This is a genomic window from Kitasatospora sp. CB01950 (genome assembly GCF_001905465.1).
Classification (GTDB): Bacteria; Actinomycetota; Actinomycetes; order Streptomycetales; family Streptomycetaceae; genus Kitasatospora.
The window spans coordinates 1-57,671 of sequence record NZ_LISX01000008.1; the positions used below are offsets into that span (position 1 = coordinate 1).

A 57,671-nucleotide genomic window follows, 5' to 3' on the forward strand; every position below is an offset into this window, starting at 1 on the left:
GCGTTGACTTTTGGCACGCTGTTGAGTTCTCAAGGAACGGACGCTTCCTTCGAGCCGCATTCCTGCGGACCCTCCGGGCGCTTCGTTCTTTCGTGTTCTCAGCTTATCAGATGTTTTCCGCTCCGTTTTCCGGAGTTTCGATCCGACTTGCTGTTTGTCTTCCCTGCCTCGCGGCCGTTCCGACGTTTCAAACTCTAGCCGATCCCCGCTCCGAAAAGCGAATCCGCCGCAATCTCCGAAAACGCGCACAGCAAATACGAACAGAGACGCGAAAAGGACGCGACCCGACACGGATCAACTGGGTGGTTCTCAAGGGATTGGCCGCCCCGGGACCGTCCACACAGATGCGTGTCCGGTGCTCCCTGCCGAGCGACCAGTGAACACTACGCCGGATCCGCCCCAGACGCAAACGCCCCCCGAGTCGGCGATCCACGACCCACCGGCACCCACTCTTGAGCAGTCGCTCAAACCTCTGCCATGATGCCCACGCCAAGCGTTGAGCGATCGCTCAAATCCGTTCAGGGGGATCAACCGTGCCCGTCACCACCACTGCCGTCACCACCACTGCCGTCACCACCGCCGTCGCCACCGACCGAACCGACTCCCCAACCGCCGGCGGTCCCGCCCGTTCGATCTTCCACGCGGCACTGGGCGCGGACTTCGAGCGGCTGCACCCGGAGCTGCGGCGCAGGTTCGGGTTCTCCAGCGTGGACGGCTTCGCCTGCATCGGGACGGGACGGATGGACCGGGTCGAGCACGGCTCGCCGCTGCTGGTGCCACTGCTGACCGCAGGGGCGCGGCGCAACGTCCTGTTCCCGGACCAGGGGCGGGACGTCCCGTTCACCATCGCCAATTACGCGTACCGGGACGGGTTCGGGCGGGAGACGGTGACGTTCGTACGGACGTTCCAGTTCACCCGGCCGCGGCGGTTCGACGCGACGATGGTGGCGGCGCCCGACCGGCCGGGGACGGTGGTCGACTACCTGGGCACGCACCAGCACCTGGCGGTGGACCTGCGGCTCGGGGTGTCGACGCGGGGTGGGCTGCTGATCTCGTCGGAGGCACACCGGGTGGCGGCGCTGGTGGGGGCACCGATCGTGCCGGAGCTGCTGCGGGCGCGGGCGGATCTGCACGAGTGGTTCGACGACGAGTCGGGGCGGTTCCGGATCCGGGTGCGGGTGAGCAATCCGCTGGTGGGCCTGGTGCTGGGCTACCAGGGGTGGTTCACGGCGGAGTACCCGCAGGTGGGGTCGGAGGGGATTCCGCGTCACGTCCGCCCGGTCCGTGAGCGTTCCCGGATGTGACGGGTCCCGTCGGTCGGGCGGCGGTTACGCTGCGGCGCATGGGCGACACACGTGAGCGGTTGATGGATGCGGCGACCAGTGCGCTCAAACGGCAGGGGATCTCGGGGGTGTCGGCGCGGAGCATCGCCGCCGAGGTGGGGGCCAACCAGGCGCTGGTCTTCTACCACTTCAAGACGGTGGAGGGGCTGCTCGCGGCGGCGGCGCTGCGGGAGACGGGGCTGCGGCTGGAGCGGTACCGCGAGCGGTTCGCGGAGGTGCGTTCGCTGCGCGAACTGCTGACGGTCGGCCAGGACCTGCACGTCCAGGAGCGCGAAAACGGGAACGTCGCGCTGATGGCGCAGTTCCTGGCGGGGGCGACGGGCTACCCGCAGCTCGCGGAGGTGACGGCCGAGGCGCTGCGGCTGTGGACGGTGGAGATCGAGGCCGTCCTGACCCGGCTGTTCACGGGGCATCCGCTGGCGGAGTTCCTCGATCTGGCGGGATTGGCGCAGGCGGTGACGGCGGGGTTCGTCGGGCTGGAGCTGTACGAGGGCGTCGATCCGGCGGGCGCGCAGGGCGCGTTCGCGGCGCTGGACCAGTTGGGGCTGCTGGTCGAGGTGGTGGACGGGCTCGGCCCGGTGGTGTCGCGGGCGGTGCGGGCCACGGTGCGCCGCCAGGTCAAGAGCAGCGGCGCCGAGTAGAAGCAGGCGCCCATGCCGAACGGCCGGCCCCGGGAGGAGGGGCCGGCCGTCGTCATGTCACGCGGTGGGTTCAGCTGTTGGTGGGGAACCCGAGGTTGATGCCGCCGTGCGACGGGTCGAGCCAGCGCTGGGTGACGGCCTTGCCGCGGGTGAAGAACTGGACGCCTTCGGCGCCGTAGGCGTGGCTGTCGCCGAACAGCGAGGCCTTCCAGCCGCCGAAGGAGTAGTAGGCGACGGGGACGGGGATCGGCACGTTGATGCCGACCATGCCCACCTCGACCTCGTTCTGGAAGCGCCGGGCCGCGCCGCCGTCGTTGGTGAAGATGGCGGTGCCGTTGCCGTACGGGTTGTTGTTGATCAGTTCGAGGCCCTCGTCGTAGGAGGGGACGCGGACGATCGACAGGATCGGGCCGAAGATCTCGTCGTTGTAGACGGACATGCCCGGCTTGACGTGGTCGAACAGGGTGGGGCCGAGCCAGAAGCCGTCGGCGGTGGGGGCACCGGAGGCGTCCTCGGTGGCGATGGCGTGCTTGCGGCCGTCGACGGCGAGCTCGGCGCCGTCGGCGACACCGGACTCGACGTACGAGGTGACCTTGTCGCGGTGCTGGCCGGTGACCAGCGGGCCCATCTCGGACTCGCCGTTGCAGCCGGGGCCGACCTTGAGGGTGGCCATCCGCTCCTTGATCTTGGCGACCAGCTCGTCGCCGATCGGGTCGACGGCGACCAGCACCGAGATGGCCATGCAGCGCTCGCCGGCCGCGCCGAAGCCGGCGTTGATGGCGGCGTCGGCGGCCAGGTCGAGGTCGGCGTCGGGCAGCACCAGCATGTGGTTCTTGGCGCCACCGAGGGCCTGCACGCGCTTGCCGTAGCGGGTGCCGGTCTCGTACACGTAGCGGGCGATCGGGGTGGAGCCCACGAAGGAGACCGACTTGACGTCGGGGTGCTCCAGCAGGCGGTCGACCGCGACCTTGTCACCGTGGACGACGTTGAAGACGCCGTCGGGGAGACCGGCCTCCTTCCACAGCTCGGCGATGAAGTTGGCCGCGGACGGGTCCTTCTCGGAGGGCTTGAGGACGACCGTGTTGCCGGCCGCGATGGCGATCGGGAAGAACCACATCGGCACCATGGCCGGGAAGTTGAACGGCGAGATGATGGCGACCGGGCCGAGCGGCTGGCGGATCGAGTAGACGTCGACGCCGGTGGAGGCCTGCTCGGTGAAGCCGCCCTTGATCAGCTGCGGGATGCCGCAGGCGTACTCGACGACCTCCTGGCCGCGGGCGAGCTCGCCGAGGGCGTCGGAGTGCACCTTGCCGTGCTCGGCGACGATGATCGCGGCGAGTTCGTCCTTGCGGGCGTTGAACAGCTCGCGGAAGTTGAACAGCACCTGGGTGCGCTTGGCGATGGACGCCTTGCGCCAGGAGGTGAAGGCCTGGGATGCGGCGGCGACCGCCTGGTCGACCTCGGCGATCTCCGCGAAGTCGACCTGACCGGTGATCTGGCCGGTGGCCGGGTCGAAGATGTCGCCGCGGCGGGGCGCGGTTCCGGCGGTGGCGACGGACTGGCCGCCGATCCAGTGCGTGATGTGCTTGCTCAAGGGTCTCTGCCTCCGATGTCCACGGATGTCCCGCGCTCGTTGTCCAGTCTGCGCGGCACACCGGGCCCGCTCAACGAGCACCCTGACGGGGAAGCGTGATTCACCCTTACAGGTCGTCGGAAGCGGCCTCGGGATCGTCCTCCGCGGTGTCCTCGGCGTCCAGGTAGGGGTCGTGCAGCCCGTCGGCGAGTTCGGTGGTCTCCAGCAGGTCGAGCCGCAGGTCCTGGGCCCAGCTCTCGGCCCACTCGCGGGTGTCGGCGGCCCCGGCGGGGAGCAGCGCGGCGGCGCTCTCCAGTCGGTCGGCGAGCGTCCCGGCGGTGAACTCCTCGTCGAACGTCCCTGCCAGGGCGAGGAGTTGGCCTTCGCGCAGGCGGGCGGTGAGGGCGTGCAGGGCGAACAGGTCGGCGGGCAGGGCGCGTTCGCAGAGGGTGAGGACGGCGAGCGCGGCGGTGTCCTCCAGTGCGGCGACGGGGACGGGGGCGTCCTCGGGCAGCACGGGCGGGTGGGCCAGCGGTTCCCTGCGCAGTTCGACGCCGATCGGTTCTCCGGCGCCGACCGAGAGTTGGTGGCGTCGGGCGGTGCCGGGGGCGTCCTCGGTGCGGTGGCCGGCGGCGCGCAGGGTCTCGGCGAGTCCGGTGGCGAGGTCGGCGAGCGGCGGGCCGTCCGCGCAGACCAGCAGCAGGTCGGCGCCGTGCAGGCGGACGGGCAGGCCGTGCAGCCGGAGCGCGTCGGCCCCGGCGAGGGCGAGGCCGTGTCGCAGGCAGTACGGCTGGGCGTCGATGAGCAGCCGGGCGCGGTCGGTGTGCTGGTCGCGGGTGGGCGGCCCGGGGTCGGCGGTGCTGGTGTCCATGGGGACAGTGTGGTCCGCTCAGCGGGGGAAGCGCGGGCAGCGCAGGTGTACGGCGGTGTCGTGCAGGGCGAGTTCGAGGGCGGCGGGGTCGACGAGGCGTCCGCTGCGGTGCGGGGGGATCAGCCAGTGCGGGCCGCGGCCGGTGCGGTCGGGGTGGGGGACGGCGATCCAGATGCCGTCGCCGGAGCGTCGGATGCCGGTGCCGATCCACCGGTCGGCGGTGCCGACGGGGACGAGGAAGCCGACGGTGTCGTCGGCCGGGTCCGCCAGAACGGGTCCGCCGCCGGGCCGGTCGAGCAGGGCGGCGGCGGGGCGGCCGAGCGGGCCGGGCGCGTGCAGGACGTCCCAGCGGCGGCCGGCGGGCAGCAGGGCGAGGCCGGTCCGTTCCCAGCTGCGGCGGCAGCGGTCGGGGTCGGGGTCGGCGTCGGCCAGCCAGTGCAGGGCGCTGGGGTGGCGGGTGGTGCTCATGTGCGGTTCCTCGTCTCTCCCGGGTGACGGGCGGCAGGCGGGGTGCCTGCTGCCGTCACCGGGGAGAGCGGGGCCGCGGCGTTCTCTTACACGGATCGCCGCGGGGAAAACCGGACTGTCAGCGGTCGCCGAAGATGGTGCGGTGCCAGTCCTTGCGGGCGACCGCGGTGGTGTCGAACATGACGTGCTTGACCTGGGTGTATTCGTCCAGCGAGTACTGCGACATGTCCTTGCCGTAGCCGGAGGCCTTGTACCCGCCGTGCGGCATCTCGCTGATGATCGGGATGTGGTCGTTGACCCAGACGCAGCCGGCGGCGATCTCGCGGGTGGCGCGCAGCGAGCGGTGGATGTCGCGGGTCCAGGCGGAGGCGGCCAGGCCGTAGGGGGTGTCGTTGGCGAGCCGCAGGCCTTCCTCGTCGCTGTCGAAGGGCAGCACGACGAGCACCGGGCCGAAGATCTCGCCCTGGACGACTTCGCTGTCCTGGGCGGCGCCGGTGATCAGGGTGGGCCGGTAGTAGGCGCCGAGCGAGAGGTCGTGGCCGTCGTGGCCCTTGCCGTCGGCGGGGCCGCCGGTGACCACGGTGGCGTAGGAGCGGGCGCGTTCGACGAAGCCGGCGACGCGGTCGCGGTGGGCGAAGGAGACCAGCGGGCCCAGGTCGGTCTGCGGGTTCAGCGGGTCGCCGAGGCGGATCGCGGCGTACAGCTCGGCGACGCCGGCGACGAAGGCGTCGTACAGCGGGCGCTGGACGTAGGCGCGGGTGGCGGCGGTGCAGTCCTGGCCGCTGTTGATCAGCGAGCCGGCGACGGCGCCGTGCACGGCGGCGTCCAGGTCGGCGTCGTCGAAGACCACGAACGGGGCCTTGCCGCCGAGTTCGAGGTGGGTGCGCTTGACGGTGGCGGTGGCGATCTCGGCGACCCGCTTGCCGACGGCGGTGGAGCCCGTGAAGGACACCATGGCCACGTCGGGGTGGCCGATCAGGTGCTCGCCGGCGGTGCGTCCGGCACCGGTGACGACGTTGACGACGCCGTCGGGGATGCCCGCGTCGGTGCAGGCCTGCGCGAACATCAGCGAGGTCAGCGGGGTGAGCTCGGCGGGCTTGAGGACGATCGTGTTGCCGGCGGCGATGGCCGGGAGGATCTTCCAGGCGGCCATCTGCAGCGGGTAGTTCCACGGCGCGATGCTGCCGACCACGCCGATCGCCTCGCGGCGCACGTACGAGGTGTGGTCGCCGCTGTACTCGCCGGCGGCCTTGCCTTCGAGGTTGCGGGCGGCGCCGGCGAAGAACGCGGTGTTGTCGACGGTGCCGGGGACGTCGAACTCGGTGGACAGCTTGATCGGCTTGCCGGTCTGCGCGGTCTCCACCCGGGCGAACTGCCCGGCCCGGTCGCTCAGGATGCCGGCGAGCCGGTTCAGCGCCTCGGAGCGGGCGCCAGGGGTGGCGCCGGACCACTCGGGCAGGGCGGCACGGGCGGCGGCGACCGCGGCGTCGACGTCGGCCGTGGTGGCGAGCTCGACCTGCTGGACGGTGCTGCCGTCCGCAGGGTTGACCACCTCGAACGGCTCGCCGCCGGTGCCCCGGGTCTGGCGGCCCGCGATGTACTGCGCGCCGTCGTTGAAGCTGGTCAGGTCCATGAGTTGCCTCCATTGCCTACTCGACCCGGCCGACGATGCCTCGGTTCGGGTGCCGGAGGCAAGCGGCACTCAGCAACGGCCCGGACGGGCGGCCTTACAGGCTGCAAGGCAGAGGCCGGGCGACAGGGCGTCGCTCCCGGGCATGATTCACTTGACACCCTGAAACCCCTGGAGGTGTCCGCGATGCTGCCCACCGTCGCCCGCGTGCTCGATCTCGACGTGATGCGGCGTGGCCTGCCCCAGGTGGTGGCCGGGGCCTCCGCGCTGGAGCGGCCGGTGCGCTGGGTGCACGTCAGCGAGCTGCCGGACCTGGCGGGCCTGCTGCGCGGCGGCGAGCTGGTGCTGTCCACCGGCATCGCGCTGCCGGAGGACCGGGACGGGCTGGCCCGGTACGTGCGGGAGCTGGCCGAGGTCGGGGTGGCCGGGCTGGTGATCGAGTTCGGCCGGCGCTACTTCGACTCGCTGCCGCGGGCACTGGTGGCGGCCGCCGAGCGGCACAACCTGCCGCTGGTGGCGCTGCGCCGGGAGCTGAAGTTCGTCGCCGTCACCGAGGCGGTGCACGCGCTGGTGGTGAACGCGCAGCTGGAGCAGCTGCGGGTGTCCGAGGCGGTGCACCAGGTGTTCAACGAGCTGGCCACCGAGGGCGCGGAGCCCGCCGAGGTGGTCCGGCAGGTCGGCCGGATGGCGGGCGCACCCGTGGTGCTGGAGAACCTCGCCCACCAGGTGCTGGCGCACGACACGGCCGGACGCGGCGAGCAGGAGCTGCTGGAGAACTGGGAGCACCGCTCGCGCGGCGTCAACCCGCCCGGCCGCACCGGCTACGACCCGCGCTCGGGCTGGCTGGTGACCACCGTCGGCGCGCGCGGCCAGGACTGGGGCCGGCTGGTGCTGGTCGACGAGCCGGCGCCGCTCCCCCAGGACGTGCCGCACCCGCACGCGATGCTGCTGGAGCGCGGCGCGGCCACCCTCGCGCTGAACCGGCTGGTGGTCCGCGACCGCGAGTCGCTGGAGCGGCAGACCCACCGCACCCTGCTGTCGGGCATCCTCACCCACTCGCTGACCGTCTCCGAGGTGGCGCTGCGCGCCCAGGCGCTGGGCGTTCCGCTGGAAGGCCGCCGGCTGGTCGGCGTGGTGCTGCGGCAGCGTCACGGTCCGCTGCCCGCCGCCCTGGAGGCGCAGGCCCGGCTGCGCGACTTCACCGAGCTCGCGGCCACCGCGATCCGCTCCTCCCGGCTCTCCGCGCTGGTCGGCGCACTGGACGACGAGGGCGTCGGCGTCCTGATCGCCCTCGGCTCGCAGCAGGACGAGCACACCTCGCTGGAGGCGTTCGCCGCGGCACTGCGCCGGCTCTCCGCGGACGCGGGCCGGGACGGCGCGGCCGCCGAGCCGGTGATAGCGGTCGGCTCCTCGGTGGGCTCGGTCCGCGACGCCCGCCGCGCCCTGCTGGAGGCCACCCAGGTCGCCGACGCCGCTCTGCACGACGCCCCCGGCAGCCGCGCCGCCTACTACCGCCTCCCCGACGTCCGCCTCCGCGGCCTGCTCCACCTGCTCCGCGACGACGAGCGCCTGCAGACCTACGTCGAACGCGAACTCGGCCCCCTGCTCGCCCACGACGCCGAACACGGCGGCCAGTTGGTGCAGATGCTGCGGATCTACCTCGAACAGGGCCGCAACAAGTCCGCCGCCGCGGACGCCGCCCACCTCTCCCGCCCGTCCTTCTACGACCGCCTCCACAAGGTCGAACGCATCCTCGCCGTCGACCTCGACCAGGTCGAGTCCTGCCTGTCCCTGCACGTCGCCCTGCTGGCCCTGGACGCAGTCCGCCGCTGACGCACGGTCAGCGGCGGCCCCGGGATCAGTGCGGTCCGAGGGCGACCGGTCCGGCCGGCTCGTTCGCTGTGACCTCCAGCGCGGGCGGCGCACGAAGGCCCCGGGCAGTCGCCCGAGGCCTTCTTCGCCGACGAATCGTCAGATCGTGTGCGCGTCCGTGAGGGTGAGCACCTCGTCCAGCACCGCGAGGCCGGTCTTGGCGTCCTCCTCGCTGATGTTGCACGGCGGGACCACGTGGAAGCGGTTCATGTTGGTGAACGGCCACAGGCCGCGCTTCTTGCAGGCCGCGGCGAGCTCGGCGATCGGCGCGTTGTCGGCGCCGGCCGCGTTGTACGGCACCAGCGGCTCGCGGGTCTCGCGGTTCTTCACCAGGTCGAGCGCCCAGAACACGCCGAGGCCGCGGACCTCGCCGATCGAGGGGTGACGCTCCGCCAGCTCGCGCAGGCCGGGGCCGAGCACGTTCTCGCCGATGTGCTTGGCGTTCTCCACGATGCCCTCCTCGGCCATCGTGTTGATGGTGGCGACCGCGGAGGCGCAGGCCAGCGGGTGGCCGGAGTAGGTGAGGCCGCCGGGGAACGCCTTCTGCGCGAAGGTCTCGGCGATCGCGCCGGAGATCGCCACGCCGCCGAGCGGCAGGTAGCCGGAGTTGACGCCCTTGGCGAAGGTCAGCAGGTCGGGGGTGATGCTCCAGTGGTCGGCGGCGAACCACTCGCCGGTGCGGCCGAACCCGGCCATGACCTCGTCCAGGATGAACACGATCCCGTACTTGTCGCAGATCTCCCGCACGCCCGCCAGGTAGCCGGCCGGCGGCACCAGGATGCCCGCGGTACCGACCACGGTCTCCAGGATGATCGCCGCGACGGTGCCCGGGCCCTCGAACGCGATCGTCTGCTCCAGGTGGGCGAGCGAGCGCTCGCACTCCTGTGCCTCGTTCTCGGCGTGGAAGTTGGAGCGGTAGGCGTACGGGCCCCAGAAGTGCACGATGCCGGAGACGCCGGCCTCGTTGGCCCAGCGGCGCGGGTCGCCGGTCAGGGCGATCGCATTGGCGGTGGCGCCGTGGTACGAGCGGTAGGTGGAGAGCACCTTGTGCCGGCCGGTGTGCAGCCGGGCCATCCGGATCGCGTTCTCGTTCGCCTCGGCGCCGCCGTTGGTGAAGAAGATCTTGTCCAGGTCGCCGGGGGTGCGCTCGGCGATCAGCCGGGCGGCCTCGCTGCGCGACTCCTCGGCGAAGCCGGGGGCGATGGTGCACAGCTGGGCGGCCTTGGCCTGGATCGCGGCGACCACCTTCGGGTGCTGGTGGCCGATGTTGGTGTTCACCAGCTGCGAGGAGAAGTCCAGGTAGCGGTTGCCGTCGTAGTCCCAGAAGTAGGAGCCCTCGGCACCGGCCACCGCGAGGGGGTCGATCAGCGCCTGGGCGGACCACGAGTGGAAGACGTGCGCGCGGTCGGCGGCCTTGACGGCCTGCCCGGCGACCGAGTCAGCGGTGGGAGTGCTCATGCGCCCAGCGTAGGGACGCCGCCCTGCCCGGGGCAGCTGCATCGTGTCACGGGAGCTTCGCGCCTCCCTGACAGGGTGAAAACCCAGGGGCGCGAGGAACTGCGCGCCCGATCACCCGCTCACGAAGAGCGATGATCGAAGGCTCAGTTCCCCGCGCCCCTTCTCCGTCCGCTACGCGATTCAGATCGCGGTCATGACGTGCTTGATCCGGGTGTAGTCCTCGAAGCCGTACGACGACAGGTCCTTGCCGTAGCCCGACTTCTTGAAGCCGCCGTGCGGCATCTCCGCGACCAGCGGAATGTGGGTGTTGATCCACACCGCGCCGAAGTCCAGGCGGCGGGACATCCGCATCGCGCGGGCGTGGTCCTTGGTCCACACCGAGGAGGCGAGGGCGAACTCGACGCCGTTCGCGTACTCGACGGCCTGCTCCTCGTCGGTGAACTTCTGCACGGTGATGACCGGGCCGAAGACCTCGTTCTGGATGATCTCGTCGTCCTGGTTCAGGCCGGAGACCACGGTCGGCGCGTAGAAGTAGCCGACCTCGCCGACCCGGTGACCGCCGGCCTCGACCTTGGCGTGCGAGGGCAGGCGCTCGATGAAGCCGGTGACCTGCTTCAGCTGGTTGGCGTTGTTCAGCGGGCCGTAGAGCACGTCCTCGTCGTCCACGCCGCCGGTCTTGGTCTCGTTCGCGGCCTTGGCGAGCGCCTCGACGAACGCGTCGTGGATCGACTCGTGCACCAGCACGCGGGTGGCGGCGGTGCAGTCCTGGCCGGCGTTGAAGTAGCCGGCCACCGAGATGCCCTCGACGGCCTCGGCGATGTCGGCGTCCTCGAAGACCACGACCGGGGCCTTGCCGCCGAGCTCCAGGTGGACGCGCTTGACGTCCTTCGCGGCGGACTCGGCGACCTGCATGCCGGCCCGGACCGAGCCGGTGATGGAGGCCATCGCCGGGGTGCGGTGCTCGACCATCAGGCGACCGGTCTCGCGGTCACCGCAGATGACGTTGAAGACGCCGGCCGGCAGCTCCATCTCCTTCAGCACGCCGCCGATGATCTCGGCCAGCAGCACGGTGGAGGCGGGGGTGGTGTCGGAGGGCTTCAGCACCACGGCGTTGCCGGCGGCGATCGCCGGGGCGAACTTCCACACGGCCATCATCATCGGGTAGTTCCACGGCGCGACCTGCGCGCAGACGCCGACCGGCTCACGGCGGATGATCGAGGTCATCCCGTCCATGTACTCGCCCGCGGCCTTGCCCTCCAGCAGACGGGCGGCGCCGGCGAAGAAGCGCAGCTGGTCGACCATCGGGCCGATCTCCTCGGAGAGGGTCAGCGCGCGCGGCTTGCCGGTGTTGCGCACCTCGGCATCGACGATCTCGTCGGCCCGGGCCTCGACCGCGTCGGCGATCTTCAGCAGCAGCTTCTGCCGGGTGGACGGGATCGAGTCGCGCCAGATCGGGAAGGCGGCTGCAGCGGCGGCCATCGCGGCGTCCACGTCGGAGGCACCGGACAGCGGCGACGTCGCGTACACCTCGCCCGTGGTCGGGTCGACGATGTCGAGCGTGCGGCCGTCCGCCGCGTCGACGAACTCACCGTTGATGTAGTTGCGCAGCGTACGAAGCTCGCTCACGGGTCTCTCCTCGGTCTGGGCCTGCGTCGTTGCAGCCACGCGCGCCAGATTACTCCGGCGGGGGGCAGACACAGCATGTCAGCGACAAGCCACGATCGGCGGTGTGCACGCTCGCGCGTGTACGTCGCCAGACTACCTCCGGCACTGCTGTAATCGACAGAAGCCCGCCCGGAGTGCCACGCATTCCGCTCTTGATCATCAAAAGGACGACGAAATCAGCAGCACCGTCGCTTGCGATTCGCTCGTCCGTGGGGCACAGTGTCGGCGTGGCCAACCGTGACCGGAACGCCAGCGTTCCCCTCGACGCCGCCTCCAAGGCGATCATCGAGCAACTCCAGGAGGACGGGCGCCGTCCGTACGCCGCCATCGGCAAGGCCGTCGGCCTGTCCGAGGCGGCCGTCCGACAGCGCGTCCAGAAGCTGCTCGACCAAGGCGTGATGCAGATCGTCGCCGTGACCGATCCCCTCACCGTCGGCTTCACCCGCCAGGCGATGGTGGGCATCCGCGTCGAGGGCGACATCGAACCGGTCGCGGACGCGCTGGCCGCGTTCGACGAGGTCGACTACGTGGTCTGCACCGCGGGTTCGTTCGATCTCCTCGCAGAGCTGGTGTGCGAGGACGACGAGCACCTCCTCGAACTGATCAACAAGCGCATCCGCGCGCTTCCCGGCGTGCGGAGCACCGAGAGCTTCGTTTACCTGAAGCTCCGGAAACAGACCTACACCTGGGGCACCCGATGACAGCCGAGCCGGCGCAGAAGGACCTTTCCAAGACCGCCTACGACCACCTGTGGATGCACTTCACCCGCATGTCGTCGTACGAGAACTCCCCCGTGCCGACGATCGTCAAGGGCGAAGGCACCTACGTCTGGGACGACAAGGGGCGCAAGTACCTCGACGGGCTCGCCGGCCTGTTCGTCGTCCAGGCCGGCCACGGCCGCGAGGAGCTGGCCGAGGCCGCTGCCAAGCAGGCCAAGGAGCTCGCCTTCTTCCCGGTGTGGAGCTACGCCCACCCGAAGGCCGTCGAGCTGGCCGAGCGCCTGGCCAACTACGCCCCGGGCGACCTGAACAAGGTCTTCTTCTCCACCGGTGGCGGCGAGGCCGTCGAGACCGCGTGGAAGCTCGCCAAGCAGTACTTCAAGCTGACTGGCAAGCCGACCAAGTACAAGGTCATCTCCCGCGCGGTCGCCTACCACGGCACCCCGCAGGGCGCCCTGTCGATCACCGGCCTGCCGGGCCTGAAGGCCCCGTTCGAGCCGCTGGTGCCGGGCACCCACAAGGCCCCGAACACCAACATCTACCGCGCCCCGTCCTTCCTGACGGCGCCCGACGGCACCGTCGACCCGGAGGCCTACGGCCGCTGGTGCGCGGACGAGATCGAGGTGGCCATCCTCAACGAGGGCGCCGAGACCGTCGCAGCCGTCTTCGTCGAGCCGGTGCAGAACGCCGGTGGCTGCTTCCCGCCGCCGCCCGGGTACTTCCAGCGCCTGCGCGAGATCTGCGACCGCCACGACGTGCTGCTGGTCTCGGACGAGGTCATCTGCGCCTTCGGCCGCCTGGGCACCATGTTCGGCGCCGACAAGTTCGGCTACCAGCCCGACATGATCACCTGCGCCAAGGGCATGACCTCGGGCTACTCCCCGATCGGCGCCACGATCATCTCGGACCGCCTGGCCGAGCCGTTCTACAAGGGTGACAACACCTTCCTGCACGGCTACACCTTCGGTGGCCACCCGGTCTCCTCCGCGGTGGCGCTGGCCAACCTCGACATCTTCGAGCGTGAGGGTCTGAACCAGCACGTCCTCGACAACGAGTCGAACTTCCTGGGCACCCTGAACAAGCTGCGCGACCTGCCGATCGTCGGCGACGTTCGCGGCAACGGCTACTTCTACGGCATCGAGCTCGTGAAGGACAAGGTCACCAAGGAGTCGTTCAACGACGAAGAGATCGAGCGCGTTCTCTACGGCTTCCTGTCGAAGGCCCTGTTCGACAACGGCCTGTACTGCCGCGCCGACGACCGTGGCGACCCGGTCATCCAGCTGGCCCCGCCGCTGATCTCCGACCAGTCGACCTTCGACGAGATCGAGCAGATCCTGCGGACCAGCCTGACCGACGCGTGGGCGAAGATCTGATCTTCTGAGCTTTCTTCCCCACCCTCCACCGAAGGGCGGCCCCGACTCCTCACCGTCGGGACCGCCCTTCGGCGTACCCGGGAACGAATCTGCGAGCAACACGCCGCTTTCGCGGCGATTCCTCCCTGTTCGGGCCAGTGCGGCGCACCCGCACGGCCGTCCGATCGTTCTAATCTGACGACTGTCATATCCCCGTCGGCACCTGGATGGATCCCATGTCATCGGCCCCGCCCGACAACGACGTGCTCTGGGCCCGAGGGATCGTCAAGTCCCATCACGGCAGCCCCGCACTGCGCGGCGTCTCCCTGCGCATCCGCGAGGGCGAGATGCTCGCCGTCACCGGCCCGCGCGGCTCCGGCAAGTCCACCCTGCTCGGCTGCCTCTCCGCCCAACTCGCGGTCGACGAGGGCGAGGTCTGGTTCCACAGCTCCCCCGTGCACACCCTCAACCGGGCCGGCCGCGAGCGGCTGCGCCGCGAACGCTTCGGCTGGGTCGGCTCCGAACCGCACCTGGTACCGGAACTGACGGCCCGTGAGAACGTCGCCCTGCCGCTGCTGCTGGCCGGCGCCGGCCACCGCGCCGCCCACCGCGCCGCCATCGAATGGCTCGAACGCCTCGACGTCGCCGCCTGCGCGAAGCTCCGGCCCGCCGACCTCCCGCAGGACCTCCGCCAGCGGATCGCCGTCGCCCGGGCCCTCGCCCCCGAACCACCCGTGGTCTTCGCCGACGACCCCACCGCGCCGCTGCACCGCGACGCCCGCGAACAGGTCCTGCGGATACTGACCAGCGCCGCCCGGTCCCACCGACTGACGCTGGTGCTCGCCACCCACGACCCGGAGCTCGCCCACTTCGCCGACCGCACCGTCCATCTGGTCGACGGCCGGATCGCGGCCGAGACCGCCGCCGTCCCCGCCGGGCGCTGAGAGGGTCTCGACGTGTACTACCTCGGACTCGCCCGCGGCTACCGCGCCCTCGATCTGGCCCGCTGGCTGCTCACCACCGGCGCCGCCGCCGTGGTCGCCGCCTTCCTGCTGCGCGCCCTCGGCCGGGCCCTCGCCGAACCCGCCGGCGGCACCGACCGGCTGCTGTGGTGCCTGCCCCCGCTGGCCGCCGTCGCCTGGTTCGCCGCCGTCGCGGCCCGCGCCGTCCCCGCCCAGCACCCCGAGCGGATCACCGGCCTCACCGCCGCCGGCGCCGGACCCCGCAGGATCCGGCTGCTGATCGCCGGCGAGATCGCCCTCGCCTGCGCCCTCGGCTCCGGCCTCACCCTGCTGCTCTTCCTGGTGCTGCGCAACGACATCGCCGGGCCCTCCCTCGCCGCCGACATCGGCATGGGCGTCCCGCTGCCCGCCGCCGCGCCGGTCGCCCTGCTCGCCGTCCCCACACTGGTCGCCGGCACCGCCGCGGCCTGTGCCGTCCGCCTCCCCGACAGCCTGCCCGGCCGCCGCGCCGAAACCGCCCGGCCCGGCTGGAGCGCCCGACGGCTCGCCCTGCCCGCGCCCGTGCTGCTCGCCGGAATCGGCCTCGAACTGTACGGACTGCGGCCCGGCGCCACCGACGCCGAACGCACCCTCGACCTGCCCGGCGGCCTCCCCGCCACCAGCCCCGCCCTGCTGGCCGGCTGGACGCTCGCCGCCCTCGCGCTCGCCCTGTGGACCGGCCCGCTGCTCGCCCTCACCGGGCGGCTGATGGTGATCCGCCGGCCCGCGCCGCTGCGCCTGCTGGCCGGCCGTGCGCTCACCGCCCAGGCGCACCGCCTCGGCACGCCGCTGGCCGTGCTCACCGCGATCGCCGCGCTGCTGCTGGTGGCCGGCCGCAGCTGGGCCCGCACCGACACCGACGTCCCCGCGCTCACCCTGGTCGAGGGGCTGCTGATCCTGGCCTGCGCCGTCGCCGCGCTCGCCGCCCGCCTGCTCGAACTGCGCGCCGACCGCCGCCCCGCCCTCGCCGCCCTGGACCGCCTCGGCACCCCGCCCGGCCTGCTCACCGGCACCCTCGCCCTGCGCGCCCTGGCCGCCGGCACCGTCCTGCTGGTCACCGGCGGCCTGACGCTGGCGCTCTGCCCGCTGCGCTGACGCAGAACTCCCCGGCGGTTCCCTCGCGGGAGCCACCGGGGAGTCCGGGGAAGTCGGGGCCTCAGCCCGCCGCGGCCAGCTGGCCGCAGGCGCCGTCGATCTCCTGGCCGCGGGTGTCGCGGACGGTGGTCGGCACACCGTGCGCCTGCAGCCGGCGGACGAACTCGCGCTCGTCCTCCGGACGGGAGGCCGTCCACTTCGAACCCGGCGTCGGGTTCAGCGGGATCAGGTTCACGTGCACCCGCTGGTTCTTGATCAGCCGGCCGAGCAGGTCCGCCCGCCACGCCTGGTCGTTGATGTCCTTGATCAGCGCGTACTCGATCGACACCCGACGGCCGGACTTCTCCGCGTAGTTCCACGCGGCGTCCAGCACCTCGGCGACCTTCCACCGGGTGTTCACCGGGACCAGCTCGTCCCGCAGCTCGTCGTCCGGGGCGTGCAGCGACAGCGCCAGGCGGCAGCTCAGGCCCTCGTCCGCGAACCGGTGCATGGCCGGGACCAGGCCGACGGTGGAGACCGTGATGCCGCGCTGGGAGAGACCGAAGCCGTCCGGCGTCGGGTCGGTGAGGCGGCGGATCGCCGACAGCACGCGGTTGTAGTTCGCCAGCGGCTCGCCCATGCCCATGAACACGACGTTCGACAGCCGCGCCTCGCCGCCGGGCACCGCCCCGGACTTCAGGTCACGCATGCCGGCCGCGATCTGCTCGACGATCTCGGCGGTCGACAGGTTCCGGGTCAGCCCGGCCTGGCCGGTCGCGCAGAACGGGCAGTTCATGCCGCAGCCGGCCTGCGAGCTGATGCACATCGTCACCCGGTCCGGGTACCGCATCAGCACCGACTCGACCAGCGTCCCGTCGAAGAGCTTCCACAGCGTCTTGCGGGTCTCGTCGTCGTCGCACGACACGTGCCGCACCACCGACATCAGCTCGGGCAGCAGCGCCTCGGTCAGCTTGCCCCGGCTGGCCGCCGGAATGTCAGTCCAGCTCTCCGGGTCGTTCGAGACCCGACCGAAGTAGTGGTTCGACAGCTGCTTCGCGCGGAACGGCTGTTCGCCCAGCTCGGCGACGGCCTCCTTGCGCTCGGCAGGGCTGAGGTCGGCAAGGTGTCGCGGGGGCTTGGCGCCGCGCGGCGCGACAAAGGTCAGTTCTCCGGGCTTAGGCATGGTCCGTCCAGTGTCGCAGACCGCGGAACCTCCCCATAAACGGCGAACGGCCCCCGAATCGGAGGCCGTACCGGTCGGGCGCCCGTCAGTTGCCGACGAAGACCGTCAGCAGCAGCCAGACCACCGGGGCGGTCGGGAGCAGCGAGTCCAGGCGGTCCATGATGCCGCCGTGGCCGGGGAGCAGGGTGCCCATGTCCTTGATGCCGAGGTCGCGCTTGATCATGGACTCGGCGAGGTCGCCGAGGGTCGCGGTGACGGCCGCGCAGCCGCCCAGGATCAGGCCCTGCCACCAGGAGCCGCCGTCGATCAGGAAGTGCATCAGCAGCGCGCCGGCGATCATCGACAGGCCGATGCCGCCCGCCAGGCCCTCGCGGGTCTTGCCGGGGCTGATGGTCGGGGCGAGCTTGGTGCGGCCGAACTTGTAGCCGACGGCGTACGCACCGGTGTCCGAGCAGATGGTGACGACCAGGAACAGCAGGATCCGCCAGGCGCCGTCGTCGGCGGCCAGGATCAGCGCGACGAAAGTCGCCAGGAACGGCACGTAGAAGGCCGTGAACACACCGGCCGTTATGTCGCGCAGGTAGTTCTCCGGCGGCGTGGCCATCCGGGCGACCATCATCGCCAGCCCGGTGAGCGCCAGGATCGCCGCCGCCCACTGGCCGCCCTCGAAGTAGCCGGCCACCACCATGCCGACGCCGCCGACCAGCAGCGGGATCTGCGGGACGTGGATGTCCTTGCGCTCGGCGAGCCGGCTGGTGAGCTCCTGGATGCCGACGGCGACGGCGGCGGCCACCACCACCATGAAGACCGCCTTGACCACGAACAGCGAGGCCGCGATCACCGCCCCGAGTCCGACTCCCACACCTATCGCGGCGGGCAGGTTGCGGCCGCCGCGCGGCTTGCGGGGCTGCTGTTCGGTCTGGGCCACGGAGGTCTCCTGGGCGGGGGGCATGAACTGAGTCTGTGCCGCGCCGCCCCCTTCGCCATACCGGAGGCCGCCGCGAGTGACCCGTTTGGTGCCGGCCCGGGTCGAGCCGCGCCCCGGGCCGGGCGGATGAACCGCCGGTCCGGGGCGTACGCGCGGGGGTCTGGGGTCAGACCTCCAGCAGCTCGGCTTCCTTGTGCTTGAGCAGCTCGTCGATCTGCGCCACGAACTTGGCGGTCAGGTCGTCGAGCTCCTTCTCGCCGCGGCGGCCGTCGTCCTCGCCGATCTCCTTGTCCTTGACCAGCTTGTCGATCGCGTCCTTCGCCTTGCGGCGGATGGAGCGGACCGAGACCTTGGCGTCCTCGCCCTTGCCGCGGGCCTGCTTGATGTACTCGCGGCGGCGCTCCTCGGTGAGCTGCGGCAGCACCACCCGGATGACGGAACCGTCGTTCGACGGGTTGACGCCCAGGTCCGAGTCGCGGATCGCGGTCTCGATGGCCTTCAGCGCGGTCTTGTCGAACGGGGTGACCATGGCCATCCGCGGCTCCGGAACGGAGAACGAGGCCAGCTGGTTGATCGGCGTCAGGGTGCCGTAGTACTCCGCGACGATCTTGGCGAACATCGCCGGGTGTGCACGGCCGGTGCGGATGGCGGCGAGGTCGTCCTTGGCGACCGCGACGGCCTTCTCCATCTTCTCCTCGGCCTCGAGGAGGGTCTCGTCAATCACTGTGTGCTCCCTGTCCGGTTCATCTGCTGTTGTCCCGTACCGGTGCCCCGGACGGCTGTTGCTGCTCAGTGCCCCCGACGCCTAGGCCCGGGCGGAGTCCTCGCTGATGAGTGTGCCGATCTTCTCACCCTTGACCGCACGGGCGATATTGCCCTCGGCGAGCAGTTCGAAGACCAGGATCGGCAGACCGTTGTCCTTGCACAGGGTGATCGCGGTCAGGTCGGCGACCTTCAGGTCGCGGGAGATCACCTCGGTGTAGTCCAGCGAGTCGAACCGGACCGCCGCCGGGTTGCTGCGCGGGTCGGAGTCGTAGACGCCGTCGACGCCGTTCTTGCCCATCAGCAGGACGTCGGCGTGGATCTCCAGCGCGCGCTGCACGGCGGTGGTGTCGGTGGAGAAGTACGGCATGCCCATACCCGCGCCGAAGATCACCACGCGGCCCTTCTCCAGGTGCCGGATCGCGCGCAGCGGCAGGTACGGCTCGGCGACCTGACCCATGGTGATGGCGGTCTGCACACGGGTCTCCATGCCCTCCTTGATCAGGAAGTCCTGGAGCGCGAGGCAGTTCATCACGGTGCCCAGCATGCCCATGTAGTCGGAGCGGGCGCGGTCCATGCCGCGCTGCTGAAGTTCGGCGCCGCGGAAGAAGTTGCCGCCGCCGATCACGATGGCGACCTCCGTCCCCGCGCGGACCACCGTGGCGATCTCACGGGCGATGGCGTGCACCACGTCCGGGTCAACGCCGAGGCCGCCTCCGCCGGCGAACGCCTCGCCGGACAGCTTGAGCAGTACCCGGCGGCGGGTGCCGTCCGGTGCGGTCTCCTGCGTCTCCTGCATGGACTTTCCCTTCTCCGCCTGCTGGTCAGCAGATCTGCAAGTGCTACTCACGCCACCGGGCGTGCGGGCCCGGTGCCGTGTACACGAGAGGAGGCCACTGCCGCGGGAACCGGTACGGTCTCCTGCACGGCAATGGCCTCCTCGTCGTTCATGGTGCCGACGCCGCCCTCATGGGGTACTGGAGGGCGCGATCGGCGCGTTCCACCGTCCCTGCGGACGGGCGCTCTCCTACCTTATGTCCGGCTCGGGGCCGGTCCTGGCGGGAGGAGCTGCGCGGAACGGTCTCAGGCGCCGACGCGGAAGCGAACGAAGCGCTTGAGGGTGACGCCGGCCTCGTCGAGGACCTTGGCGACGGACTTCTTGTTGTCCTTGGCGAACGCCTGCTCCAGGACGGAGTTCTCCTTGACGAAGCCGGTGACGCGACCCTCGACGATCTTCGGCAGGGCAGCCTCGGGCTTGCCCTCCTCGCGAGCGGTGGCCTCGGCGACGCGGCGCTCGTTCTCGAGCTCCTCGGCCGGGATCTCCTCGCGGGAGAGGTACTTCGGCGCGAACGCGGCGATGTGCTGCGCGACGTCCTTGGCGGTCTCGGCGTTCTCCTTGTCGAGCTCGACGAGGACACCGATGGTCGGCGGCAGGTCCGGGTCCGACTTGTGCATGTAGACCGCGACGAAGCCGTCGTTGTCGAACTGGGCGAAGCGACGGAAGACGATCTTCTCGCCCAGGGTCGCGTTGGCCTCGTCCACGAACTGCTGGACGGTCTGGCCCGCGGCGATCTCGGAGGCCAGGGCGGTGTCCAGGTCGGCCGGGGAGGTGGCGGCAACGTGCGCGGCGATCGCGTTGGCGACCTCGACGAACTTGCCACCCTTGGCGACGAAGTCGGTCTCGCAGTTCAGCTCGACCAGGACGCCGGACTTCTTGTCCTCGGCGATCAGCGCGGCGACGGCACCGTTGGAGGCGTCACGGCCCTCGCGCTTGGCAACGCCCTTCTGGCCCTTGATGCGAAGGAGCTCGACGGCCTTCTCGACGTTGCCCTCGGCCTCGTCCAGGGCCTTCTTGCAGTCCATCATGCCGGCGCCGGTGAGCTCACGGAGCTTCTTGACGTCCGCGGCGGTGAAGTTCGCCATGGTGTGATCTCTTCTCACGTCTCGCGTGTCTGCGTGGGAAAGTGCCGGGGCCCAGGGTTGTGGGCCTCGGCACGGGAGAGAGGGGCACCCACCGGCTCAGCCCGGCCGGTGCCCCTCGCCCTGGTGGTACGTCAGGCCTGGTCGGCCTCGGCGGCCGGAGCCTCGGCCGGGGCCTCGACAGCAGCCTCGGCGGCGGGAGCCTCGACGGCCTCGGCCTCGGCGGCGGGGGCCTCGACGGCCTCGGCCTCGGCGGCGGGGGCCTCGGCGGCCTTCTCGCCCTCGAGGATCTCCTTCTCCCAGGCGGCCAGCGGCTGGTCGGCGCCCGGCTCGGCCTTCGCGTCGCCCTTGGCGACACCGGCGCGGGACTTCAGGCCCTCGGCGACGGCGTCGGCGATCACGCGGGTCAGCAGGGTGACGGAGCGGATCGCGTCGTCGTTGCCCGGGATCTTGTAGTCGACCTCGTCCGGGTCACAGTTGGTGTCGAGGATGGCGACGACCGGGATGTTGAGCTTCCGGGCCTCGCCGACCGCGATGTGCTCCTTCTTGGTGTCCACGATCCAGACAGCGCTGGGGACGCGCTGCATGTCGCGGATACCGCCGAGGGTCTTCTCCAGCTTGTCGTACTCGCGCTGGAGGACCAGGAGCTCCTTCTTGGTGAGGCCCGAGCCGGCCACATCCGTGAAGTCGATCTCGCCGAGCTCCTTGAGGCGCTGCAGACGCTTGTAGACGGTCGAGAAGTTGGTCAGCATGCCACCCAGCCAGCGCTGGTTGACGTACGGCATGCCCACGCGGGTCGCCTGCTCGGCGATGGCCTCCTGGGCCTGCTTCTTGGTGCCGACGAAGAGGACGCTGCCGCCGTGGGCAACGGTCTCCTTGACGAACTCGAAGGCGCGGTCGATGTAGTTCAGCGACTGCAGGAGGTCGATGATGTAGATGCCGTTGCGCTCCGTGAAGATGAAGCGCTTCATCTTCGGGTTCCAACGACGGGTCTGGTGACCGAAGTGGACGCCGCTCTCCAGCAGCTCCCGCATCGTGACGACGGCCATGTGCCGTGCTCCTCTGTGTCGCCCGGCGCGCCGCGAGGCAGGTGCGCTCTGCGGGGTGCCGGGGCTCTCGGTTGTCCGTGTCGGTCGGGTGACCGCCACGCCTGACGCCCCGACGTGCCAAGCCGCTTGGCCTGCTCGGGGCTTGCGGCCTCGGCAGGCTCGGCGGACCGAGCGGCACTCGCACCGTGCGACCGTTCCCGGAGGGGCGGCCGTTGGTGGCGGGGCGTGCGAAGTCGACCCGGCAGACCGGGTCGCGTGTGAAGTGTACGGGAAGCCCCGAGCGGCGGGCGACTCCGTGCGGTCCCGCCGCCCTGTTCAGCACCGCTGCGGGCGGGCCGGCGACCGGCGTTCACCCCTGCGGGGGACGGCAGTTGTCCACAGCCCCGGGTTTGTCCACAGCTTCCGGAATCGGCGGGTGCTGCGGGCGGTCGGGCCTCCATGGTGGGGGACGCGCCCGCCGAGCGGGCTTGTCGTGGTGTGCGCCGTGTTCGCCGTGCGGGGGAGGAGGTCGGGTCGACGTGGGGCTGGTCGGGGCGTTTCGGGTGGGGGTGGCACTGGCGGTCGCGCTGGTCGCCCCGGTGCTCGCCGGTGCGGGTGCGGTCGGGCGTCCGCCGGCGGCGGTGGCCGCCGTGGGGCCTGCGGCGGTGCCGGTGCCTCCCGGGCCGGGGCGGGTGTGGCCGGTCGGTGACCGCTCCGGGTTGCTGCGGCGGTTCGACCCGCCTCCGGCGCGCTGGGCTGCCGGGCACCGGGGCGTGGATCTGGCGGCTGCGGCCGGGGCGACGGTGCGGGCGGCCGCGCCCGGTGTGGTGACGTTCTCCGGGCGGGTGGCCGGGCGTCCGGTCGTGGTGGTCACCCACCCCGGCTCGGGCACTCCCCCGCTGCGGACCAGCTACCTTCCGGTGGCCGGGTTCGTCCCGGTCGGCACCGCGGTCGCGGCGGGCGACCGGATCGGCGAGCTGACCGGCGACTCGGGGCACTGTCCTGTCGACTGCCTGCACTGGGGCCTGCTTCGCGGCGCCCGCTACCTCGACCCGCTCGCCCTGCTCGGCACCGGCCGCGCCCGGCTGCTGCCGCTCGACGGCCCCTCCGTCGGATCAGCTCGGGGCCGGACCGGGCTCCGGCTCGACCTGGGGCGCAGCGACGGCGCCGGACCGGAGACCGTCCAGCGCGAACCGCACCGCCGTGTCGGCGATCTCCGTCTCGTCGGCGGCCTCCCTGGCCCGCTCGATCTGGCGGACCGCCGCCTCCACCACGCCCTGCAGCAGCGAGGCGGCAACGGCCGGCCTGGCATGGCCGAGCTCCTCCAGGGTGTGCACCACCATCGCGGTCAGACCGGTGTGCGCGGCCCTGATCCGCGCCCGCGCGGCGTCGTCGAGTTCGTACTCCGCGACGGCCACCAGGGCGCGGTGCACCGGGTCGGTGGCCAGCGCCAACTGGCCCCGGACGTACGCCTCGATCCGCTCGGCCGCGCCGTCACAGGCCGCCATGCCGGCTTCGATCTCGGCGGCCCACAGTGGGAGGTCCACCGCGCAGAGCGCCTCCACCAGCTCCGACTTGGACCGGAAGTACTCGTACACCGAGGACCTCGCCAGGCCGGTGCGCGCAGCGAGGGCGCCGAAGTTCAGCGCCTCCCTGCCACCTTCCGCCAACAGGACGCGCGCAGCGTCCAACAGTGCTGCCTGCTGCAACTGTCGATGCTCGGCCACCGTGGCCGCCCGGATTTTCGGCACGCACCAACTCTACGGACGCCGACGGCCGACGGGGGCGCACACCGCGCACCCGCCGACCTGTCGACCCTCGCGTCGTGGCCCGCTCTCAGCGGACGTCCGACATCTTCGCCCGCAGTTGCAGCACCGACTTGGTGTGGATCTGGCTGACCCGGCTCTCCGTCACCCCGAGCACCTGGCCGATCTCGGCGAGCGTCAGGCCCTCGTAGTAGTAGAGCGTCACCACGGTCTTCTCCCGCTCGGGCAGGGTGTTGACCGCGGAGGCCAGCAGACGGCGCAGCTCGCGGTCCTCGGCGATCTCGACCGGATTGTCGGCGCCGTTGTCCGGCAGCGTCTCCATCAGGGTCAGCCGGTCGCCGCCCTCGCCCGCCGAGTGCAGCAGTTCGTCGAGCGCCACCACGTTGGCCAGCGACAGCTGACTGAAGATGGTGTGCAGCTCGTCCAGCGCGATGCCCATCTCCGCCGCGACCTCGGGGTCGTGCGGCGTCCGCCGCAGCCGGGCCTCCAGAGTGGCGTAGGCCCGCTCGACCGCCTTCGCCTTCTGCCGCACCGACCGCGGGATCCAGTCCAGCGCCCGCAGCTCGTCGATGATCGCGCCGCGGATCCGGCTGATCGCGTAGGTCTCGAACTTGATCGCCCGGTCGATGTCGAACTTCTCGATGGCGTCGATCAGTCCGAACACTCCGGAGGACACGAAGTCCGCCTGCTCCACATTGGCCGGCAGCCCGACCCCGACCCTCCCCGCGACGTACTTCACCAGCGGCGAGTAGTGCAGGATCAGCTGGTCGCGCAGCCCGTGGTCCCCCGTCTCCTTGTACGAGCGCCACAGCGCCTTCAGCGCCGACTGGTCGCCGCCCTTCGCCCCGCCCCGCCCCCCTCCCCCGCCCGGGTTCTCCGTCGTGTCCTCCGCGACACCCGCCGCGGGCGCGGGAGTGGGCGCGGGCGCAGGCACGGACGCGGGCGTCGGTGCCGTGGCCGGCCCGGGCAGCACGACCGACGGCGGACCGACCGACGGCGGACCAGCCGACGGCGGACCAGCCGACGGCGGACCAGCCGCCGACGGACCAGCCGCCGACGGCCCGGGCTGTGACGCGTCGCCTTCCGGTTCCGTCGTCGGTGCCGGGGCGGGCGTCTCCACGGAACGTTCCGCCTCCGGGCCGTTCGCCTGCCTGCGAACCTGTGAGCTCCGGACCGGAGGCTCGCCCGGCTTCACCTTCGACCGCGCGCCGCGCCTGGACTGACCACGCACCGCCCGACCGTTCGAAGCCGCCGCCTCGGCGGCGGAGGCGCTCTCCGGTGGTTCGTCGGCTGCGGTCCGCCCGTTCGGCGGCCCGCCGTCGCCCGGGCGGTCGGTGCCCGGCTGTTCGGCGCGCGGCCCGCCGAACGGGGCCGACCCGCTCGGTGGACCGTCGGCGGGCTCCTCGGTGCGCGGCCGGGGTCTGGCCGCGGAGCTCGACGGCCCTGTCTGTGGGCAGGGCAGCAGTTGGCCGGGGCGCTCGACGGGTGGGCGCGTCGAGGACTGCCGGTCCGACGGCCCCTGGGGGACGGGGGGACGGGGAAGGGGCGAGGGCGAGGCGGGACGGGCCTGGGACTGTGGGGTCGCGGTCGGGGGGGTGCCCGACCTCGTCATTCCCACGACTCCCGAGGGCCTGGCCCGCAGCTCCGCGGCGTTGCGGGTCTCGGCCCCCGTCCCGTCCGAGGACCGACCGTCACCGGTCACCCTGTGTCCGGGAATGTGAGTGGGCATGCGTTGGTCTGCGCCGTTCTGCCGAGTCATGTGCTGATAGGGACGCCATAAGGGAGCGTAGCGTGACCAAGTAGCTGCACAGTGCTACCGCCACTCGGGCGTCCCCCGATCCGGTGGCAGTGGCGGGCTTCACCGGCGCGTCGTGGAACGCGCCCCGACCGGCCGCCGAGTGCGCCGTCCCCGCCGGCCCGCCGACCAGCGCAGACCTCTCCCGACACGTCGGAGCCTCCGCGTCACACTGGTTCACCGTTGTCGCCCACCCGGGCTCAGCCGCTTCGGCGCTGCTCTCAACTCACCTGGGGTTCCTTCCTGTTGACGGCGTGCTCCGTTCGGTCGACTTTCCGTGTCCGCTGTTGCGCAGATCCGATCACTTGCGTCGCACCAGCCTCCAATGCGCCCCGTGCCGCTCGACGAAACCCAGCGAGCTCAGCTCGTGCAGGTGGTGCACGGTCTCCTGGTCGGAGAGCGCCGCGTACTGGGCGAGTCGCTGCACCGGCGCGCCGTCCGTGCTCGCCGGCACTGCTTCCAGGACGCGGGCCACGGGCGGTGCCAGCGCGTCGCGCGGAAGGATCGGGCCGGCTCGCTCCGGCGCCAGGTCGTCGCCGATGGAGCCGATCAGCTCGCCCACCTCGGCACCGTTGGTGACGAGCGTCGCAGCACCGCTCCTGATCAACGCATGAACTCCTGCGGAGAGTTCGGACGTCACCTGGCCCGGGACGCCCATCGTGTGCCGATGGAGGTCCAGGGCGCGTCGTGCGGTGCTGAGCGCTCCGCTGCGCGGCGCCGCCTCGACCACGACAGTTCCTCGGGTCAGCGCCGCTATCACCCGGTTCCGCAGCACGAACCTGAACCTGGTCGGGTTCATCCCGAGCGCCAGTTCGCTCACCAGCAGCCCGGCGTCCCCGATCCGGGCCATCAGTGACTCGTTCCCGCGCGGGTAGCAGATGTCTACGCCGCTGGCCAGGACCGCGATCGTCATCCCGTTGACGGCCAGCGCGCCCAGGTGGGCCGCCGTGTCGACTCCGTACGCGGCTCCGGAGACCACCACCCAACCGCGCTCGGCCAGTTCGGAGCCGAGTTGGCCGGCGATGTGCCGCCCGTAGGCGGTGCAGGCCCGGGATCCGACGATGGCGACCGACCTCAGTGCCAGCAGGCGCAGCGAGGGAAGTCGTGGCCCCGGCCGGCCCCGGATCCACAGTCCGACCGGGCGGCCGTCTCCGAGGTCGTCCAGCTGTGAGGGCCACTCGGTGTCGCCCGGAATGATGAACTTCCCACCGAGCTTGGCGATTCGTTCGAGGTCCGTGGCCGGGTTGAACTTTCGCAGCCTCTCCTGGTAAGCGGAGATCCGGTCTGCTCCCAGCCCCAGCCGGCTCGGCGATGCTCCGTGGTAAAAGCCCTGCACCAGGCCGACCGCGCCGAGGCGTTGGATCGCCCGGCCGATGGCCGCGTCGCCCGGTTCGATCAGCCGGGTGAGGGCCGCCCTGGCCACCCGATCGGGCTCGGGCGGGTCCGGCGTGGTCGCCGCCGCGGCCCACCTGGCGGGGCGGGTGGCTCGCGGGTCGCCCCGCGCCGCGCCCGTGCGAGTGGAATGACTCGCGGTGGCCGGTTCGGCGGTGCAGTGCCGGCTCGTCGTGGCGGTGGGGGTGGCGTGCTGTTGGGACGCGGGAAGTGCTGCGGTCATGGACGTCCTCCTGTGGTGGTTCGATGGGCGGGCGGTTCGGTGCCGGGTGACGAGCGGTCAGAGTTCGCCTCCCAGGTCGACATCCGTGTCGTAGTGCGGGTCGGGCCGGCGGTCGGTCGGGCGGGTGACGCGCTGGACTCCGGTGCGGAGGGTGAGCGCGGTCTGGACGTCGGTGCGGGTGGGGCGAGGTCGGCGGGCGAGGTCGGCGACCGTCCAGGCGACGCGGAGGATCCGGTCGAGGCCTCGTGCGGTGAGCAGGCCGCGGTCGAGGTCACGCTCGGCGTCGGCGAGCGAGCCGGGTGCGAGTTGCCAGCGCGTGCGCAGTTCGTGCCCGGGCACTTCGGCGTTCGTCCGCCACGGGGTGTCGGCGAGGCGAGCGGCGGCTCGTTCGCGGGCCTCCCGTACGCGTTCGGCGACCGTGGCCGTGCTCTCGGCCTTTACTCCGTGCTGCATCAGCTCGGCTCTGCTGACCCCGGAAACCTGAACCTGGAGGTCCACTCTGTCGAGCAACGGCCCGGACAGTCTTGCCTGGTAGCGGTTGACCATGACGGGTGTGCATTCGCAGCCTTCTCCTCTCAACGAATAGCGGCCGCAGGGGCAGGGGTTGGCAGCCAGACAGAGCAGGAAGCGGGCGGGCAGCCGCATCGAGCCCGCGGCTCTGGCGATCATCACCTCTCCTGATTCGAGGGGTTGGCGCAGGGCGTCGAGAACCCGGGCCGGGAATTCGGGTGCCTCGTCGAGGAAGAGCACGCCTCGGTGGGCGAGGGAGACGGCGCCGGGTCGGGGCAGTCCCGTCCCGCCGCCCACGATGGCGGGCATGGTGGTCGAGTGGTGCGGCGCGCAGTAGGGCGGGGTGTCGATCAGTGGGCGGTCGGGTGGGAGGAGGCCGGCCACGGAGTGGATCGCGGTCACTTCGAGGGCTTGGGCTTGGGTGAGCGGCGGGAGCAGGGCGGGGAGCCGTTCCGCCAGCATGGTCTTGCCGGCTCCGGGCGGCCCTTTGAGGTACAAGTGGTGGCCGCCCGCTGCGGCGATCTCCAGGGCCTGTCTGGCTTCGTGCTGCCCGGCCACGTCGGCGAGGTCGGGTCGGCAGGCCTGGTCCGAGGTGACGTCGCGGACGCCGAGCCCGGGGAGCAGGAGTCCGGCGAACGAAGAGTCGGGGCGGCCGGTGGACGGGTCGGGCGGTTCGTCGGGGACGGGGGCGTTGGTGAGGATCGCGATGAGTTGGCGCAGGGTTCGCACCCCGAGGACGGAGACGCCCGGCACCAACTCGGCCTCGGCAGCGGTCTGTTCGGCGACCACGATCTGGCGGTAGCCGGCGTCCGCCGCGGCGAGTACTGCGGGCAGGACGCCGCGCACCGGGCGTACCCGGCCGTCCAGTCCGAGCTCGCCGATGATCAGCAGGCCGTCGATCGACGCGGGGTCGAGCCGTTCGGCGGCCGCCAGTACGGCGCAGGCGACGGCCAGGTCGTACCCGCTGCCGCTTTTGGGTACCGAGGCCGGGGTGAGGCCCACGGTCAGTTTGCGCAGCGGCCACTTCTCGCCGCTGTTGGAGACGGCTGCGCGGACCCGGTCGCGAGCTTCCAGGAGGGCCTTGTCGGCGAGGCCCACCAGGCTGAAGGCAGCGAGTCCGGGTTCGAGGTCGGCCTGTACCTCGACCACGACGCCGTCCACCCCGACCAGGGCGACCGAGCAGGTGCGGGCGAAGGCCATCTCACACCGCCCCGCGCAGGTGCTCGACCGCGGCGGCGCCCCTGAGGGGGTTGACCACGGCGACCAGGTCGATGCGGACTCCGCCCGGCGGCGGGGGTGCCGGACCGGCGGCGGTGACTTCGTCCGGCGGTTCGCCGTCGTCGCCCAGCTCGGCAGCCAGTGCCAGTCGGGAGAAGTGCATCGGCCAGCGTTCGGCGAGCCACCGTTCGGCAAGGTGGCGCAGTCGGTCGGCCTTGGTCCGGTCGATCGCCTCGGACGGCTGTTGGAAGCCACGCTCGGACCTGGTCTTCACCTCGCACACCGCGAGGGTGTCCCCGTCCAGTGCGACGATGTCGAGCTCGCCCTCGGCGCAACGCCAGTTGCGCTCCAGGATGCACAGCCCACCCTCTGTGAGCCGGCGGGCGGCGACCTCCTCGCCGTAGCGTCCGAGGCCGTTGGTGGAAATCTTGTTGGGATTCTGCACGGCAATCACCTCCGGCCGGAAGGTTGCCGCCACGGCCGGGAAGTGGGCCAACGAAATCGCCGGACCTGTGGATAACTCGGGCCTGTGGATAACTCAGGTCCCTCGCCCGAGTGACAAATCCAAAAATGCGCTGGACAACCGGAGATCTCAGCGACCAGTCTCGGTGGCCCGGGCATCGCCGCAGGTCATTACGGTGCGGCGGCTCGGGGGAAGGGCGCGGTCGGCCGCGCCGTTCCTCGCCCACCCCAGGCGGTCGGGCCCGGGGCGCTCCCGGGCCGGCCGTTCAGCCGCAGAGCGGTCAGTTCCCGAACGCGGAGTCGTCCGAGGGCAGCTCGAGATCGCTCTTCGCCAGCTCCTCGATATTCACGTCCTTGAAAGTCAGCACGCGGACCTTACGAACGAACCGGGCCGGTCGGTACATGTCCCAGACCCACGCATCCGCCATCGACACCTCGAAGAACACCTCGCCCTGCACCGAGTGCACCTGCAGGTCGTAGTCGTTCGTCAGATAGAAACGCCGCTCGGTCTCGATCACGTACTTGAACAGGCCGACGACATCCCGGTACTCCCGGTAGAGCTTGAGCTCCATCTCGGTCTCGTACTTCTCGAGGTCTTCGGCACTCATTCCAAGCGTCCCCTCACTCGTCACGTCCACCCCATTGTGGACCACCGGGCCAGTGCTCAGAGCCGGACTGGCGGTTCTGGCGGTCCTTCCGCCACAACCTGCTCGATCAGCGCGGCCAGTCCGCGCGGGTACACGGTCTCCGCGGTGGTCCTCAACTCCCCCGCCGTCCACCAGCGGAGGCCGAGCAGCAGCGCGTGCTCCTCCGCTCCGCTCTGGCGCAGTGCCACCTCGCGCCGACCGGTGCGGGCCAGGTGGAACCACTGTTCCTGTTCGTAGTCCCTGCCTCGGAAGGAGAACTCCACCGTGCCGTACGCAACCAGCGGTCCCCACTCCACCTCGGTCAGCCCGATCTCCTCGCCGAGTTCGCGCCGGGCTGCTTCGACCGGGCTCTCGCCCGGCTCGATGCCGCCGCCCGGCGTGATCCACCACTCGGCGCCCGGCGTGGCCGGGTCGGTCCCGTGCAGCAGCAGGACGCGCCCGTCCGGGTCCAGCAGCAGCACGCGAACGGCTCTGCGACGCTCGATCGCCACCTGGTTCAGCTCCGTCCTGAGGTTCTGCGCGCGTTTCCGGGCCGGCCCTGGGGTGCCGCCGGCTCCTGGTTCAGGCCTTCCGCCGCCCCTGCAGCTTGCGGCCCAGCGAGACCGCCCAGCCCGCCGCCGAGGCGAGCACGATCAGGGCCGCCCCGCCGACCGACGTCCAGGCGGCGGGCAGCAGTGCGCCCGCCTGGTGCGCACGCGGCGCACCCAGTTCGTCGAAGGCTGTGGTGCGCCCCTCCAGCCCTGCCCGGGACATCGGCAGGATCGCCGCCTCGACCCTCGCCTTCACCGCGGAGGCCGGAACGGAGCCGGAGGCCACCTCCAGGTGGCTGCGCGAGTCCAACGAGTTCCCGCGGAAGTCGCCGAGCAGGAACAGCCGTCCCTCGGGCACCGTCACCGAGAACTCGGTGGTGAGCACGGTGGCCTTCGCCAGGTACGGCTCCTCCACCCGGTGGCCGTTGACGGTGATCCGCCCCTCGCGGTCGCCGGAGACGGTGTCGCCGCCGACCGCGACCACCCGCTTGACCAGGGTGGCGTCGCCCCAGTCCGAGTCCTGGAAGACCACGATGTCGCCGCGTCCGATCGACTTCCCGTCGGCGGTGTGGGCGAGGACGGTGTCGCCGATCTGCAGTGTCGGGGCCATCGACCCGGTGGGGATCTTGTAGGGCCGGTACTGGACGGCGAGCACCGCGAAACCCCCGACCAGCATCACGAATCCGATCGCGATCACCAGGCCCTGCACGATCGACGCCGAACTCCGGCGGCGAGCCGGTCGGGCCTCGGTGGGCGGTGTCCGCTCCGCGACGCTGCTCATCGGCTTCGCCCTCTCCTGGCGCTCACGCGCTCCGGGCGAGCGCTCGCTGCCGGCCCGGTCCTCGCTGTCCTGGGCTGGACAGCACTGCGGGCCGTGGCACGTGCGAGCAGACTACTCACGAGTACCACGGCCCGCGCAAGAGTCGGTCGCGGACAGGATGCGACCGGTCAGCGACGGCGCTTGCGCACCCACCACACGGCGGGGGCGGCCAGGGCCGCACCGGCCAGCGGCGGGGCGAGCGGCCCGCCGGCCGCCAGACCCTTCTGGTCGAAGGTGTCGGGGACGGGCAGCGTCGCCCAGTCACCGATCGGCCAGGCCACCACGAACGCGCGGCCGACGACGTTTCCGACCGGCACGGTGCCGCCGCCCGGCTGGTCCATGTGGTACCGGGAGTCCAGGGAGTTGGCGCGGTGGTCGCCCATCACCCAGATCCGACCGTCCGGCACCTTCACCGGACCGAACGGCTTCTCCCCGCACGGGGTGTTGCCGGCGAAGATGTACGGCTCGTCGAGCGCGAGGCCGTTCACCTTGACCGGGCCGGACCCCTGGCACTCGACGGTGTCGCCGCCGACCGCGATGACGCGCTTGATCAGGTCCTTCTCGTCACTGGACGGCATCAGCCCGATGAAGCTGAAGACGTCCTGGATGCCACGCACGAAGGAGTTGCTGCTGCGCTGGGCGGGCTCGTCGTTCAGCCAGCCGCCCGGGTCCTTGAACACCACCACCTCACCGCGCTCCGGCTCCGAGCCGAACCACGGGGTGAGCTTGTCCACCAGCACGCGGTCGCCGACCTGCAACGTGTTCTCCATCGAACCCGACGGAATCGAGAACGCCTGGACGAAGAAGGTCTTGATCACCAGGGCCAGAATCAGGGCGATGCCGACCAGGATCGGCAGTTCCTTCCAGAAGGAGCGCTGCTTGGGAGCCTTCTTGGCCCTGCCCGACGACTCCGAATCGCCCTCCTCCGCCGCGTCGGACTCGGCCGCCCGCAGGGCGTCACCGTCCTCCACGTGCCGACCCTCGGCATTGCCCGAAGGCTCACCGTCGGGCTCCGGAGCACCTGAGCGGGCACCGATCACCAGATCCCCCACGACATCTCCTCCCTGCTGTGCGGACGCCTGCGCGCCCGCGCTCACCAGTGCCGCACAGCGGGCACCACACTCTGCGATCGATCGAAAACCCGCCTCTGGCTTGCCCTACTCGGGCACGCCCGACACCAGGCCGGAACCGAGCACTTCAGCACTTCTCTATCACTCCCGGTCGGCCAGCCCGTGTTTCCACGCGCCGACCGGAACATCAGTCAGCCATCGGCCCGGCCCGCCGGCGCGCTCTCCACCGCCGAACAACGACCGGGAGGACGCCCAACACACCCATAACGAGCGGGGGTTCCGCAGGAATCGGCCCAACGGCGGATGATCCTGCCACTCGCACCGGCAGAGAGGAGAGTGAATCGGAAACACCCAGTTGACCGAAGTGGGAGAGCGGCCATGCGACCACGAACGCACGGCCGACCACGTTCCCCACCGGCACGGTCCCGGAACCCGGATTGCCCATGTGGTAGCGGGAGTCCGCGGACAGATCGCGGTGGTCCCCCATCACCCAGATCCGGCCCTGAGGAACCGTCACCTTGAAGGTGATCCGCGACGGCACGTTGCCCGGCGCGATGTACGGCTCATCCACCGGGGTGCCGTTCACGCTCAGTCGGCCCTGGGCGTCACAGCACTCCACGGTGTCGCCGGCGACACCGATCACCCGCTTGATCAGGTCCCGCTCGTCGTCGGAAGGAAGGAGTCCCACCGCGGAGAACACCGACTTCGCCCGGTGCAGCACGGACCCGTCGGGGGACGACTTGCGTTCGTTCTCCAGCCAGCCGCCCGGGTCCTTGAAGACCACCACCTCGCCGCGCTCCGGCTCCGAGCCGAACCACGGGGTGAGCTTGTCCACCAGCACGCGGTCACCGACCTGCAGGGTCGGTTCCATCGAACCGGAGGGAATGACGAACACCTGGACCAGAAAGGTCTTCAGCACCACCGCGATGACCAGCGCCACCAGCACGATCACCGGCAACTCGCGAAGAAAGGAGCGCCGACCACGGCGCGCGACCCGCTTGGCGGTGCGCCGCCGCTCGGCGCGGCCCCTCCCGGGCCGGCCGCCTATGGCGCCGTCACCACCGTCCTCGGCCGGGCCCTCCACCCCACCGTCCTCGGCCGTGCCCCCAACCCCGCTGGTCCTGTCGGCATCGTCGACTCCGCCGGAGTCCTCGGGAGCAGGGGCGGGCAGGTACACGGATTCCGGCGGCTCCTGGGGCGATTCGTGGTCGGGGCGGCCCCCGGTGCCGGCCGTGCCGTCGGTGGCGGCCCGGGGTCTACCTCTGCTCCCCATGGCCACCGGTCCCCTCAATCGCGGCGAATGCCGCCGGCCGGTCGAGCGAGGTCGTCCGGTCGAGGGGGAAGAGCAGCCAGTCGGCGCGTCCGATCACCCGGTCCACGGGCACGGTGCCGCCTCCGGGCTCTCCAAGGTGGTCCCGGGAGTCGCGGGACGCGCTGCGGTGGTCGCCCATCACCCACAACTTGCCGGAAGGAACCACGATGTCGAACGGTACCGCCGACGGTGCGTCGCCGGGGAGCAGGTAGTCGCTCTCGTCCAGCGGGACTCCGTTGATCCGGAGGCGGCCGTCGGAGCCGCAGCAGGTGACCCGGTCGCCGCCCACGCCGATCACCCGCTTCACGTAAACCGTGTCACCGGCCGGGGCCAGCCCGGCCCCGCTCAGGAACCGCTTCACCCCGGACGGTTCGTCCCGGTAGGGCAGAAAGGAGCCGATGCCGTCGAAGACCACCACGTCGCCCCGCTGGGGATGCCCGCCGAAGGCGTAGGCGAGCTGGTTGACCAGGACACGGTCACCGGGCCGCAGCGTCCCCTCCATGGAGCCCGAGGGCACCGCGAAGGGCCGGGCCACGAAGGCGTTCACCAGCAGCAGCACGACCACGCACACCGCGCCGATCCACAGCAGGTCCCGCGACCACCGCCGCCCACCGGCGTCCTCGTCGCCGGCGGCTTCGTCGCCGCCCGCGTCACCCGAGACCTCACCGGCACCACCGGCACCACCGACACCCTCGACACTCTCGGTGCCCCCGGTGCCCCCGACGCCACCCCCGGCGTCCAGGTCCGGCCCGGAAACGGCAACGGACCGCGCCGGCGTGTCCGTACCCGTGGGTGCGGGACTGCCGTCGCGGTCCGTCAGTGGCTCGTGCGTGCTCATCGGGGGTGAGCCTATCCTCCCGATCTAAGCCGGTCGGAGGGCCTTCCCCGTCGAGCCTGCGCGATCACGCGTCGCGCTTCTCCTTGATCTTCGCGGCCTTGCCGCGGAGGTCACGCAGGTAGTACAGCTTGGCGCGGCGGACCGCACCGCGGGTCACGACCTCGATCTTCTCAACGATCGGGGTGTGCACCGGGAAGGTGCGCTCGACACCGACGTTGAAGCTGACCTTGCGAACGGTGAAGGTCTCACCGATGCCGGCGCCGTGACGACGGATGACAACGCCCTGGAAGACCTGGACGCGCGAGCGGTTGCCTTCGATGACTCGGACGTGCACCTTCAGGGTGTCGCCGGAGCGGAAGGCGGGGATGTCGGTACGCAGCGAGGCCGCGTCGACAGCAGCGAGCTTGTTGCTCATCGTTGCTCTCCATCGCAGGCGCCACGGGCCGCCCACGGAAATTCGTCTCAAATGGTTGGTGCTGTGGGCCGCTTCGGCTGGCGGTGAACCCCCCGTGGCGGGGGCACCGGTCCACTGACTCCCACGGAGGGGAGCCGGGCGACAGACAACAGTCGCCTATTCTTCCACAGGCTCTACCGCAGACCGAAATCGGCCGGCGGAGTCGTCCCAGGCCAGGCCGAGGACGCTGAGCGCCTCGCGTTCCTTCTTGGTGAACGCGTCGCGCGGCCAGCGGGCGACCAGGTCGGGCCGGTGGGCGAGGGTGCGGGCGAAGGCCTGCTCGCGCCGCCACTGGGCGATCTTCCCGTGGTGGCCGCTCAGCAGGATCTCCGGCACCTCGCGGCCGCGCCACTCGGCGGGCTTGGTGTACACCGGGCCCTCCAGCAGATCGGCCATGGCACCAGGGGCGAAGGAGTCGTCCCGGTGCGACTCGGCGTTGCCGAGGACGCCGGGCAGCAGCCGGGCGATCGCCTCGACCATCACCAGCACGGCGACCTCGCCGCCGGCCAGTACGTAGTCGCCGATGGAAGCTTCGACCACGGGCATCCGGGTCGCGGCCTCCTCGATGACCCGCCGGTCGATGCCCTCGTAGCGGGCGGGCGCGAAGGCCAGCCAGCTGCGGGACGCCAGGTCCTGGGCGAGTTCCTGGGTGAACGGCCGCCCGCTGGGGGTGGGCACCACCAGGGTCGGCACCTCGCCCTCGGGTCCGGCGGCGAGGACGGAGTCCAGCGCCGCGCCCCACGGCTCGGGCTTCATCACCATGCCGGGGCCACCGCCGTACGGGGTGTCGTCCACGGTGCGGTGGATGTCGGTGGTCCACTGCCGCAGGTCGTGCAGGTGCACGTCGAGCTGGCCCCGGGCCCGCGCCTTGCCGACCAGCGAGACGTTCAGCGGCTCCAGGTACTCGGGGAAGATCGTGACGACGTCGATCCGCATGTCGGTCACGCCGCACCCCCGGCCGCGCCCTCGGAGTCCTCGGAGCCGTCGGAGCCGTCGGAGCCCTCGGACCCCACAGAGCTCTCAGGCCCTTCGGAATCGTCAGCGGCGCCGGCGGAGCCCTCCTCGCGCGACGAGGCGACCACCGCGTCGACGGGGTCGATCAGGCCGGGCGGCGGGGTGATCACGGCGCGCTGCTCGTCCAGGTCGATGGTGGGAACGATCTGCTCGACGAACGGGATCAGCACCTCGGTGCCGTCGGGGCGCTCGACGGTGAGCAGGTCCTGGTACGGAAGGTGGACCACCTCGGTGAGTTCGCCGATCAGGGTGCCGTCGGTGAGGACGACGTCCAGGCCGATCAGCTGGTGGTCGTAGTACTCGTCGGGGTCATCGGGAGTCTCCTCCGGGTCGACCTCGGCGATCAGGAAGGTGCCGCGCAGCGCCTCGGCGGCGGTACGGTCCTTCACTCCGGCGAAGCGCAGCAGCAGGCGTCCGCTGTGCACCTTTCCGGACTCGACGGTCAGCGGTCCGATGCCGGCCGGGTCGGTGAGGAGGACCGCGCCGGGTCCGAGCCGCAGTTCCGGCTCGTCGGTGCGGACCTCGACGCTGACGTCCCCTCGGATGCCGTGGGCGCGGCCGATCTTGCCGACGACGAGCTGCACGGTGATCGTTCTCCTGAGATGAGCCTGGGTGAGGCGAGCGTGATGGTGAGGGTTCGGAAGAACCCGGAAAACGGGAAGGACCGGCCGGGACGGATGCGTCCCGGCCGGTCCGGAAACCCGGTGGTCGACCTGTCGATTGACGTTGCCGGTCGATCGCGGAGGTCAGCGAATGCTGTCCACGTCGACCAGGTCGACCCGGACATTGCGACCGCCGAGGGCGCCGACCACGGTGCGCAGTGCGCGAGCCGTGCGGCCGCCCCGGCCGATCACCTTGCCGAGGTCGTCGGGGTGCACCCGCACCTCGATGGTGTGACCGCGACGCAGGTTCCGCGAGCGGACCTGCACCTCGTCGGGGTGCTCGACGATGCCCTTCACCAGGTGGTCGAGGGCTTCCTCGATCATGCTCAGGCCTCGGTGGAAGCGGCCTCGGCCTCGTCAGCCTTGTCCGACTTCTTGGCCTTCGGGGTGATGGCGACACCAGTGGTGGCGTCCTCGAAGCCGGCGACGGCCTTGGCGAACAGGTGCGAGAAGTCCTCGACCTTGGGCTCGGCGACCTTCAGCGGCTCCGGAGCCGGCAGGCCCTTGAACTTCTGCCAGTCGCCGGTCAGCTTGAGGATGGCGAGCACCGGCTCGGTCGGCTGGGCGCCGACGGACAGCCAGTACTGGGCGCGGTCGCCGTCGACCTCGATCTTCGAGGGGTTGTAGGTCGGCTGGTAGATGCCGATCTCCTCGATCGCGCGGCCGTCACGCTTGGTGCGCGAGTCGGCGACGACGATGCGGTAGTGCGGGGAGCGGATCTTGCCCAGACGCTTCAGCTTGATCTTGACAGCCACGGGTGTGGATTCTCCTGGTTTTGACGTGGGTGAGCAGCGCTCCGCCGCGTGGGGCTGCGGCGCGAGGTGCCGTTCAAGGGACACGCCAGCCGTTAGGAGAGAGGGTCCTGCCTGGCTGCCGAGTACTCAGCTGTCCATTCTGCCACATCGCGGATACCCCCGAACCGCGCCCCCGCCCCGGACGAACCCCCGCGCGAGCCCTGCAGGAGCCCGCCGGAAGCCCGGAACAAGCCCGACGCGAGCCCGGAAGGAAGCCGGGAAGAGCCCGGAAAGGCTCCAGAAAGAAGGCTCCGGAAGAAGGCACTGGAAGAAGGCTCCGGAAAGGGCCCGGAAAAAGTGATGTCGACCGCCCCCCGAAGGGGCCGGCCGACTTGTGGCCAGGTCCGCGGGCACCCCGCCCGCGGCCCGGAATCAAGCGATCTTGAACGGCTGCTGGCAGGCGCCGCAGACGATCGACGCCTGCGCCAGCACCGACGGGACGACGCGGACGTTGCGACCGCAGCCGCACACCGCCTTGACCCGCACGCCGCCGCCCGAGGAACCGTGCCGGGCGGCCGGTCCGCGGAAGGCGCGGTGGTTGCCCTCGCCGGCGACGGCGAGCTGGTGCGCGCCCAGCGCGCGGTCGAGCCGCTCGATGGTCTCGGCGTAGCGCTCGCGGGTCTCGTGACCCATCGTCACCTGGGAGAACCCGCTGCTGGCGTGCGGCTCGACCGGGTGGGCCAGGCCCAGCTCGGAGGCGAGCAGCAGGAAGCGGCGGTTGTGGTAGCGCCCGGCCCGCGACGTGTCGCGGATCTCCCGGGCGGCAGCCAGACCGTGCGCGGCCTCGTGCAGCAGGCGCTCGAAGTTGAGTCGGGTGCCGCAGGCCGACGAGGACTCGCCGATCAGCGCCTCGGGAGACGCCAGGTCGGGCAGGTCCCGGTGGTGGGCCTGGATGTCGCTCCAGGCGGCGGCCAGTTCGGCCGCAAGGACGAGGGGCTGTGTCGTGCTCACGCTGTACCAACGATGGGGAGAGAGCCGATGTTCCGCCGGACCCGGTGGTTCGGGAATTCCCAGCGGACTCTCAGGAATGCACTTCCGCGCACGAATTGCGCGGTTCCGGACTGACGCAAGACCAACCCCCTGCACGTTTGGACCCGGCGGGATCGCCGGGGCTCTCGGCACCCGTCGCGGAGCCCAACATCCCCACGGCGGACGGCCCGCGACACTGTCCGAAAATTGACAGGGCCACGGGCCGTATACCGTACCGCTTGTCAGGTACCGCCGGGAGTTGACTGAGCAGTAGTTTCAACTACCGGTACGCGAACGGGGGTTAACGTTTCACCCGGCCCGTTCGGGAGCTTCGCAGCTCACTGCGGTGATCACGCTCCGCACAGGGCCCCCGGGCCGAAGCCCGGGGACGCTGCTCGAAGATCGGATCAGTACGCGCGGGCGACCAGGGCGACGTTGCCCTCCTGGTCGTCGGCGGCCGGCACGGAGCCGTCGGCGGCGACGATGCAGCGCACCGACACGCCCTGCTCGGCCAACTTCGCCTCGCCCTCCGGACCGAGCTCGGCCCAGGAGATCCGGCCCCAGCCGGTGGCGGCGGCCTCGACGGCCTCGTCGATGGTCTTGACGTCGACGGTGCGCGACTCGCGGCGCTCGCGGGACTCGCGCAGCAGCTGCGCCTGGTCCTCCTCGAGGATGCCGGGGACGATCGCGGCCAGCGAGTCAACCTGGACGGGCGCCTTGCCGCCGGCGATCCGGCGGACCAGCATCGCGGTGCCGGCCTCCAGGTCGCGCGGGCCGACCTCGATCCGCAGCGGCACGCCCTTGAGCTCCCAGTCGACGGCGCGGCGGCCGAACGGGGTGTCGGTGCGGTCGTCGACGACGACGCGCACGCCCGCGGCCTCCAGCTGGGCGCCGATCTCGCGGACCTTCGCCAGCACCGCGTCCTCGCCCTTGATAGCCAGCACCACGACCTGGACGGCGGCCAGGCGCGGCGGAACCCGCAGGCCGTTGTCGTCGCCGTGGGACATGATCAGGCCGCCGACCATGCGGGTCGAGACGCCCCACGAGGTCTGCCAGACGTACTCGCGCTCGGCGCCCTGGAGCTGGTAGGTGGTGTTGAAGGCCTTGGCGAAGTTCTGGCCCAGCTCGTGGCTGGTGCCCATCTGCAGCGCCTTGCCGTCACGCATCATGCCTTCGAGCGTGAGGGTGTTGATCGCGCCGGCGAAGCGCTCCCTGGCGGTCTTGCGACCGAGCACCACGTCGATGCCGAGCACGTTGGTCATGAAGTCGCCGTACACGTCCGTGTGGATCCGCGAGGCGTACGCGCGGGCGTCCTCGTAGGTGGCGTGGGCGGTGTGGCCCTCCTGCCAGAGGAACTCGGTGGTGCGCAGGAAGACGCGCGGGCGGAGCTCCCAACGGACCACGTTGGCCCACTGGTTGATCAGCAGCGGCAGGTCGCGGTGGCTCTGCACCCACTTGGAGAAGTACTCGTTGATGATCGTCTCGGAGGTCGGCCGGACGACCACCGGCTCCTCGAGCTCCTTGCCGCCGCCGTGGGTGACCACCGCGAGCTCGGGGGCGAAGCCCTCCACGTGCTCGGCTTCCTTGGTCAGGTACGACTGCGGGATGAACATCGGGAAGTACGCGTTCTGGGCGCCGGCCTGCTTGATCCGGGCGTCCATCTCCTGCTGCATCCGCTCCCACAGGCCGTAGCCGTACGGTCGGATGACCATGGTGCCCCGCACCGGACCGTTGTCGGCCAGCTCTGCCTTGTTGATGAGGTCCTGGTACCAGCGGGGGAAGTCTTCCGCCTGGGGGGTGAGAACGGGTGCCTTAGCCATGGGCCGAATGGTACGGGGAGCGGCGGCCCGACCGTGAATCCGTTTTCCCCCGCCCCGGCCCGCGGACGGGGCGGCAGCACGCCCTTGCACACCCCGGGGCGCACACCCGCAGCGCGCGGAGACCTGCTCGCACCCCCCTGGACGACGGCGGCGACCCGCTGTTCGCTGAGAGGGGCCGGGGGGTGCCGGGCTGCGGCACACGCAGCCGATTCCGAGGACCGACGTGGACCGATTGGGAGGCCGCGATGGCTTCAGCGCAGGTGACCGGCAGCACCGTGGACCGGGTACGGGCGGACGGTCCGGCGGAGCGGTGCGGTCGGGCGCGGGACTGGGCGGAGATCCAGGAGCGCATGCTCGTCCCCCTCTACCAGGACGTTTACCGCCGGCTGGAGGTCGGCCCGGCGACCAGCCTGCTCGGGGTGGGGTGCCGGTCGGGGCTGGCGCTGCTGCTCGCCGAGGGGCGCGGCGCGCAGGTCGCGGGGGTGGAGTGGGACGAGGAGCTGCGGGAGCTGGCGGCGGCCCGCGGGCTCCAGGTGGCGCCCGGCGGGAGTCTCGCCCGTTCGGCGCACCCCGTCCCCCGGCCGGCGCACTCCCTGGTGACGGTTTTCGAGCGGACGCCGACGCCCGCGCTGGTCGCCTGGTCGGCGCAGCGCACGCTCCCCGGCGGGCTGCTGGTGCTCGCGGGCCGGGGCCCGGCGGAGCGCTGCGAGAGCACGGCGGTGCTGGAGGTCGCGCACCGGCACGCGCCGCCGGAGTGTCCGCAGCGCCTCGCGCTGGAGCCGCTGCTGCTCTCCGCCGGTCTGCGCCCGTCCGCCACCGGCCGGGTGGTCTGCCCGTTCGCCTACCCGGGCCTGGACTCGGCGGTCCGCGGTCTGCTGGCCACCGGTCTGTTCGACCGGGCGGAGCAGCAGGCCGGGGCGGCGTTGGTGGCCAAGGAGTTGGAGGAGGCGCTGCACCCGTTCCTGCGCCCGGACGGCTCGGTGCGGATGGTGGACGAGTTCCGCTGGGCAGCGGGCGTCGGGGCTACTCGCGACTGAGCCCGGCGGCGGCGTAGGCGGCTTCCTCGTCCAGCGTCTCGGCCTCCAGCAAGGCGGTGGCGAGGGCGTCGAGCCGGTGGCGGTGGCGGTTGAGCAGGACGATCGCCTCTTCCCAGCACTCGGCGACGATCCGGCGGGCCTCCTCGTCGACGGCGTCCAGGGTGGTGGGCGCGGCGGACAGCCCGTACGGGGACTGGCTGTCGTTGGGGATGGCGGTGACCCGGCCGACCAGGCTGCTCATGCCCCAGCGGCCGGCCATCGAGCGGGCGATGGTGGTGAGTTGTTCGAGGTCGCTCTCGGCGCCGGTGGTGACCACCCCGTAGACCACCTGCTCGGCGGCCATGCCGCCGAGGGCGCCGATGATCCGGCCGCGCAGGTAGGGCTCGGTGTAGGAGTAGCGGTCGGTGTCGGGGGTGGACAGGGTGACGCCGAGGGCGCGGCCGCGCGGCACGATGGTGACCTTGCGGACGGGGTCGGCGCCGGGCTGGAGCATGCCGAGCAGGGCGTGTCCGGACTCGTGGTAGGCGGTGCGTTCGCGTTCCTGCTGCGGCATCACCAGCGGTCGCACCGCGCCGAGTTGGACCTTCTCCAGGGCCTCGGACAGGTTCTCCTGGGTCACCGCGTCCTGCTGGTGCTTGACCGCCAGCAGCGCGGCCTCGTTGACCAGGTTGGCCAGGTCGGCGCCGGTCATGCCGGGGGTGGTGCGGGCGACGACGTCCAGGTCGGTGCCCTTGGCCAGCGGGACTTCGCGGGCGTGGATCCGCAGGATCTGCTCGCGGCCGGTCCGGTCGGGCGGGCTGACGGTGATCCGCCGGTCGAAGCGGCCGGGGCGCAGCAGGGCGGGGTCGAGGATCTCGGCGCGGTTGGTCGCGGCGATCACGATCACGCCCTCGGAGCCGGAGAAGCCGTCCATCTCGGTGAGGATCTGGTTGAGCGTCTGTTCGCGTTCGTCGTGGCCGCCCATGCCGCCACCGCCGCCGCGCTGTCGGCCGATGGTGTCGATCTCGTCGATGAAGATGATCGCGGGGGCGACCTTGCGGGCCTCGGTGAACAGGTCGCGGACCCGGCTGGCGCCGACGCCGACGATCATCTCGATGAACTCGGACGCCGAGGCGGAGAAGAACGGGACGTCCGCCTCCCCGGCGACGGCGCGGGCGAGCAGCGTCTTGCCGGTGCCGGGCGGGCCGGACAGCAGGACGCCGCGGGGCATCTTCGCGCCGAGCCTGCGGTACGCCTGCGGGTTCTTCAGGAAGTCGACGACCTCGCTGAGTTCGGCCTCCACCTCGTCGATGCCCGCCACGTCCTTGAACGTGGTGCGCCGGCCCTGGGTGGTGTCCACCGGCTTGGGCGGGGTCTTGCGGCCGAGCGCGCCGCCGCCCAGACCGCCGGCCATCCGGCGGGCCAGGAACACCCAGACCGCGATCAGCAGCAGCATCGGGGCGAGCGAGATCAGCAGGTTCGCCAGGAAGCTGCGCTGCTGCACCACCGGGCGGGCAGTCACCTCGACGTTGTGCGACTGGAGCGTGCTCCACAGGTTGTCGGTGGCGAACGCCGGGCGCTGGGTGGTGAATTCGGTGTAGTCGCCCTTGCCGCCGTCCGGCTTGGGCTGCTTGTTTCGCAGGGTGCCCTCGATGGAGTCGCCCTTGGAGTAGATCTTGGTGATGTTGTCACTGTTGAGCTGCTTGCTGAACTCGGTGTACGAGATGGTGGTGGACCCGCCGCCGCCGAAGAAGCTCAGCAGCAGGTCCGACAGCAGGAACACCACCAGGGCGGTGAGGATCAGGCCCGTCCAGCCGCCCGGCATCTTCCTCCTCGGCGGCGGAGGGGGCGGCGCCCCCTCGGACCGCCAGGGCTGGTCGGGGGTCTGGCGCGGCGGCACGGGGTTGCTCACCCGTCGGACAATACGGACATGCCGCCCGCCGGTCGGTGCGCAACGCCGCGACGGCTCGACGCCGGGACGCCTCGACGCCTCGACGCCTCGACGCCCGTCAGCGTACGGGGACCGGGGTCGGCCACTCCTCCGCCGTCAGCGCGAACCGCTCGTGGTCGCGCCAGGTGTCCTGCAGGAACAGCATCCGCGGCGAGAAGCCCTCGTGACGGAAGCCCAGCCGGCGCGCCATCGCCACCGAACGCTCGTTGTCCGGCTGCACGTTGATCTCCAGCCGGTGAAGACCGAGCCCGCCCTCCTCGGCCGGCGTGAAGCACCGCTCCGCCACCAGCCGCATGCCCTCCGACATCCGGCCCGTCCCCTCGAACGGCACGTACGAGTCGTAGCCCAGCACGCCGCAACGGAACCGGGCCATCACGATGTTCGCCACGTTGCACTTGCCGACCAGGCCGCCGGTCTCCTGGTCGAAGACCATGAACGTCCGCAGGCCCATCCCCTGACGGCTCAACAGATCCGGCAGCCCGTCCGGCTCCACCGGGTTCCACCGCCCGATGTGCTCGGCGGAACGGCGAACCGCCTCCGCGTAGGGAACGACGTCGTCGGGGCGGGGGGCTCGGATCGTTACGCGCATGCGAGCCATCATGACGCAAGGGCCTGAGAACAGTGGGCCGCAAGCGGGTGCGCGCGTGGGGGTGCCTCCCGGCCCGCCAGGGCTGGGAGGCACCCCCACGCGCTCACCCGCTTGTACTCCTACAGCAGGTCCTTGAACTCCTTGGGGAGCTCGAAGTCCGACGGCCCCTTGCCCGGCGGGAGGCCGAACGCGTTGCCGTCGGCCTGGCCCGGTCCGAGGGCCTTGCGCTCGGCGGCTGCCGCCTCTTCCTGCGCGCGCTTGAGCGGGTTGCCGCTCTTGCGCTTGCCCTTGGCGACCGGGGCCTTCTTGCCGGAGCGCTTGCCGCCGCCGCCCATGCCGGGGATGCCGGGCATGCCCGGGATTCCCTTGCCGGAGGCCATCGCGGCCATCATCTTGCGGGCGTCGAAGAACCGCTCGACCAGGCTGGAGACCTCGCCGACCTGGACGCCGGCGCCCTTGGCGATGCGCAGGCGGCGCGAGCCGTTGATGAGCTTCGGGTCGGTGCGCTCGGCCGGCGTCATCGACTTGATGATCGCGCCGACCCGGTTGACGTCCTTGTCGTCGATGTTGTTGATCTGGTCCCGGATCTGGCCCATGCCGGGCAGCATGCCGAGGAGCTTGGAGATCGAGCCCATCTTCTGGACCTGCTCCAGCTGCGACAGGAAGTCGTCGAGCGTGAACTCCTTGCCGCCGCCCTGCAGCTTGGCGGCCATCTTCTCGGCCTCGGCCTGCGAGAAGGTCTGCTCGGCCTTCTCGATCAGGGAGAGGACGTCGCCCATGCCGAGGATGCGCGAGGCCATCCGGTCGGGGTGGAAGGCGTCGAAGTCGTCGACCTTCTCGCCGTTGGAGGCGAACATGATCTGGCGGCCGGTGACGTGCGCGACGGAGAGCGCGGCGCCGCCGCGGGCGTCGCCGTCGAGCTTGGAGAGCACCACGCCGGTGAAGTCGACGCCTTCGAGGAAGGCCTGCGCGGTGGTGACCGCGTCCTGGCCGACCATGGCGTCGACCACGAACAGGACCTCGTCCGGGTCGACCGCGGCGCGGATGTCCGCGGCCTGCTGCATCAGTTCGGCGTCGATGCCGAGGCGGCCGGCAGTGTCGACGACGACGACGTCGTACTGCTTCTGCTTGGCGTACTCGATGGAGTCGCGGGCGACCTGCACCGGGTCGCCGACGCCGTTGCCGGGCTGCGGGCCGTAGAAGGCGACGCCCGCGCGGTCGGCGACGACCTGCAGCTGGTTGACGGCGTTGGGGCGCTGGAGGTCGCAGGCGACCAGCAGCGGGGTGTGCTTCTGGGCCTTGAGCCAGTGGCCGAGCTTTCCGGCCAGGGTGGTCTTACCAGCGCCCTGGAGACCGGCGAGCATGATCACCGTCGGGCCGGTCTTGGCGTACCGGAGGCGGCGGGTCTCGCCACCGAGGATGCCGATGAGCTCCTCGTTGACGATCTTGATGATCTGCTGGGCGGGGTTCAGCGCGCCGGAGACCTCGGAGCCGAGGGCGCGGTCCTTGACCTGCTTGATGAAGGCGCGGACCACGGGGAGCGCGACGTCCGCCTCCAGCAGGGCGATCCGGATCTCGCGCGCGGTGGCGTCGATGTCCGCCTCGCTGAGACGGCCCTTGCCCCGGAGGTTCTTGAACGTCGCTGCGAGGCGGTCGGAGAGAGTGTCGAACACGTCGGTCGCGGGTCCCTTGCGGCATCGAGTACGGGTACTGTCGTCGCCCCCAAGGGTAGCCGTACGCCCGGTGGGCGGTCTGCGCCCCTGCGTGAACGCGCTACCGGCCGGTCTCCAGGGCGTCCTGAACGGCCCTCGCCACCTGCCGCGCACGGGCCGGCGGCAGCGGTCGGCCGTCCTCGGTGGTCAGGTAGAACGCGTCCACGGCCTCCGCTCCGAGGGTGGAGACGTGCGCGGTGCGGACCCGTACGCCCGCGGTGTCCAGGGCGCGGCCGATCCGGTGCAGCAGGCCGGGGGCGTCGTGGGCGCGCACCTCCAGCACGGTCGCCGAGCGGGACGCGGTGTCGGGGGCGACGGTGACCAGCGGCGGCGGGGTGCGGATGCCGGGTCGGAGCGGGGCGGCGGCGTCGCGTTCGGCGAGTCGGCGGGCGACGTCCAGCGAGCCGTCCAGGGCGCGCCGCAGGTCGGACCGGAGCCGCGCCGCCTCGGGGACGTCGCCGTACTGGGCGGCGACCGTCCAGTCGATCAGCAGGACGGGACCGGCGCCGACCGGGTCGAGTGCGCGCAGCACGGCCTTGCGGACGGCGAGCCGGTGCACGGCCAGCAGGCCCGCCACGGTGCCGAGCAGGCCGGGGCGGTCGGGGACGGCGAGGGTCAGTTCGACGCCGACGGCCTCGGCGCCGTCGGCGGGTTCGGCCTGCGCGCGCAGGGCCAGCACGGGGGCGCCGGTGCGGGCGGCCTCGACGACGAGGCGCTCCTGCTCGATGGTGGGGGCGCCGGCGGTCGGCGGGCGCGAGCCGGCCAGCCGGGCGGCGGTGCGGGCGACCAGCTGGTCGACCAGGGTGGCCCGCCAGGCGGACCAGGCGGCGGGTCCGGTGGCGGTGGCGTCGGCCTCGGTGAGCGCGTGCAGCAGCTCCAGGTGGGTGCGGTCGCCGACGGCCCCGGCGATCAGGTCGGCGGTGGCCGGGTCGTCGGGGTCGCGGCGGGTGGCGGTGTCCACCAGCGTCAGGTGGTGGCGCACCAGCAGCGCCAGGGTGTCGCTGTCCGGCTTGTCGAAGCCCATCCGGACGGCCAGTTCGCGGACCATCGCCTCGCCGGTCTCGGAGTGGTCGCCGGGCCGGCCCTTGCCGAGGTCGTGCAGCAGCGCGGCGACCAGCAGCAGGTCGGGGCGGGAGGTGCGGCGGGTGAGTGCGGCGGCGCGCACCGCGGTCTCGATCAGGTGCCGGTCGACGGTCCAGCGGTGCACGGCGTTGCGCTGCGGGCGGCAGCGGACCGACTCCCAGTCGGGCAGCAGCCGGACGATCAGCCCTTCGGCGTCCAGCGCCTCCCACACCGGCAGGCAGGCCTCGCCGGCGCCGAGCAGGGTGACCAGCAGGTGGCGGGCCTCGTCGGGCCAGGGCACCGGCAGCGGTCCGGTCTCGGCGGCCAGCCGGCGGACGGTGGCGTGCGCGACGGGCAGTCCGGCCTGGGCGGCCGCGGCGGCGGCGCGCAGCGGCAGCACCGGGTCGGCGGCCGGCCGGGCGGCCCGGGCGAGCACCGCCTCGCCGTCCTGCTCGACCACGCCCTCGGCGAGCGGTCGGCGTTCGACCGGCGCGGACCGGCGGGCGCCGCGGAACGGGAGGCCGAGCCGGGCCGGTCGGCGGGCGGCGAGGACGCGTTCGACGGCCCGCCAGGTGACGTCGGAGGCGTACGCGACGGTGCGGGCGGCCCGGTAGACCTGCCGCAGCAGGGTGTCGGCGTCGGGCAGGCCGAGCCGGGCGGCGACCTGGTCCTGGTCCTGCAGGGCGAGTCGTTCGGTGGCCCGGCCGCAGGTCAGGTGCAGGGCGTCGCGGACGTCGGCGAGGGTGCGGGCGGCGGCGTCCAGGCCGTCGCGGGGGGCGTCGGCGAGCCAGCTGGCCGCGACGGCGTCGAGTGCGACCAGGTCGCGCAGGCCGCCGCGGGCCTCCTTCAGGTCTGGTTCCAGCAGGAAGGACGCCTCGCCGTGGCGTTCGGCCCGGGCCCGGACGAGGGCGTGCAGGTCGGGCAGCCGGACGGGGGCGGCGGCGCGCCAGTCGGCGAGCACCCGGGTGCGCAGCGCGGCGGTGAGCCGTGCGTCGCCGGCCAGGTGGCGGGCGTCCAGCAGGCCGAGGCCGGCCTTGAGGTCGGCGGCGGCGACCTTGCGGGCCCCGTCGGGGGTGCGGACGGCGTGGTCGAGGGCGATGCCGCTGTCCCAGACGGGGTACCAGATCCGTTCGGCGAGCCCGGCCGGGAGCGGGCCGTCGTGCAGCAGCAGCACGTCGAGGTCGCTGCGCGGGGAGAGTTCGCCGCGGCCGTAGCCGCCGACGGCGACCAGCGCGGTGCCGGGGGGCGCGCCGGCCGCCCGGTACAGGTCGGTCAGCCAGTCGTCGGTGAGCCGGGCCAGCGCGGTGCGCCGTTCGCGTCCGGTGCGGGCGGGGTCGGCCAGCAGCCGGGCGCGTTCGGCGGGTCCGCCGCGGTCGGTGCTCGTCACGGCTGCTCCCGGGTCGGGGTCAGAGGGCGTCGGGGCCGCGTTCGCCGGTGCGGACCCGCACGGCGGTCTCCACCGGGACGGACCACACCTTGCCGTCGCCGATCTTCCCGGTCCGGGCGGCCCGGACCACCACGTCGATCACCTGCTCGGCGTCCTCGTCCTCGACCAGTATTTCCACCCGGGCCTTGGGCACCAGGTCGATGGTGTACTCGGCGCCCCGGTAGACCTCGGTGTGGCCGCGCTGCCGGCCGTACCCGCTGGCCTCGGTGACGGTCAGGCCGTGCACCCCGAACGCCTGCAGGGCCTCCTTGACCTCGTCCAGGCGGTGCGGCTTGATGACGGCGGTGATGAGCTTCATCGGGCGTCGACCTCGGTCTTCTCGGTGATCGCGAACGTGGGAGCGGTGCGGGCCTGGCCGGCTCCGGCGGCGGTGAAGTCGTAGGCGGACTCGGCGTGTTCGGCCTGGTCGATGCCGGACAGTTCGACGTCCTCGGTGACCCGGAAGCCGATCGTGCGCTGGATCGCGGTGCCCAGCAGCCAGGAGAGCACGAACGAGTACACCAGCACGACGGCCACGCCGAGCGCCTGCTTGCCGAGCTGTCCGAGACCGCCGCCGTAGAACAGGCCGGCCGCGCTCTGTCCGACGTGGCCGGTGGCGAACAGGCCGATCAGCAGCGAGCCGATCACGCCGCCGACCAGGTGGACGCCCACCACGTCGAGCGAATCGTCAAGGCCGAAGCGGTACTTGAGGCTGATCGCGGCGGCGCACACCGCGCCCGCGAGCAGGCCGACGGCGACCGCGCCGAGCGGCGACACCGAGCCGCACGCGGGGGTGATGGCGACCAGCCCGGCGACCGCGCCGGACGCCGCGCCGAGGGTGGTGAACGCGCCGTGCCGCAGCCGCTCGTACGCCAGCCAGCCGAGCATCGCGGCGGCGGTGGCGACCTGGGTGTTCAGGAACGCCATGCCCGCGATGCCGTTCGCGGCCAGCGCCGAGCCCGCGTTGAAGCCGAACCAGCCGAACCACAGCAGGCCGGAGCCGAGCATCACCAGCGGCAGGCTGTGCGGGCGCATCGGGTCCTTGCGGAAGCCGATCCGCGGGCCCAGCACCAGCGCCAGGGCCAGGCCCGCCGCACCGGCGTTGATGTGCACGGCGGTACCGCCGGCGAAGTCGATCACGCCGTTGCGGTCGCCGAGCCAGCCGCCGTGGCCGCCGTCGAAGAAGAACACCCAGTGCGCGACCGGGAAGTACACGATCGTCGCCCAGAGCGCCACGAACAGGCACCAGGACGCGAACCGCGCCCGGTCCGCGATCGCGCCGCTGATCAGCGCCGGGGTGATGATCGCGAACATCAGCTGGAACACGGCGAACGCGGTGACCGGGATGCTGCCGGTGAGCGCGTTCAGGTCGATGCCGCGCAGGCCGACGAAGTCCAGGTTCCCGATCAGCCCGGCGCCGGCGTCCGGCCCGAAGGCCAGCGAGTACCCGTAGAGCACCCAGAGCACGCTGACGATCGCGAGCGAGACGAAGCTCATGGCGAGCATGTTGAGGGTGCTGCGGACCCTGACCATGCCCCCGTAGAAGAAGGCCAGGCCCGGGGTCATCACCATGACCAGGGCCGCACTGATGAGCACGAATGCGGTGTCGCCCGCGCTGAAGCCGTCCGGCATCGGCGTCTCCTCCGAAGTGGAAGCCGCTCCATGCCGGGACGGGTGACCGTCCCGGCATGTCGGCGTTGGGAGGAGCGTGCCGAAGGCGGGTTTCCGCCGATGCGGCTCGGTGTTTCACTGCGGTGACGTGGTCGACGCGCTCGTTACGGGCGCGTGAACCACGAGGGCCTGTCTTCAAACCCGCGGGGCAGGCGGGGGTTCGAAGACAGGCCCTGGGGCCGATCAGACCACCGAGACGAACTCCGGGATGTCCTGGACCACCCGCTCGGCGAGCCGGTCCACCGCGGACACGCCGCGGAAGTCCCGGGTGGCGGCCTCGGAGGTCTTGCGGACCCGGGTGTTCAGCCGCTCGGAGCGCACCTTGCGGGCGATGTCCACCGCCGCCTCGCAGTACTCCGCGGCGTCCTCCGGCTCGCGCTGCAGCAGCCGCACCGAGGCCATGCCGACCAGGTTGAACGCGTAGGTGCGGACGTGGTCGCCGTCCTCGCGGAACATGTCGACGGCCTTGGTGATCATCGGCTCGGCGGACTTGGCCATCGCGACGCCGCGGTCCGAGGTGTATGCGAGGTCCCGGTAGGAGTGGCCGTTCTCCGCGTTGAGCTCGGCCTCCGAGAAGAACCGCAGCCAATTCGGCGCCTCGTCACCGGTGTTGATGTCGCTGAAGGTGTCCTCGGAGAGTCGGATCGCCCGGGCGCAGCGGTTGACCTCGCCGATGGTGGCGTACGCGCGGGCCTCCATCGCGTACAGCAGCGACTGCTGGCGGGTGCTCGCGGTGTCCCGGCTGCCGTACTGGGCCAGGTGGATCAGCTCCAGCGCGTCCTCGCCGCGGTTCAGGTGGATCATCTGCCGGCACATGTCGGTCAGCACGTGCGCGCCGAACGGCCGGTCCCCGGCCTCCTTGGCGGCGTGCAGCGACAGCACGTAGTACTTCTGCGCGCTCGGGTGCATGCCCACGTCGTACGACATGAAGCCCGCCAGGTGGGCGAGTTCGGCGGTGAGCCGGAACAGCCGCTTGGTGATGCCCTCGGGGTACGTCTCCTGCAGCAGGTCGGTGACCTCGTGGAGCTGGCCCACCACGGCCTTGCGGCGCAGGCCGCCGCCGTTCTGGGCGTCCCACTTCCGGAACATCTCGGTGGTCTGCTCCAGCAACTGCATCTCCGGCTCGGACAGTCGGCCGGAGAACTGGTCGCCGCCGTTGGCCGCCGCCAGGATCGGCGTCGGCTCGCCGTTCGGGCCCGGCGTCAACCAGCGCTGCATCGGCTCGATCAGCGCCGCGCCGGCCGTCAGAGCCAGCGAAGTGCCCAGGAAGCCGCGGCGGTTGAGCATCAGGTCGCTGCGCGAGTACTCGCTGATCGCCTGCACCGTCTGCTGCGGGCTCCACGGCAGGTCCACCCCGCCGCCGACCGTCGTCACCGGGATCGCGGCGCGCAGGCCGAGGTCCTCGATCGACACCACCGAGCCGAAACGCTCGGAGAACAGCTCCGACATGATCTTCGGAATCGGCTCGCGCGGCTGCTCCCCGTCCAGCCATCGGCGCACCCGTGAGGTGTCCGTGGAGACGTGGTGCGCGCCGATCTGCCGCGCTCTCCGGTTCACCTGGCGGGCCAGTTCGCCCTTGGACCAGCCACTCCGCGCGAACCAGGAGCCCAGCTTCTCGTTCGGCTGCTTCTCACCCATGGGACCGTCCCCATCCCGCCCCGACAGGGGCTCCCGCTCGCCTTGACGACTCGTCATTTCGCCGACCGCTGTGACCGGTCTGCTGCATTCCGTATCCAGAACGTAGCGCCCCTCCGCCATCCGAGGGAGCAACGTCGGGGAAACGCCACCTTTCGCCACCCCCACGAGTGAACTACCGGGCGCGGAGCCGCGATTCACTATGTGACAGCTCGTCATGACCCCGGCACATGCCCGGATTCCGATGGAGGCACGCGTGCGGCAACGACGATCCGGCATCCGAAGCGCCGGTGCAAGGCACCTGCTCGCCCGGGCCGCTCGAATCGGTGTGCGCCGGTCCACGCGCGCCTCCGGCGCACCACGCACCACGCGCCCACCAAGCGACGCACCGCCACCGTCCCGTAACCACCCGGAACCGGAACCTGTTGGGGGAGGCATGGACAAGCTGCTCGGCACCCTGCGACTCGCGCCCCTGGCCGGCCGCCGCCGCACCCGGCCCACCGCGCTCCGCACCGCCGGCGAGTACTCCGAGCGCTGGGGCTGGACGCTCGCCGCCGGCAGCCCGCCGTCGCACGCCTCGCTCCGCTGCGACTGCGCCGTCCCGCTCTGCGCCGCGCCCAACCTGCACCACCGGGTCGGCCCGCTCATCGCGCCGGGGGCCGGCGCGGCCGAGCTCGCCGCGAGCTGCCCCGCGGGCGCGCCGGTGCTGCTGCCCACCGGCCACCAGTTCGACCTGCTGGACGTGCCGGCCCGGCCCGGCCTGCAGGCCCTGGTCCGGCTCGAACGGATGGGCACCCAGGTCGGTCCCGTCCTCGCCTCCCCCACCGGCCGCCTGCTCTTCTTCGTCGCCCCGCGCACCGCCGAGCGCCTGCCCGACCTGCTCTACCGCATGGGCTGGGACGACGCCTCCCTCGACCTCGGCTGCCACGGCCTCGGCTCCTACCTGGCCGCCCCGCCCGTCCCGCTCGGCCCGCTCGGCCCGATGCGCTGGCTCCGCCGCCCCACCCCCGACACCCGTCCCCCGGAGGCCCGCCTCCTCCTGGGCACGCTGGCGTACGCCTGCCACCGCACCCGCGACCGCGAGACCTCGCTGGCCGGTTGACGGGCCGCACATACGGCAAGGTCCGTCCCAGGAGAGAACGTCTCTCCTCGAACGGACCTTGCCGACGGGTGTCCGTCAGCCCAGCAGCGCGTCCACGAACGCCCCCGGCTCGAACGGCGCGAGGTCGTCCGCGCCTTCGCCGAGGCCGATCAGCTTGACGGGCACGCCGAGTTCGCGCTGCACCGAGATCACGATGCCGCCCTTCGCCGTGCCGTCCAGCTTGGTGAGCACGATGCCGGTGATGTCCACGACCTCCGCGAACACCCGGGCCTGCACCAGGCCGTTCTGACCGGTGGTGGCGTCGAGGACGAGCAGCACCTCGTCCACCGGCCCGTGCTTCTCGACGACTCGCTTGACCTTGCCGAGCTCGTCCATCAGGCCGGTCTTGGTGTGCAGGCGGCCGGCGGTGTCCACCAGGACGGTGTCGACGCCGTCGGCGATGCCCTGCTTGACGGCGTCGAACGCGACGGAGGCCGGGTCGCCGCCCTCGGGGCCGCGGACGGTGTGCGCGCCGACGCGCTCGCCCCAGGTCTGGAGCTGGTCGGCGGCTGCGGCACGGAAGGTGTCGGCGGCGCCGAGCACGACCTTGCGGCCGTCGGCGACCAGGACGCGGGCGAGCTTGCCGGTGGTGGTGGTCTTGCCGACGCCGTTGACGCCGACCACCAGGACCACGGCGGGGCCGCCGCCGGCCTTGACGGAGTGGACGGTGCGGTCGAACTCGGGGCCGAGCAGCTTGACCAGCTCTTCGCGGAGCAGCCCGCGCAGTTCGTCGGGGGTGCGGGTGCCGAGCACCTTGACGCGGGTGCGCAGGTTGTCGACGAGCTCCTGGGTGGCGCCGACGCCGACGTCGGCGGTGAGCAGGATCTCCTCGATCTCCTCCCAGGTGTCCTCGTCGAGGCGGTCGCGGGAGAGCAGGGTCAGCAGGCCCTTGCCGAGCGTGGACTGCGAGCGGGAGAGCCGCGAGCGCAGTCGGACCAGGCGTCCGGCGGTGGGTTCGGGAACCTCGATCGCGGGGGCGGCTTCCGCCTCCTCGACCAGCACCTCTTCGGCGGGGGCCTCGGCCTCGGGCTCCTCGGCCACCGGCGCAGCCGGGGTCTCGGCGGCCGGCGGCGCGGTGGGCTCGGCCGCGCCTTCGGCGGGCTTGGCAGGCGCGCTCGGGCGGTCGGCCGTCGGCGGCGCGGTGATCGTCGGGGTCTGGGTCGGCTTGTTCAGCTCTTTGCGTCGTTTGCCGGAAACGACGAGTCCGGTGATCGCGCCGATGGCGATCACCGCGATGACAACGGCAAGGATCACGTATTCCATAACCCGTCCAGTATCACTTAGCGCCTACGCCGGCCCGGGTTGCGCGGGCTCCAGCCTTTCCGTCCTGCCCTGCCGTGCCGTCCGGCATTCGCAGGCGCTGGCTGATCACCTGGGAGATGCCGTCGCCCTTCATGGTCACGCCGTACAGGGCGTCGGCGGATTCCATGGTGAGCTTCTGGTGGGTGATGACGATCAGTTGGGAACTCTCCCGCAGTTCTTCCATGATCGCGATCAACCGGCGCAGATTGGTTTCGTCGAGCGCGGCCTCGACCTCGTCCATGACGTAGAACGGGCTGGGCCGGGCCTTGAAGATCGCCACCAGCAGCGCCACGGCGGTCAGCGAGCGTTCGCCGCCGGAGAGCAGCGAGAGTCGCTTGACCTTCTTGCCGGGCGGCCGGGCCTCGACCTCGACGCCGGTGGTGAGCATGTTCTCGGGGTCGGTGAGGACGAGCCGGCCTTCGCCGCCGGGGAAGAGCCGGGCGAAGACGCCCTCGAACTGGGCGGCGGTGTCCTGGTAGGCGGCGGTGAACAGCTGCTCGACCCGGGCGTCGACGTCGCGGACGATGTCGAGCAGGTCGCGGCGGCTCTTGCGCAGGTCGTCGAGCTGTTCGCCGAGGAACTGGTGGCGGGCCTCCAGCGCGGCGAACTCCTCCAGCGCGAGCGGGTTGACCTTGCCGAGCTGCTGGTGGGCGCGTTCGGCGGCCTTGAGCCGCTTCTCCACCTCGGCCCGGACGTACGGACGCGGTGCCCCGGGCTCCTGGCCGCCCTGGCTGTCCTGCCCGTCCTGCCCGTCCCGCCCGTCCTCGGGCAGCGGGGCCGGAACGGGCCGGTCGGGGCCGTAGCCGGCGAGCAGTTCGGCGCCCTCGATGCCGAACTCCTCCAGCGCCTTGGCCTCCAGCTGTTCGATCCGGAGCCGTTTCTCCGCGCGCAGCACCTCGTCGCGGTGGCCGGCGTCGACCAGCCGGTCGAGTTCGGCCTGGAGTTCGCGGCCGTTCTCGCGGAACTGGCGGAGTTCGGTCTCGCGGGCGGCCCGGTCGGCTTCGACGCCGGCGCGTTCGGTCTCGGCGGTGGCGAGGGTCTCCTCGATCCGGCCGAGGAGTTGGCGGGCGGCGGTGGCGACGGCTCCGGCGACGGCGGCTTCGTGGCGGGCCCGGGCGCGGCGTTCGGCGGCGCGGGCCCGGGCTTCGCGTTCGGTGCGGGCGGCGCGGTCCAGCTGCTCGGCGCGGCCGGCCAGGCCGCGGACGCGTTCCTCGTGGGTGCGGACGGCGAGCCGGGCTTCCATCTCGGTCTGCCGGGCTGCGGTTCCGGCGGTGGCGAGCCGGTCGCGTTCGGTGCTGTCGGGTTCGTCCTCGCCGCGGTCGGCCGACTCCTCGGCGGTGGCGAGGCGTTCGGCGAGTTCCTCGGCGGCGGCGCGGGCCTCGGCGAGGCCGCTCTCGGCCTTGGCGGCGGCGGTGGCGGTGCGTTCGGCCTCACCGGCGGCGGCCCGCGCGGCGCCGCCCGAACGGCCGAGCGCTCCGGCGAGTTCGGCGCGCCGCTTCTCGCCCTGCCTGCGCAGCAAGGCCAACTGCTCCACCTCGGACGCGAGTTCGCTCCGGCGTTCGGCCGCCTCGGCGAGCCACTCGGTCGACTCCGCACAGCGCTCGTCGAGTTCCTCGATGCCGCGGGCGGCCTCCGCGACGGCGGCCCGAGTCTCCAACGCACTGGGGGCGCCGGCCGAGCCGCCGCTCGCGAAGGCGCGGGACAGCAGGTCGCCGTCCGTGGTGACGGCCGTCCACTGCGGGTGGCGGTCGATCAACTCCTGTGCCGCACCGAGGTGTTCCACCACCGCGACGGCCCGCAGCAGCCGCCGCGCGGCCCCGGCCATCGGCCCGTCGATCAACTCCCCCGCCCAGCACGCCCCTTCGGGCAGCCCGTCGCCGACTCCCGTGTCCGGCACGGCGATCAGCAGGGCCGCCCGCCCCTCGTCCTCGGCGCGCAGCCCGGCGAGTGCTTCGGCGGCGGTGGCGGCGTCCTCGACCGCGACGGCGTCCGCCGCGGCGCCCAGTCCGGCCGCGATCGCGAGTTCGAACCCGGGCTCGATGCGCAGCAGTTCGGCGGCGGGTCCGAGAACGCCGGGCCGCCCGAGCAGGGTGGCGCTGCCGTCCTTGCGGCGCAGGCCGAGGGCGAGGGCGTCGTGTCGGGCGGTGAGCGCGGCGCGTTCCTTCTCGGCTCCGGCGAGCGCGTCCCGGGCCGCGCCGGCGGCCCGTTCGGCGTCGGCCAGCGCGGCCCGGGCCAGCTCGTGGCGGCTCTCGGTGTCCTCGTCGCCGGCCTCGGTCAGCTCGTGCTGTTCGAGGAGTTCCCGGTACTCGGCCTCGGCGGCCTCGGCGCGCAGCAGCGCTTCGTCGCGGGCAATGGCGAGCCGTTCGGTCTCGGCTTCGGCGGCGGTGGCGCGGGAGCGGGCGGCGGCGGCCCGGCCCTGCAGTCGGGCCAGGCCTTCGCGGCGGTCGGCGATCGCCCGGGCGGCCGCCTTGAGCCGCAACTCCTCGGCGGTGAGGGCGCGTTCGAGTTCGGCGCGCTCCTCGACGGCTTCGGCGAGCGCGTACCGGGCCTCTTCCAGGGCGGCTTCGAGGGCGGCTTCCTCCTCGCGGACCCGGGCGGCTTCCCGTTCCAGGTCCTCGGGGTCGCGGCCGCGCCGTTCCTCCGGCTGCCCTGCGGTGGCGGCGGCCCGGATCCGGGCCTCGGCGAGTCCGACGGTACCGCGGGTGCGTTCGGCGAGCGCGGACAGCCGGTACCAGGTCTGCCGGGCGGCCTCCAGGGCGGGCCCGAGCTGTTCGACCTGGGCCTCCAGGACGGCTTCGCGCTGAACGGCGGCGGCGAGCTGCTGTTCGACGGTGGTGCGGCGCAGTTTCAGCGCCAGCTCGTCGGCGACTTCGGCCTCGACGGCCTTGCGCAGGGTGAGCAGGTCGTCGGCGAGCAGCCGCAGTCGGGCGTCGCGCAGTTCGGCCTGGATGCCGGCGGCCCGCCGGGCGATCTTCGCCTGCTGCCCCAACGGGCCGAGCTGGCGGCGCAGTTCGGCGACCAGGTCCTGGACGCGGTTCAGGTTGGCCTGCATCGCGTCGATCTTCCGCAGCGCCTTCTCCTTGCGCTTGCGGTGCTTGAGGACGCCGGCCGCCTCCTCGATGAAGGCGCGCCGCCCCATCGGGTCGGCGTGCAGCACGGAGTCGAGCCGGCCCTGTCCGACGATGACGTGCATCTCGCGGCCGATGCCGGAGTCGGAGAGCAGTTCCTGGATGTCGAGGAGCCGGCAGACGGTGCCGTTGAGCGCGTACTCGCTGCCGCCGCTGCGGAACATCGTCCGGGTGATGGTGACTTCGGTGTACTCGATGGGCAGCGCGCCGTCGGTGTTGTCGATGGTGAGGCTGACTTCGGCGCGGCCGAGCGGGGGTCGCCCGCTGGTGCCGGCGAAGATCACGTCCTCCATCTTGCCGCCGCGCAGCGACTTCGCGCCCTGTTCGCCCATCACCCAGGACAGCGCGTCGACGACGTTGGACTTGCCGGAGCCGTTGGGGCCGACGACGCAGGTGATGCCGGGTTCGAAGCGCAGGGTGGTCGCCGAGGCGAAGGACTTGAACCCGCGCAGGGTGAGGCTCTTCAGGTGCACCCGGCCGTCCTCCTCGCCCGCTGTCGCCGCCGCCGGCGCCGGGCCGTCCCGTCCGGGGCCCGTCGCTTGGCGACTGTATCCGGCGGGGCCGCCCGACTGCCCCCAGGTGGCGGTTTGGCCACGCCGTGAGCGGGGCAGGTTGGGACGAAAGAAGACCGCGCACACGACGAAGGGACGTCCGCCTCGGACGTCCCTTGCAGGCTGCCATCCCCTCAGTGGGGGACGCTCAGTGCGTCACAGCGTCGATCGTGAGGACCACGAGCGATCGGTTGACCGTTTCGATCAGGTGAGGGCCGGCTCGCGCTGGTCCAGGTCGATGCTGTTGAGCAACGAATGCTCGTCGGCGACGGCGATCAGCGCGTCGTTCTCGGCCTGGAGTTTCGTGAGCTCGTTCTCCAGGTCCTGGACGCGCTGCTGAAGCCGCCGCATCTCGGAGAGCATTCGCGGGTCGGGGCCGCCGACGTACCCGAGAAGCGCCTTTGCCATGATGTGTGGTCCTCCACGCTGAGTGACCGAACCGTGTACGGTGTGGGTCTTGGGGGAAGGGATACGCACGCGCCTGCGCGCCGGACGTGCTGGCTGGGCACTACGGGACAGCCGCTGGTGAGTGGCATGCTCACACGGCGGAGCCTCGCCGGTAAACTCAGGCCTGTACGCGGGTTTCCAGCGTCTCACCAAAGACCGTACGGGTCAACACGATCACCGCACGCTACCGCGCCCCTGTCACCTGCATGGCGGGGTCTTCACGCCATCGGCCGGGGTAGTGGATCACTACGCCTGC

Annotated in this window: 48 protein-coding genes and 2 pseudogenes; 10 read left to right on the top strand and 40 right to left on the bottom strand. The window is 71.9% G+C overall.

The window, feature by feature from the left end; all coding sequences use genetic code 11:
• Positions 1-632: 632 nt before the first annotated feature.
• Both AMK19_RS20485 and AMK19_RS20490 read left to right on the top strand, forming a co-directional pair.
• Positions 633-1,304, top strand: a complete 672-nt coding sequence (locus AMK19_RS20485) for a DUF4166 domain-containing protein (RefSeq protein WP_073814461.1) — start codon at positions 633-635, stop codon at positions 1,302-1,304.
• A gap of 38 nt (positions 1,305-1,342) precedes the next feature.
• Positions 1,343-1,984: a TetR/AcrR family transcriptional regulator gene (locus AMK19_RS20490; RefSeq protein WP_073813861.1), complete on the top strand. Its 642-nt coding sequence runs from the start codon at positions 1,343-1,345 to the stop codon at positions 1,982-1,984.
• Between the two features lie 70 nt (positions 1,985-2,054).
• On the opposite strand, the gene AMK19_RS20495 is transcribed toward AMK19_RS20490, so the two are convergent.
• From AMK19_RS20495 to AMK19_RS20510, 4 genes are all read right to left on the bottom strand, one after another.
• Complete coding sequence (locus tag AMK19_RS20495; RefSeq protein ID WP_073813863.1) at positions 2,055-3,578, bottom strand: CoA-acylating methylmalonate-semialdehyde dehydrogenase; 1,524 nt, start codon at positions 3,576-3,578, stop codon at positions 2,055-2,057.
• 106 nt (positions 3,579-3,684) lie between these two features.
• A complete protein-coding gene (locus AMK19_RS20500) occupies positions 3,685-4,428 on the bottom strand; it encodes a hypothetical protein (RefSeq protein WP_073813865.1) in 744 nt (247 codons plus the stop codon).
• A gap of 18 nt (positions 4,429-4,446) precedes the next feature.
• Positions 4,447-4,896 (bottom strand): hypothetical protein, encoded by a 450-nt coding sequence (locus tag AMK19_RS20505; RefSeq protein WP_073813867.1) that lies wholly within the window; start codon positions 4,894-4,896, stop codon positions 4,447-4,449.
• 118 nt (positions 4,897-5,014) lie between these two features.
• Positions 5,015-6,529 carry a gamma-aminobutyraldehyde dehydrogenase gene (locus AMK19_RS20510; RefSeq protein ID WP_073813869.1) on the bottom strand — a complete coding sequence of 505 codons (1,515 nt, stop codon included), beginning with the start codon at positions 6,527-6,529 and terminating at the stop codon, positions 5,015-5,017.
• Positions 6,530-6,712: 183 nt separating this feature from the next.
• Between AMK19_RS20510 and AMK19_RS20515 the strand changes: the two genes are divergently transcribed.
• The gene (locus AMK19_RS20515) at positions 6,713-8,359 is read left to right on the top strand and encodes a PucR family transcriptional regulator (protein ID WP_073813871.1); all 1,647 of its coding nucleotides are present in this window, start codon (positions 6,713-6,715) and stop codon (positions 8,357-8,359) included.
• Between the two features lie 138 nt (positions 8,360-8,497).
• Here the strand turns inward: AMK19_RS20515 and AMK19_RS20520 are convergent, their stop codons facing one another.
• Positions 8,498-9,856 (bottom strand): aspartate aminotransferase family protein, encoded by a 1,359-nt coding sequence (locus tag AMK19_RS20520; RefSeq protein WP_073813873.1) that lies wholly within the window; start codon positions 9,854-9,856, stop codon positions 8,498-8,500.
• 180 nt (positions 9,857-10,036) lie between these two features.
• Positions 10,037-11,482, bottom strand: a complete 1,446-nt coding sequence (locus tag AMK19_RS20525) for a gamma-aminobutyraldehyde dehydrogenase (protein ID WP_073813875.1) — start codon at positions 11,480-11,482, stop codon at positions 10,037-10,039.
• A gap of 266 nt (positions 11,483-11,748) precedes the next feature.
• On the opposite strand from AMK19_RS20525, the gene AMK19_RS20530 reads away from it, so the two are divergent.
• The 4 genes from AMK19_RS20530 to AMK19_RS20545 all read left to right on the top strand — a co-directional run bounded on the left by AMK19_RS20530 (position 11,749) and on the right by AMK19_RS20545 (position 15,688).
• Positions 11,749-12,222, top strand: coding sequence for an Lrp/AsnC family transcriptional regulator (locus AMK19_RS20530; RefSeq protein WP_030458782.1), 474 nt, complete (start codon positions 11,749-11,751; stop codon positions 12,220-12,222).
• Positions 12,219-13,613, top strand: a complete 1,395-nt coding sequence (locus tag AMK19_RS20535) for an aspartate aminotransferase family protein (RefSeq protein WP_073813877.1) — start codon at positions 12,219-12,221, stop codon at positions 13,611-13,613. Before AMK19_RS20530 ends, AMK19_RS20535 begins: the two co-directional genes overlap by 4 nt.
• A gap of 215 nt (positions 13,614-13,828) precedes the next feature.
• Positions 13,829-14,536, top strand: a complete 708-nt coding sequence (locus AMK19_RS20540) for an ABC transporter ATP-binding protein (RefSeq protein ID WP_073813879.1) — start codon at positions 13,829-13,831, stop codon at positions 14,534-14,536.
• A 12-nt stretch (positions 14,537-14,548) separates the two neighbouring features.
• On the top strand, positions 14,549-15,688 hold the full coding sequence (locus tag AMK19_RS20545; RefSeq protein WP_073813881.1) for a hypothetical protein: 1,140 nt from the start codon (positions 14,549-14,551) through the stop codon (positions 15,686-15,688).
• A 61-nt stretch (positions 15,689-15,749) separates the two neighbouring features.
• Here the strand turns inward: AMK19_RS20545 and rlmN are convergent, their stop codons facing one another.
• From rlmN to rpsB, 6 genes are all read right to left on the bottom strand, one after another.
• Complete coding sequence (gene rlmN, locus AMK19_RS20550) at positions 15,750-16,850, bottom strand: 23S rRNA (adenine(2503)-C(2))-methyltransferase RlmN (protein ID WP_073813883.1); 1,101 nt, start codon at positions 16,848-16,850, stop codon at positions 15,750-15,752.
• A gap of 85 nt (positions 16,851-16,935) precedes the next feature.
• Entirely contained in the window at positions 16,936-17,802 is an 867-nt protein-coding gene (locus AMK19_RS20555; protein ID WP_073813885.1) for a phosphatidate cytidylyltransferase, read from the bottom strand.
• Positions 17,803-17,944: 142 nt separating this feature from the next.
• Positions 17,945-18,502 carry a ribosome recycling factor gene (gene frr, locus AMK19_RS20560; protein ID WP_073813887.1) on the bottom strand — a complete coding sequence of 186 codons (558 nt, stop codon included), beginning with the start codon at positions 18,500-18,502 and terminating at the stop codon, positions 17,945-17,947.
• An 81-nt stretch (positions 18,503-18,583) separates the two neighbouring features.
• On the bottom strand, positions 18,584-19,339 hold the full coding sequence (gene pyrH / locus AMK19_RS20565) for a UMP kinase (protein ID WP_073813889.1): 756 nt from the start codon (positions 19,337-19,339) through the stop codon (positions 18,584-18,586).
• 284 nt (positions 19,340-19,623) lie between these two features.
• Positions 19,624-20,463 carry a translation elongation factor Ts gene (gene tsf, locus AMK19_RS20570; protein WP_073813891.1) on the bottom strand — a complete coding sequence of 280 codons (840 nt, stop codon included), beginning with the start codon at positions 20,461-20,463 and terminating at the stop codon, positions 19,624-19,626.
• Between the two features lie 131 nt (positions 20,464-20,594).
• A complete protein-coding gene (rpsB, locus tag AMK19_RS20575; protein ID WP_073813893.1) occupies positions 20,595-21,509 on the bottom strand; it encodes a 30S ribosomal protein S2 in 915 nt (304 codons plus the stop codon).
• Positions 21,510-22,261: 752 nt separating this feature from the next.
• Here rpsB and AMK19_RS38650 point away from each other — a divergent pair.
• Positions 22,262-22,531, top strand: a pseudogene (locus AMK19_RS38650) (peptidoglycan DD-metalloendopeptidase family protein); the annotation flags it as partial.
• A 72-nt stretch (positions 22,532-22,603) separates the two neighbouring features.
• On the opposite strand, the gene AMK19_RS20585 reads toward AMK19_RS38650, so the two are convergent.
• The 18 genes and pseudogenes from AMK19_RS20585 to proS all read right to left on the bottom strand — a co-directional run bounded on the left by AMK19_RS20585 (position 22,604) and on the right by proS (position 39,784).
• On the bottom strand, positions 22,604-23,239 hold the full coding sequence (locus AMK19_RS20585; RefSeq protein WP_241844501.1) for a TetR/AcrR family transcriptional regulator: 636 nt from the start codon (positions 23,237-23,239) through the stop codon (positions 22,604-22,606).
• A gap of 85 nt (positions 23,240-23,324) precedes the next feature.
• Positions 23,325-24,074, bottom strand: a pseudogene (gene whiG, locus AMK19_RS20590) (RNA polymerase sigma factor WhiG); the annotation flags it as partial.
• A 1,276-nt stretch (positions 24,075-25,350) separates the two neighbouring features.
• The gene (dprA, locus tag AMK19_RS20600; protein WP_083647138.1) at positions 25,351-26,664 is read right to left on the bottom strand and encodes a DNA-processing protein DprA; all 1,314 of its coding nucleotides are present in this window, start codon (positions 26,662-26,664) and stop codon (positions 25,351-25,353) included.
• 57 nt (positions 26,665-26,721) lie between these two features.
• Positions 26,722-28,374: a YifB family Mg chelatase-like AAA ATPase gene (locus AMK19_RS20605; protein ID WP_083647140.1), complete on the bottom strand. Its 1,653-nt coding sequence runs from the start codon at positions 28,372-28,374 to the stop codon at positions 26,722-26,724.
• A 1-nt stretch (position 28,375) separates the two neighbouring features.
• On the bottom strand, positions 28,376-28,846 hold the full coding sequence (locus tag AMK19_RS20610) for a YraN family protein (protein ID WP_241844511.1): 471 nt from the start codon (positions 28,844-28,846) through the stop codon (positions 28,376-28,378).
• A gap of 289 nt (positions 28,847-29,135) precedes the next feature.
• Entirely contained in the window at positions 29,136-29,462 is a 327-nt protein-coding gene (locus AMK19_RS20615; protein WP_030458804.1) for a DUF2469 domain-containing protein, read from the bottom strand.
• 56 nt (positions 29,463-29,518) lie between these two features.
• The gene (locus tag AMK19_RS20620) at positions 29,519-29,992 is read right to left on the bottom strand and encodes an NUDIX hydrolase (protein ID WP_073813899.1); all 474 of its coding nucleotides are present in this window, start codon (positions 29,990-29,992) and stop codon (positions 29,519-29,521) included.
• Positions 29,993-30,062: 70 nt separating this feature from the next.
• Positions 30,063-30,812, bottom strand: a complete 750-nt coding sequence (lepB, locus tag AMK19_RS20625) for a signal peptidase I (RefSeq protein WP_083647142.1) — start codon at positions 30,810-30,812, stop codon at positions 30,063-30,065.
• A 167-nt stretch (positions 30,813-30,979) separates the two neighbouring features.
• Positions 30,980-31,903: a signal peptidase I gene (gene lepB / locus AMK19_RS20630; protein ID WP_143200316.1), complete on the bottom strand. Its 924-nt coding sequence runs from the start codon at positions 31,901-31,903 to the stop codon at positions 30,980-30,982.
• 205 nt (positions 31,904-32,108) lie between these two features.
• Positions 32,109-33,098, bottom strand: a complete 990-nt coding sequence (lepB, locus tag AMK19_RS20635; RefSeq protein WP_073813901.1) for a signal peptidase I — start codon at positions 33,096-33,098, stop codon at positions 32,109-32,111.
• Positions 33,099-33,177: 79 nt separating this feature from the next.
• Complete coding sequence (lepB, locus tag AMK19_RS20640) at positions 33,178-34,071, bottom strand: signal peptidase I (RefSeq protein WP_073813903.1); 894 nt, start codon at positions 34,069-34,071, stop codon at positions 33,178-33,180.
• A gap of 64 nt (positions 34,072-34,135) precedes the next feature.
• Complete coding sequence (gene rplS / locus AMK19_RS20645) at positions 34,136-34,486, bottom strand: 50S ribosomal protein L19 (RefSeq protein ID WP_073813905.1); 351 nt, start codon at positions 34,484-34,486, stop codon at positions 34,136-34,138.
• Positions 34,487-34,642: 156 nt separating this feature from the next.
• A complete protein-coding gene (gene trmD, locus AMK19_RS20650; RefSeq protein WP_073814473.1) occupies positions 34,643-35,461 on the bottom strand; it encodes a tRNA (guanosine(37)-N1)-methyltransferase TrmD in 819 nt (272 codons plus the stop codon).
• A 5-nt stretch (positions 35,462-35,466) separates the two neighbouring features.
• Positions 35,467-36,123, bottom strand: coding sequence for a ribosome maturation factor RimM (gene rimM, locus AMK19_RS20655; RefSeq protein ID WP_073813907.1), 657 nt, complete (start codon positions 36,121-36,123; stop codon positions 35,467-35,469).
• A 162-nt stretch (positions 36,124-36,285) separates the two neighbouring features.
• Complete coding sequence (locus AMK19_RS20660; RefSeq protein WP_043916171.1) at positions 36,286-36,525, bottom strand: RNA-binding protein; 240 nt, start codon at positions 36,523-36,525, stop codon at positions 36,286-36,288.
• 2 nt (positions 36,526-36,527) lie between these two features.
• Entirely contained in the window at positions 36,528-36,956 is a 429-nt protein-coding gene (gene rpsP / locus AMK19_RS20665; RefSeq protein ID WP_043916170.1) for a 30S ribosomal protein S16, read from the bottom strand.
• A 411-nt stretch (positions 36,957-37,367) separates the two neighbouring features.
• Positions 37,368-37,946, bottom strand: a complete 579-nt coding sequence (locus tag AMK19_RS20670) for a hypothetical protein (protein WP_043916169.1) — start codon at positions 37,944-37,946, stop codon at positions 37,368-37,370.
• Between the two features lie 425 nt (positions 37,947-38,371).
• The gene (proS, locus tag AMK19_RS20675) at positions 38,372-39,784 is read right to left on the bottom strand and encodes a proline--tRNA ligase (RefSeq protein WP_073813909.1); all 1,413 of its coding nucleotides are present in this window, start codon (positions 39,782-39,784) and stop codon (positions 38,372-38,374) included.
• Positions 39,785-40,029: 245 nt separating this feature from the next.
• On the opposite strand from proS, the gene AMK19_RS20680 reads away from it, so the two are divergent.
• The gene (locus AMK19_RS20680; RefSeq protein WP_073813911.1) at positions 40,030-40,821 is read left to right on the top strand and encodes a class I SAM-dependent methyltransferase; all 792 of its coding nucleotides are present in this window, start codon (positions 40,030-40,032) and stop codon (positions 40,819-40,821) included.
• On the opposite strand, the gene ftsH is transcribed toward AMK19_RS20680, so the two are convergent.
• The 7 genes from ftsH to nsdA all read right to left on the bottom strand — a co-directional run bounded on the left by ftsH (position 40,808) and on the right by nsdA (position 50,876).
• Positions 40,808-42,712 carry an ATP-dependent zinc metalloprotease FtsH gene (gene ftsH / locus AMK19_RS20685; protein ID WP_073813913.1) on the bottom strand — a complete coding sequence of 635 codons (1,905 nt, stop codon included), beginning with the start codon at positions 42,710-42,712 and terminating at the stop codon, positions 40,808-40,810. The two genes, AMK19_RS20680 and ftsH, sit on opposite strands and share 14 nt — an antisense overlap.
• Positions 42,713-42,809: 97 nt before the next feature.
• Entirely contained in the window at positions 42,810-43,340 is a 531-nt protein-coding gene (locus AMK19_RS20690; protein ID WP_241844502.1) for a GNAT family N-acetyltransferase, read from the bottom strand.
• Positions 43,341-43,459: 119 nt separating this feature from the next.
• Complete coding sequence (ffh, locus tag AMK19_RS20695) at positions 43,460-45,013, bottom strand: signal recognition particle protein (protein WP_073813917.1); 1,554 nt, start codon at positions 45,011-45,013, stop codon at positions 43,460-43,462.
• A 100-nt stretch (positions 45,014-45,113) separates the two neighbouring features.
• Positions 45,114-47,501: a [protein-PII] uridylyltransferase gene (locus AMK19_RS20700; RefSeq protein ID WP_073813919.1), complete on the bottom strand. Its 2,388-nt coding sequence runs from the start codon at positions 47,499-47,501 to the stop codon at positions 45,114-45,116.
• Between the two features lie 19 nt (positions 47,502-47,520).
• On the bottom strand, positions 47,521-47,859 hold the full coding sequence (locus tag AMK19_RS20705; protein WP_073813920.1) for a P-II family nitrogen regulator: 339 nt from the start codon (positions 47,857-47,859) through the stop codon (positions 47,521-47,523).
• Positions 47,856-49,172: an ammonium transporter gene (locus tag AMK19_RS20710; RefSeq protein WP_073813921.1), complete on the bottom strand. Its 1,317-nt coding sequence runs from the start codon at positions 49,170-49,172 to the stop codon at positions 47,856-47,858. Before AMK19_RS20710 ends, AMK19_RS20705 begins: the two co-directional genes overlap by 4 nt.
• 222 nt (positions 49,173-49,394) lie before the next feature.
• Complete coding sequence (nsdA, locus tag AMK19_RS20715) at positions 49,395-50,876, bottom strand: transcriptional repressor NsdA (RefSeq protein ID WP_443135033.1); 1,482 nt, start codon at positions 50,874-50,876, stop codon at positions 49,395-49,397.
• A 406-nt stretch (positions 50,877-51,282) separates the two neighbouring features.
• Here nsdA and AMK19_RS20720 point away from each other — a divergent pair, with 406 nt between their 5' ends.
• Positions 51,283-51,948, top strand: coding sequence for a bifunctional DNA primase/polymerase (locus AMK19_RS20720; RefSeq protein WP_073813924.1), 666 nt, complete (start codon positions 51,283-51,285; stop codon positions 51,946-51,948).
• A 75-nt stretch (positions 51,949-52,023) separates the two neighbouring features.
• On the opposite strand, the gene ftsY is transcribed toward AMK19_RS20720, so the two are convergent.
• The 3 genes from ftsY to AMK19_RS20735 all read right to left on the bottom strand — a co-directional run bounded on the left by ftsY (position 52,024) and on the right by AMK19_RS20735 (position 57,376).
• On the bottom strand, positions 52,024-53,250 hold the full coding sequence (ftsY, locus tag AMK19_RS20725; RefSeq protein ID WP_073813926.1) for a signal recognition particle-docking protein FtsY: 1,227 nt from the start codon (positions 53,248-53,250) through the stop codon (positions 52,024-52,026).
• A 13-nt stretch (positions 53,251-53,263) separates the two neighbouring features.
• Positions 53,264-56,890, bottom strand: a complete 3,627-nt coding sequence (gene smc, locus AMK19_RS20730; RefSeq protein WP_073813928.1) for a chromosome segregation protein SMC — start codon at positions 56,888-56,890, stop codon at positions 53,264-53,266.
• Between the two features lie 282 nt (positions 56,891-57,172).
• Entirely contained in the window at positions 57,173-57,376 is a 204-nt protein-coding gene (locus AMK19_RS20735) for a hypothetical protein (RefSeq protein ID WP_073813930.1), read from the bottom strand.
• Positions 57,377-57,671 lie beyond the last annotated feature (295 nt).

Excerpts from the sequence above, each read along its gene's own strand:
- tsf (WP_073813891.1), bottom strand. The coding sequence starts at position 20,463 with ATGGCGAACTTCACCGCCGCGGACGTCAAGAAGCTCCGTGAGCTCACC.
- AMK19_RS20615 (WP_030458804.1), bottom strand. The coding sequence starts at position 29,462 with ATGAGTGCCGAAGACCTCGAGAAGTACGAGACCGAGATGGAGCTCAAG.
- pyrH (WP_073813889.1), bottom strand. The coding sequence starts at position 19,339 with ATGCAGGAGACGCAGGAGACCGCACCGGACGGCACCCGCCGCCGGGTA.
- dprA (WP_083647138.1), bottom strand. The coding sequence starts at position 26,664 with ATGACCGCAGCACTTCCCGCGTCCCAACAGCACGCCACCCCCACCGCC.
- AMK19_RS20505 (WP_073813867.1), bottom strand. The coding sequence starts at position 4,896 with ATGAGCACCACCCGCCACCCCAGCGCCCTGCACTGGCTGGCCGACGCC.
- rplS (WP_073813905.1), bottom strand. The coding sequence starts at position 34,486 with ATGAGCAACAAGCTCGCTGCTGTCGACGCGGCCTCGCTGCGTACCGAC.
- AMK19_RS20680 (WP_073813911.1), top strand. The coding sequence starts at position 40,030 with ATGGCTTCAGCGCAGGTGACCGGCAGCACCGTGGACCGGGTACGGGCG.
- AMK19_RS20660 (WP_043916171.1), bottom strand. The coding sequence starts at position 36,525 with ATGATCGAGGAAGCCCTCGACCACCTGGTGAAGGGCATCGTCGAGCAC.
- AMK19_RS20705 (WP_073813920.1), bottom strand. The coding sequence starts at position 47,859 with ATGAAGCTCATCACCGCCGTCATCAAGCCGCACCGCCTGGACGAGGTC.
- AMK19_RS20515 (WP_073813871.1), top strand. The coding sequence starts at position 6,713 with ATGCTGCCCACCGTCGCCCGCGTGCTCGATCTCGACGTGATGCGGCGT.
- AMK19_RS20690 (WP_241844502.1), bottom strand. The coding sequence starts at position 43,340 with ATGCGCGTAACGATCCGAGCCCCCCGCCCCGACGACGTCGTTCCCTAC.
- AMK19_RS20735 (WP_073813930.1), bottom strand. The coding sequence starts at position 57,376 with ATGGCAAAGGCGCTTCTCGGGTACGTCGGCGGCCCCGACCCGCGAATG.
- AMK19_RS20490 (WP_073813861.1), top strand. The coding sequence starts at position 1,343 with ATGGGCGACACACGTGAGCGGTTGATGGATGCGGCGACCAGTGCGCTC.
- ftsY (WP_073813926.1), bottom strand. The coding sequence starts at position 53,250 with ATGGAATACGTGATCCTTGCCGTTGTCATCGCGGTGATCGCCATCGGC.
- AMK19_RS20605 (WP_083647140.1), bottom strand. The coding sequence starts at position 28,374 with ATGGCCTTCGCCCGCACCTGCTCGGTCGCCCTGGTCGGGGTGGACGGC.
- rlmN (WP_073813883.1), bottom strand. The coding sequence starts at position 16,850 with ATGCCTAAGCCCGGAGAACTGACCTTTGTCGCGCCGCGCGGCGCCAAG.
- lepB (WP_083647142.1), bottom strand. The coding sequence starts at position 30,812 with ATGAGCAGCGTCGCGGAGCGGACACCGCCCACCGAGGCCCGACCGGCT.
- AMK19_RS20720 (WP_073813924.1), top strand. The coding sequence starts at position 51,283 with ATGGACAAGCTGCTCGGCACCCTGCGACTCGCGCCCCTGGCCGGCCGC.
- rpsB (WP_073813893.1), bottom strand. The coding sequence starts at position 21,509 with ATGGCCGTCGTCACGATGCGGGAGCTGCTGGAGAGCGGCGTCCACTTC.
- AMK19_RS20535 (WP_073813877.1), top strand. The coding sequence starts at position 12,219 with ATGACAGCCGAGCCGGCGCAGAAGGACCTTTCCAAGACCGCCTACGAC.
- AMK19_RS20540 (WP_073813879.1), top strand. The coding sequence starts at position 13,829 with ATGTCATCGGCCCCGCCCGACAACGACGTGCTCTGGGCCCGAGGGATC.
- AMK19_RS20710 (WP_073813921.1), bottom strand. The coding sequence starts at position 49,172 with ATGCCGGACGGCTTCAGCGCGGGCGACACCGCATTCGTGCTCATCAGT.
- lepB (WP_073813903.1), bottom strand. The coding sequence starts at position 34,071 with ATGAGCACGCACGAGCCACTGACGGACCGCGACGGCAGTCCCGCACCC.
- AMK19_RS20500 (WP_073813865.1), bottom strand. The coding sequence starts at position 4,428 with ATGGACACCAGCACCGCCGACCCCGGGCCGCCCACCCGCGACCAGCAC.
- AMK19_RS20520 (WP_073813873.1), bottom strand. The coding sequence starts at position 9,856 with ATGAGCACTCCCACCGCTGACTCGGTCGCCGGGCAGGCCGTCAAGGCC.
- trmD (WP_073814473.1), bottom strand. The coding sequence starts at position 35,461 with ATGCGGATCGACGTCGTCACGATCTTCCCCGAGTACCTGGAGCCGCTG.
- AMK19_RS20510 (WP_073813869.1), bottom strand. The coding sequence starts at position 6,529 with ATGGACCTGACCAGCTTCAACGACGGCGCGCAGTACATCGCGGGCCGC.
- proS (WP_073813909.1), bottom strand. The coding sequence starts at position 39,784 with ATGGCTAAGGCACCCGTTCTCACCCCCCAGGCGGAAGACTTCCCCCGC.
- AMK19_RS20555 (WP_073813885.1), bottom strand. The coding sequence starts at position 17,802 with ATGCCCCCCGCCCAGGAGACCTCCGTGGCCCAGACCGAACAGCAGCCC.